The organism is Paenibacillus kribbensis, assembly GCF_002240415.1.
Classification (GTDB): Bacteria; Bacillota; Bacilli; order Paenibacillales; family Paenibacillaceae; genus Paenibacillus; species Paenibacillus kribbensis.
In genome coordinates this window covers 403,701-461,371 of the sequence record NZ_CP020028.1, presented here as the reverse complement: position 1 = coordinate 461,371, position 57,671 = coordinate 403,701, and the positions used below count along the sequence as shown (strand labels likewise).

54 protein-coding genes and 1 riboswitch (2 of these 55 cut by a window edge) are annotated in these 57,671 nt (G+C 48.9%); of the genes, 7 read left to right on the top strand and 47 right to left on the bottom strand.

Going from position 1 to position 57,671, the window contains the following annotated elements:
- From csaB to cls, 41 genes are all read right to left on the bottom strand, one after another.
- Nucleotides 1–923 carry the 5' portion of a polysaccharide pyruvyl transferase CsaB gene (csaB, locus tag B4V02_RS02080; RefSeq protein ID WP_094153591.1) on the bottom strand. It extends 217 nt beyond the left edge of the window, so only the first 923 of its 1,140 coding nucleotides appear in the window; its start codon is at nucleotides 921–923; its stop codon lies off the left edge, out of view.
- A complete protein-coding gene (locus B4V02_RS02075) occupies nucleotides 899–2,908 on the bottom strand; it encodes a DUF5693 family protein (RefSeq protein WP_094153590.1) in 2,010 nt (669 codons plus the stop codon). Before B4V02_RS02075 ends, csaB begins: the two co-directional genes overlap by 25 nt.
- A 178-nt stretch (nucleotides 2,909–3,086) precedes the next feature.
- Nucleotides 3,087–4,802: a phospho-sugar mutase gene (locus B4V02_RS02070; RefSeq protein ID WP_094153589.1), complete on the bottom strand. Its 1,716-nt coding sequence runs from the start codon at nucleotides 4,800–4,802 to the stop codon at nucleotides 3,087–3,089.
- A 96-nt stretch (nucleotides 4,803–4,898) separates the two neighbouring features.
- A complete protein-coding gene (fabZ, locus tag B4V02_RS02065) occupies nucleotides 4,899–5,345 on the bottom strand; it encodes a 3-hydroxyacyl-ACP dehydratase FabZ (RefSeq protein ID WP_094153588.1) in 447 nt (148 codons plus the stop codon).
- Between the two features lie 898 nt (nucleotides 5,346–6,243).
- The gene (locus B4V02_RS02060) at nucleotides 6,244–6,456 is read right to left on the bottom strand and encodes a DNA-directed RNA polymerase subunit beta (RefSeq protein ID WP_007432733.1); all 213 of its coding nucleotides are present in this window, start codon (nucleotides 6,454–6,456) and stop codon (nucleotides 6,244–6,246) included.
- A 12-nt stretch (nucleotides 6,457–6,468) separates the two neighbouring features.
- Nucleotides 6,469–7,296, bottom strand: a complete 828-nt coding sequence (locus tag B4V02_RS02055; protein WP_094153587.1) for a flagellar hook-basal body protein — start codon at nucleotides 7,294–7,296, stop codon at nucleotides 6,469–6,471.
- Between the two features lie 13 nt (nucleotides 7,297–7,309).
- A complete protein-coding gene (locus B4V02_RS02050) occupies nucleotides 7,310–8,194 on the bottom strand; it encodes a flagellar hook-basal body protein (protein WP_094153586.1) in 885 nt (294 codons plus the stop codon).
- Between the two features lie 127 nt (nucleotides 8,195–8,321).
- Nucleotides 8,322–9,320, bottom strand: a complete 999-nt coding sequence (mreB, locus tag B4V02_RS02045) for a rod shape-determining protein (RefSeq protein WP_007432736.1) — start codon at nucleotides 9,318–9,320, stop codon at nucleotides 8,322–8,324.
- Nucleotides 9,321–9,490: 170 nt separating this feature from the next.
- The gene (gene spoIIID / locus B4V02_RS02040; protein WP_007432737.1) at nucleotides 9,491–9,778 is read right to left on the bottom strand and encodes a sporulation transcriptional regulator SpoIIID; all 288 of its coding nucleotides are present in this window, start codon (nucleotides 9,776–9,778) and stop codon (nucleotides 9,491–9,493) included.
- A 201-nt stretch (nucleotides 9,779–9,979) separates the two neighbouring features.
- Nucleotides 9,980–10,720 (bottom strand): stage II sporulation protein SpoIIQ, encoded by a 741-nt coding sequence (gene spoIIQ / locus B4V02_RS02035; RefSeq protein WP_094153585.1) that lies wholly within the window; start codon nucleotides 10,718–10,720, stop codon nucleotides 9,980–9,982.
- Between the two features lie 70 nt (nucleotides 10,721–10,790).
- Complete coding sequence (gene spoIID, locus B4V02_RS02030; RefSeq protein ID WP_094153584.1) at nucleotides 10,791–12,248, bottom strand: stage II sporulation protein D; 1,458 nt, start codon at nucleotides 12,246–12,248, stop codon at nucleotides 10,791–10,793.
- A gap of 229 nt (nucleotides 12,249–12,477) precedes the next feature.
- Nucleotides 12,478–13,833: a UDP-N-acetylglucosamine 1-carboxyvinyltransferase gene (gene murA / locus B4V02_RS02025; RefSeq protein WP_007432741.1), complete on the bottom strand. Its 1,356-nt coding sequence runs from the start codon at nucleotides 13,831–13,833 to the stop codon at nucleotides 12,478–12,480.
- A 323-nt stretch (nucleotides 13,834–14,156) separates the two neighbouring features.
- Nucleotides 14,157–14,408, bottom strand: coding sequence for a DUF1146 family protein (locus B4V02_RS02020; protein WP_007432742.1), 252 nt, complete (start codon nucleotides 14,406–14,408; stop codon nucleotides 14,157–14,159).
- Between the two features lie 353 nt (nucleotides 14,409–14,761).
- A complete protein-coding gene (locus B4V02_RS02010) occupies nucleotides 14,762–15,169 on the bottom strand; it encodes a F0F1 ATP synthase subunit epsilon (protein ID WP_007432743.1) in 408 nt (135 codons plus the stop codon).
- Between the two features lie 72 nt (nucleotides 15,170–15,241).
- On the bottom strand, nucleotides 15,242–16,642 hold the full coding sequence (gene atpD, locus B4V02_RS02005; protein WP_007432744.1) for a F0F1 ATP synthase subunit beta: 1,401 nt from the start codon (nucleotides 16,640–16,642) through the stop codon (nucleotides 15,242–15,244).
- A 120-nt stretch (nucleotides 16,643–16,762) separates the two neighbouring features.
- Complete coding sequence (gene atpG, locus B4V02_RS02000; protein ID WP_007432745.1) at nucleotides 16,763–17,629, bottom strand: ATP synthase F1 subunit gamma; 867 nt, start codon at nucleotides 17,627–17,629, stop codon at nucleotides 16,763–16,765.
- Nucleotides 17,630–17,842: 213 nt separating this feature from the next.
- Entirely contained in the window at nucleotides 17,843–19,357 is a 1,515-nt protein-coding gene (gene atpA / locus B4V02_RS01995) for a F0F1 ATP synthase subunit alpha (RefSeq protein WP_010349722.1), read from the bottom strand.
- A 19-nt stretch (nucleotides 19,358–19,376) separates the two neighbouring features.
- Nucleotides 19,377–19,922: a F0F1 ATP synthase subunit delta gene (locus B4V02_RS01990; protein ID WP_007432747.1), complete on the bottom strand. Its 546-nt coding sequence runs from the start codon at nucleotides 19,920–19,922 to the stop codon at nucleotides 19,377–19,379.
- Entirely contained in the window at nucleotides 19,919–20,407 is a 489-nt protein-coding gene (gene atpF / locus B4V02_RS01985) for a F0F1 ATP synthase subunit B (RefSeq protein ID WP_025717569.1), read from the bottom strand. The genes B4V02_RS01990 and atpF overlap by 4 nt, the downstream gene beginning before the upstream one ends.
- A gap of 109 nt (nucleotides 20,408–20,516) precedes the next feature.
- Complete coding sequence (gene atpE, locus B4V02_RS01980) at nucleotides 20,517–20,741, bottom strand: F0F1 ATP synthase subunit C (RefSeq protein ID WP_007432750.1); 225 nt, start codon at nucleotides 20,739–20,741, stop codon at nucleotides 20,517–20,519.
- A gap of 105 nt (nucleotides 20,742–20,846) precedes the next feature.
- The gene (gene atpB, locus B4V02_RS01975; RefSeq protein WP_007432751.1) at nucleotides 20,847–21,671 is read right to left on the bottom strand and encodes a F0F1 ATP synthase subunit A; all 825 of its coding nucleotides are present in this window, start codon (nucleotides 21,669–21,671) and stop codon (nucleotides 20,847–20,849) included.
- A gap of 29 nt (nucleotides 21,672–21,700) precedes the next feature.
- Nucleotides 21,701–22,081 (bottom strand): ATP synthase subunit I, encoded by a 381-nt coding sequence (locus B4V02_RS01970; protein WP_094153583.1) that lies wholly within the window; start codon nucleotides 22,079–22,081, stop codon nucleotides 21,701–21,703.
- Nucleotides 22,074–22,328, bottom strand: a complete 255-nt coding sequence (locus B4V02_RS01965) for an AtpZ/AtpI family protein (RefSeq protein WP_007432753.1) — start codon at nucleotides 22,326–22,328, stop codon at nucleotides 22,074–22,076. The genes B4V02_RS01970 and B4V02_RS01965 overlap by 8 nt, the downstream gene beginning before the upstream one ends.
- 172 nt (nucleotides 22,329–22,500) lie before the next feature.
- Nucleotides 22,501–23,670 (bottom strand): non-hydrolyzing UDP-N-acetylglucosamine 2-epimerase, encoded by a 1,170-nt coding sequence (gene wecB, locus B4V02_RS01960; protein WP_094153582.1) that lies wholly within the window; start codon nucleotides 23,668–23,670, stop codon nucleotides 22,501–22,503.
- A gap of 107 nt (nucleotides 23,671–23,777) precedes the next feature.
- A complete protein-coding gene (gene upp, locus B4V02_RS01955; protein ID WP_007432755.1) occupies nucleotides 23,778–24,407 on the bottom strand; it encodes a uracil phosphoribosyltransferase in 630 nt (209 codons plus the stop codon).
- Nucleotides 24,408–24,960: 553 nt separating this feature from the next.
- On the bottom strand, nucleotides 24,961–26,211 hold the full coding sequence (locus tag B4V02_RS01950) for a serine hydroxymethyltransferase (protein ID WP_007432756.1): 1,251 nt from the start codon (nucleotides 26,209–26,211) through the stop codon (nucleotides 24,961–24,963).
- A 71-nt stretch (nucleotides 26,212–26,282) separates the two neighbouring features.
- A complete protein-coding gene (locus B4V02_RS01945) occupies nucleotides 26,283–26,870 on the bottom strand; it encodes a TIGR01440 family protein (protein ID WP_094153581.1) in 588 nt (195 codons plus the stop codon).
- Nucleotides 26,871–27,079: 209 nt separating this feature from the next.
- Nucleotides 27,080–27,161, bottom strand: a riboswitch (ZMP/ZTP riboswitch).
- Between the two features lie 78 nt (nucleotides 27,162–27,239).
- The gene (locus B4V02_RS01940; RefSeq protein WP_094153580.1) at nucleotides 27,240–27,824 is read right to left on the bottom strand and encodes a low molecular weight protein arginine phosphatase; all 585 of its coding nucleotides are present in this window, start codon (nucleotides 27,822–27,824) and stop codon (nucleotides 27,240–27,242) included.
- A gap of 100 nt (nucleotides 27,825–27,924) precedes the next feature.
- Nucleotides 27,925–28,485: a manganese efflux pump MntP gene (locus tag B4V02_RS01935; RefSeq protein WP_007432760.1), complete on the bottom strand. Its 561-nt coding sequence runs from the start codon at nucleotides 28,483–28,485 to the stop codon at nucleotides 27,925–27,927.
- 175 nt (nucleotides 28,486–28,660) lie between these two features.
- The gene (locus tag B4V02_RS01930; RefSeq protein WP_425270786.1) at nucleotides 28,661–29,782 is read right to left on the bottom strand and encodes an L-threonylcarbamoyladenylate synthase; all 1,122 of its coding nucleotides are present in this window, start codon (nucleotides 29,780–29,782) and stop codon (nucleotides 28,661–28,663) included.
- 353 nt (nucleotides 29,783–30,135) lie between these two features.
- A complete protein-coding gene (spoIIR, locus tag B4V02_RS01925; protein WP_094153578.1) occupies nucleotides 30,136–30,828 on the bottom strand; it encodes a stage II sporulation protein R in 693 nt (230 codons plus the stop codon).
- A gap of 261 nt (nucleotides 30,829–31,089) precedes the next feature.
- The gene (locus tag B4V02_RS01915) at nucleotides 31,090–32,283 is read right to left on the bottom strand and encodes an FtsW/RodA/SpoVE family cell cycle protein (protein ID WP_094153576.1); all 1,194 of its coding nucleotides are present in this window, start codon (nucleotides 32,281–32,283) and stop codon (nucleotides 31,090–31,092) included.
- Nucleotides 32,284–32,358: 75 nt separating this feature from the next.
- Nucleotides 32,359–33,258, bottom strand: coding sequence for a peptide chain release factor N(5)-glutamine methyltransferase (prmC, locus tag B4V02_RS01910; protein ID WP_094153575.1), 900 nt, complete (start codon nucleotides 33,256–33,258; stop codon nucleotides 32,359–32,361).
- A 3-nt stretch (nucleotides 33,259–33,261) separates the two neighbouring features.
- The gene (gene prfA, locus B4V02_RS01905; protein WP_043891363.1) at nucleotides 33,262–34,329 is read right to left on the bottom strand and encodes a peptide chain release factor 1; all 1,068 of its coding nucleotides are present in this window, start codon (nucleotides 34,327–34,329) and stop codon (nucleotides 33,262–33,264) included.
- A 333-nt stretch (nucleotides 34,330–34,662) separates the two neighbouring features.
- On the bottom strand, nucleotides 34,663–35,763 hold the full coding sequence (ychF, locus tag B4V02_RS01900; RefSeq protein WP_007432768.1) for a redox-regulated ATPase YchF: 1,101 nt from the start codon (nucleotides 35,761–35,763) through the stop codon (nucleotides 34,663–34,665).
- A gap of 132 nt (nucleotides 35,764–35,895) precedes the next feature.
- Nucleotides 35,896–36,387, bottom strand: coding sequence for a GNAT family N-acetyltransferase (locus B4V02_RS01895; RefSeq protein WP_094153574.1), 492 nt, complete (start codon nucleotides 36,385–36,387; stop codon nucleotides 35,896–35,898).
- Nucleotides 36,384–37,484 (bottom strand): type 2 isopentenyl-diphosphate Delta-isomerase, encoded by a 1,101-nt coding sequence (gene fni, locus B4V02_RS01890; RefSeq protein ID WP_094153573.1) that lies wholly within the window; start codon nucleotides 37,482–37,484, stop codon nucleotides 36,384–36,386. Before fni ends, B4V02_RS01895 begins: the two co-directional genes overlap by 4 nt.
- 201 nt (nucleotides 37,485–37,685) lie before the next feature.
- Complete coding sequence (locus B4V02_RS01885) at nucleotides 37,686–38,177, bottom strand: DMT family transporter (protein WP_007432771.1); 492 nt, start codon at nucleotides 38,175–38,177, stop codon at nucleotides 37,686–37,688.
- A 31-nt stretch (nucleotides 38,178–38,208) separates the two neighbouring features.
- Nucleotides 38,209–38,910, bottom strand: coding sequence for a Crp/Fnr family transcriptional regulator (locus B4V02_RS01880; protein ID WP_094153572.1), 702 nt, complete (start codon nucleotides 38,908–38,910; stop codon nucleotides 38,209–38,211).
- Between the two features lie 63 nt (nucleotides 38,911–38,973).
- Entirely contained in the window at nucleotides 38,974–39,399 is a 426-nt protein-coding gene (locus B4V02_RS01875) for a DMT family transporter (protein ID WP_094153571.1), read from the bottom strand.
- A 263-nt stretch (nucleotides 39,400–39,662) separates the two neighbouring features.
- Nucleotides 39,663–41,174, bottom strand: coding sequence for a cardiolipin synthase (gene cls / locus B4V02_RS01870; protein ID WP_094153570.1), 1,512 nt, complete (start codon nucleotides 41,172–41,174; stop codon nucleotides 39,663–39,665).
- A 231-nt stretch (nucleotides 41,175–41,405) separates the two neighbouring features.
- On the opposite strand from cls, the gene B4V02_RS01865 reads away from it, so the two are divergent.
- Genes B4V02_RS01865 through B4V02_RS01850 form a run of 4 tightly spaced genes read left to right on the top strand, consistent with a single transcriptional unit; the run spans nucleotide 41,406 to nucleotide 43,627 of the window.
- Nucleotides 41,406–41,999: a TetR/AcrR family transcriptional regulator gene (locus B4V02_RS01865; RefSeq protein WP_094153569.1), complete on the top strand. Its 594-nt coding sequence runs from the start codon at nucleotides 41,406–41,408 to the stop codon at nucleotides 41,997–41,999.
- A 25-nt stretch (nucleotides 42,000–42,024) separates the two neighbouring features.
- A complete protein-coding gene (locus tag B4V02_RS01860; RefSeq protein ID WP_094153568.1) occupies nucleotides 42,025–42,366 on the top strand; it encodes a DMT family transporter in 342 nt (113 codons plus the stop codon).
- On the top strand, nucleotides 42,366–42,680 hold the full coding sequence (locus B4V02_RS01855; RefSeq protein WP_007432777.1) for a DMT family transporter: 315 nt from the start codon (nucleotides 42,366–42,368) through the stop codon (nucleotides 42,678–42,680). The genes B4V02_RS01860 and B4V02_RS01855 overlap by 1 nt, the downstream gene beginning before the upstream one ends.
- Before the next feature lie 14 nt (nucleotides 42,681–42,694).
- On the top strand, nucleotides 42,695–43,627 hold the full coding sequence (locus tag B4V02_RS01850; protein ID WP_094153567.1) for a 1-phosphofructokinase family hexose kinase: 933 nt from the start codon (nucleotides 42,695–42,697) through the stop codon (nucleotides 43,625–43,627).
- Nucleotides 43,628–43,716: 89 nt separating this feature from the next.
- Here the strand turns inward: B4V02_RS01850 and B4V02_RS01845 are convergent, their stop codons facing one another.
- Complete coding sequence (locus tag B4V02_RS01845) at nucleotides 43,717–44,151, bottom strand: Lrp/AsnC family transcriptional regulator (protein ID WP_094153566.1); 435 nt, start codon at nucleotides 44,149–44,151, stop codon at nucleotides 43,717–43,719.
- 161 nt (nucleotides 44,152–44,312) lie between these two features.
- Between B4V02_RS01845 and B4V02_RS01840 the strand changes: the two genes are divergently transcribed.
- Nucleotides 44,313–44,774 carry a VOC family protein gene (locus tag B4V02_RS01840; protein WP_094153565.1) on the top strand — a complete coding sequence of 154 codons (462 nt, stop codon included), beginning with the start codon at nucleotides 44,313–44,315 and terminating at the stop codon, nucleotides 44,772–44,774.
- A gap of 79 nt (nucleotides 44,775–44,853) precedes the next feature.
- The gene (locus B4V02_RS01835; protein ID WP_094153564.1) at nucleotides 44,854–45,318 is read left to right on the top strand and encodes a DUF3592 domain-containing protein; all 465 of its coding nucleotides are present in this window, start codon (nucleotides 44,854–44,856) and stop codon (nucleotides 45,316–45,318) included.
- Nucleotides 45,319–45,329: 11 nt separating this feature from the next.
- Here the strand turns inward: B4V02_RS01835 and B4V02_RS01830 are convergent, their stop codons facing one another.
- From B4V02_RS01830 to B4V02_RS01815, 4 genes are all read right to left on the bottom strand, one after another.
- Complete coding sequence (locus B4V02_RS01830) at nucleotides 45,330–45,944, bottom strand: LysE/ArgO family amino acid transporter (protein ID WP_094156922.1); 615 nt, start codon at nucleotides 45,942–45,944, stop codon at nucleotides 45,330–45,332.
- A 75-nt stretch (nucleotides 45,945–46,019) separates the two neighbouring features.
- Nucleotides 46,020–46,796, bottom strand: coding sequence for a molybdenum cofactor guanylyltransferase (gene mobA / locus B4V02_RS01825; RefSeq protein ID WP_007432783.1), 777 nt, complete (start codon nucleotides 46,794–46,796; stop codon nucleotides 46,020–46,022).
- A 163-nt stretch (nucleotides 46,797–46,959) separates the two neighbouring features.
- On the bottom strand, nucleotides 46,960–52,698 hold the full coding sequence (locus B4V02_RS01820; protein ID WP_094153563.1) for an Ig-like domain-containing protein: 5,739 nt from the start codon (nucleotides 52,696–52,698) through the stop codon (nucleotides 46,960–46,962).
- 17 nt (nucleotides 52,699–52,715) lie between these two features.
- Entirely contained in the window at nucleotides 52,716–54,539 is a 1,824-nt protein-coding gene (locus B4V02_RS01815) for a motility associated factor glycosyltransferase family protein (protein ID WP_094153562.1), read from the bottom strand.
- A gap of 513 nt (nucleotides 54,540–55,052) precedes the next feature.
- Here B4V02_RS01815 and B4V02_RS01810 point away from each other — a divergent pair.
- Nucleotides 55,053–56,276, top strand: coding sequence for an MFS transporter (locus B4V02_RS01810; protein WP_043891366.1), 1,224 nt, complete (start codon nucleotides 55,053–55,055; stop codon nucleotides 56,274–56,276).
- A gap of 146 nt (nucleotides 56,277–56,422) precedes the next feature.
- Here B4V02_RS01810 and B4V02_RS01805 read toward each other — a convergent pair whose 3' ends face one another.
- Nucleotides 56,423–57,671 carry the 3' portion of a glutamine--tRNA ligase/YqeY domain fusion protein gene (locus B4V02_RS01805; RefSeq protein WP_007432788.1) on the bottom strand. Its footprint extends 431 nt past the window's final position, so only the last 1,249 of its 1,680 coding nucleotides appear in the window; its start codon lies beyond the right edge, outside the window; it ends in the stop codon at nucleotides 56,423–56,425.

The window sequence follows — 57,671 nt, the reverse complement described above, 5'->3', positions numbered from 1 at the left end:
TAGGATATCCCCAAAGGGGGCACTTGATGGGATGCTGCATAGATCAAGCTGTGCAATCTCATCCCGATCATCAAACTGCAACGACTGACTTCCAAAAGCATCTGCTGAGGATCGGTAACCTGATCAGATATGCTGACACGGCTACCTGTTCCCCTAATATCCCCTAACAAATCCATTACCATCCTTGAAGCCTGCTCGTCGTCAGGCAAATGGAAAGGAAAGAAACGCAAGTGTACGCGGCGTCCAGCAGCTAATTTTTTCAGGCCGTCTGCGATAGCGGTCAAATCTCGATGCTCCTTGTCCCAATAGCGTACAGACACACCGACAGTCGGAAGTTCATCCTGATTAAGCTCAGCAGCAGCTTTGTGCGCCTGACCGGAATCGGAGGGCAATGGGAGTCCCATTACCGGATCGGGAACGACCTCGACAGTCGGACTCTTTAACTTCATGCTACCCAACAACGCGGCGGATTGCTTATCTCTTACAGATACATATTCGCAGCGTTGAAACACAGACCGGATCATGGGATAAAATATCTTTCGTTGCACCGGACCAATGCCCTGAGCATATACAAACGTCGGCTTTCCCGCCCATTGAGCCAGTTTGAGAATTGCGAGGTAATAAGGAATGCTTTTGGGACTTGTCGCGTCCTGAAGCAAGCTTCCACCACCACTGATTAGCCCGTCGCTGTTTTTAACCGCTCTTCGAACTTCCCCCAGACTCATACGTGGGACAGCTTCTACCCCATACATTTTCTCTGTCCATGCAGGGTCAGAAGATAGCACAACAGGCTTAACCGTAATCCTGGCTTGACGGCTTTCCTCCTCTAATGCAGTCAAAATGGACTTGAGTACCGCCTCGTCTCCACTATTGCGAAAGCCATAATAACCCGAAATGATTATCGTTTGAGCTGTGGTGACCATTTCTTCCAACATCCTTCCAGCACTTGCCATGCGACAATTGCGATAATCCCCAGAACCAGACCCAATCCCAATCCCAATAACCCACGGCTAAGCGAGAGTGCCGCTGGAGAGTGAATGTGAGCAAAGGTATCCACCATAGAGGCTTGACCTATAGCAGCTATGATCAGTACATAGATCGCTTTGCGGTATTTCAAGGCCAAGAACGCACCTGCAATAAACAGGGGGTGTGCCATCAAAAATTCCTTATTACGCGGACGTACGCCAAATGCATTCTCAAGGAAATTCCGGAAAACCAGCTCCGTGTTCGACACGGTTCCCGCATTGCCTGTACGGCTCAAGTAGTACATTCCCGCGACTCCGACAACAGCCAATACAACTACCCATAGTACGGTAATTGGTGTGCGCAGCAACTTGGAAATTTCCTCACGTATAGAAACGCCACGATAAAAGAAAATATATACCGCAGCCAAAAAGATTGGCAGAATGTGAAGCAAGCTTACACCTCTAAATTGGTTCAGTACAAGGCTGTAAGCAATACTGTTCAGCAGGGCAATGACAAAGGGCACCGCAGCCAGCGACAGGATTGCTGTTTGAACGTACAAAATAAGCGTTTGAACCAAACGCTGACCTGGAGAGAGCTCCTGTTCACGTTTAATTCTAATCGTACGTACGGCAATGACCATTGCAACCGTAGGACCACTAATTGCTGCGAGCAGCGCCAAGCCTTGCTCCATCAAGCTGGAGTTCAGGACATAAAGACCTGCAGAGCCAACCAAACCGAGTGCAAACGCCAGCAGGGTTAATGCCGGGACAAAATAGGACACCATAATGGAGAAGAATGCAAGTGCGCCCAGTACGACAACCATTTTCAGATAGCGTTGAATTGAAGAATCAACCACCTGGAATGGCTCAGCCTGTCCGAGCTCAAATCCCTTTTTCTCCATCCGTTGTACTGCATTCCCGGGCTCGCCCAAGCTGTGAATCAGATTATCTACCGAATCCTTTACTTTAGCCTCAGCTACACTACGCGTAGGGGCAGTATTAAGATACAGCATGCGAATATTGCGATCCTTGGTTGCCAATGCAAAACGATCGGCCAAGGTCTCGACATCAAGCGTTGAATCCTTGTCGCTCAGAGAATACAGCCGGACAACGTTATAGTGTATATCGTAAGCAAGCCTGTTGAAGCCGGCTTGTGGTTTTTTCAAGTTTTCAATAGCAGCCAGGCCAATATCATATTTATTAAGCAATTTAGCAAATTCCGCCAGGCTATGCTTTTTTTCGTTATCTGTAAAGCCTTTGACTGAATCTCCTTCAAACAAAATGCGTTTCACACCATTCTGCTGAAAGGAAGCCAGCATTTCTTCTGTCAGTTCCTCGTTATAAGGGAGACTGTCACTCATCCGCGGAACAATAAAAAATCCTTTGCTCCGAAGCTGCTTCATCGCAATCGGGTCAGGCTGCATCGGCTTAAGGTACGCATCCTCTGGGGATGTTTCCACAACGACCCCTTCCTGTCCCTGATAGCTCCAAGGCTTTACGTTAATACCCAGGCTTGTAAACGTACGTTCAATTAACGGCTTTAGTGCCTCAGCATTTTCTTTGTTAGAAAAAACAACGTACGTAAAATTCTCATTTGCAGGTGAAAGGCGTTTCTCCATATCTGCAACGTTCTGAGTCGTATAGGTTACGACCCGGCCCGCTTTGCGGAAATCGTCCAACGTACTTTCATACATTGCCATACTGTTCACACCCGCCTGCTTTAAGCGGTCAAGCTGCTCGTTCAAATAATCCTGCGGGTGAGCCTGATACGAAGCTGCCTCTGTCAAATCCCGATAATCGAATACAATCTCTACTTTTTTACTCGAGGATTCTGTCTTCACACGATCGGCGATGACTGGAATGGAGGCCAACAAACCGAGCGCGACCAGAGCCCACAACCATTTTCGAGAAACCGTATTCCAATACTGCCATTTCTGATACACCAAAGAACCTCCTTAATATCCGTTGCCGCAATAAGCCTATTTTCCCAAAGCCTATTCTAGATTATTCTGCAACATAGAAATGACCCCCACGGCGTACTGCCCTTTGCCGTGAGAGGTCACCGATTACTTATTACGTATCCAATTTGTCTTAACCTATTCTATTATAAATGGATTTGTCTCAAGCGTCTACGCGCGCCATAACAGCATCCACCAAACGGCTGATTCTTTGCTCCGCATCTGCCAGCGAAGAACCGCGTACCGCGAAGTATACTTTGATTTTTGGCTCAGTACCAGAAGGACGCAGACAGAACCATGAACCGTCTTCCAGTAAAAATTTGAGTACATTTTCCTTAGGAAGTCCGTCGAGCCCTTGCGAGTAGTCCAGCACCTTGTCTACCTTCACGCCTGCAATCTCTTGAGGAGCGTTGCTGCGCCAATCTGTCATTTTGCCCTGAATCTGTGCCACTCCGTCCTTGCCCTTCAGTGTACGAGACTCCAGCTTCTCAAGGAAGTATCCAAACTGCTCGTACAGCTCTTGTAAAACATCATACAGCGTCTTGCCTTGGGTGCTGTAATAAGCAGCAGCTTCAGCAATCAGCATGGCCGCCAGAACGGCGTCCTTATCGCGAGCGTAATTGCCTGCCAAATAGCCATAGCTCTCTTCATAACCGAACAGGTAGGTATAATCTCCCGTTTGGTCAAACTGGTTCATTTTCTCACCAATATATTTGAAGCCAGTTAGCGTATTAAACACAGTTGCACCAAAATGTTCGGCAATAACTGCGCCCATTTCGCTGGTTACGATGGTTTTGATGACCGCCCCGTTATTCGGGAGCTTGCCTGTTTCCTTCAACTGATTCAACAAGTAGTACACCATAATCGCGCCGGACTGATTCCCGGACAACACCACATATTCGCCGTCACGGTTCTTTACAACCGCCCCCATGCGGTCAGCATCAGGGTCTGTTCCGATCAACAAATCCGCACCAATCTTCTCGCCCAGTGCAATCGCCAGCTTGAATGCATCCCGTTCTTCCGGGTTCGGCGATTTGACGGTGGAAAACTCAGCATCCGGCAGCTCTTGCTCAGGTACAATATGCACCTGCTCAAAGCCGATTTTCTCCAGCACACGGCGAACCGGTATATTTCCAGTGCCATGGAGAGGTGTAAACACGACCTTGAAGTTTTTGCCTGGTCCAGCTGCAATCAGCTGACGGTTCACACTTACACTGGCTACCGTATCTACAAACGCTTCATCTTCCTCTTCTCCAAGCCAAACCAACAGTCCCTGCGCCTCTGCTTCTTCACGGGTCAGACGGTGAATATCAAAAGAAGGAACCTCACGGATATAACCAATCACCTGTTCAGCCTGATCAGGAACAAGCTGACCGCCTTCATCATTGTATACCTTGTATCCGTTATATTCAGGCGGGTTATGGCTCGCAGTTACGACAATCCCTCCACTGGCCCCCAAATGACGTACGCTAAATGAAAGCTGCGGCGTCGGGCGCAGGGACGGGAACAACTTAGCCACGATACCGTTGCCGGCCAGTACCAAAGCTGCTTCCAGCGCAAACTCTGGCGAGAAATGGCGTGAATCATGTGCAATGACAACCGAAGGCTTGCCTTCTTTTCCAGCATGCTGCTCCAAAATGTAGCGAGCCAGTCCTTGAGTCGCACGTCCAATGACGTAGCGGTTCATTCGATTGCTGCCTGCCCCAATTACTCCACGTAGACCGCCTGTACCAAATTCCAGCTCTTTGTAAAAGCGATCCTCCTGCTCCTGCTCGTTGCCCTCCAATGCCCGCAACTCCTGTTTGGTTTCTTCATCAATATAAGGGTCTTGCAGCCAGCTCTCAATGCCTTCTAGTGCTTTTTTACTCAACTGCGTCATACGTTATTTCCCCTCTCCATTTTTGGTTGTCAAAACAGGATTTCTATGTACACATGCACTCGGTTCAAACGTCGTGCTTATGTCAGCAGAGCTTGCTTATTGGGAAGGATCGGACAAAGCAAACATAATCTCGCCCTCAGCTACTACCGTATTGCCTACTTTAGCCGTAGCTTTCCCTTTGCCAAATGCTCCTTTGGAACGGGTTATTTCCACTTCAAGCGTCAGTGTATCCCCAGGAACCACCTGTCCACGGAAACGGAAGCCATCCAGCCCTGCCAAGAAGCCGATTTTACCGCGATTTTCCTCTAGATGCAGCAATGCGACAGCTCCAACCTGAGCCAGGGCTTCGGTGATCAGCACACCTGGCATGACCGGATATCCCGGAAAATGTCCGATAAAATGAGGCTCAGTCATTGTTACATTTTTAATGCCTACTGCTCTTTTCCCTTCCTCCAGCTCAACAATGCGGTCCACCAACAAAAATGGTGGTCGATGCGGAATAATCTCCTGAATTTGATTAACATCCAATTGCAATTTGTCCATTTACCTTAATAACTCCTTCCGCTTGCAGATTCGATCCTGAATCGGTCATGAATTGCTGCAAGCATAATATTACCCATCGGTGCTGCATAAAAACAGTTCATTGCGGCAACAATGATAGATATCCTTCACCTACTGCAGAAGTGAAGGTTGAGATAAGGGGCTTTTTCCGCCGGTTACGCAACCAGAGGCGCGAAGAGGCCCTTTTGCCCGTGTTTGGTCTTACCCCGCAGTGCTACAAACTTCCCCATCATTATACAGTTATCAGATGCAAAAAGAAAATTACGCGGAAGTACCATATTGCTTGCTCCTATTATGGGGTAAAACGAGCGTTCAATTTGAGTCGAGGGGGACGGGCTGCGCGATTTATTTGATCTTCCGATCGCTGTTGCCCCTTATTTTTTCATTTTATAAAACCTGTAAGGTTAAAATTTAGGGGCAAAGGCGAACGCTACCGCTTCTCCAGATTCAAATAAACCTCTCCGCCGAGTTACTTTTGGCTCAAAAAGAAAGCCTCGCTTCAATAATGCTCGCTTTTCGTGAAGGGCGGAACAAAACCGAAGGCCTCTGCGATGGCCTTCATTGGCACAATCCATGCGTGCTACGCTGGAGGCTTCTGCCGTTAAAGGCACAACAAAACCCTGCGCCACTGGCACAGGGTTTTGTTTTTATTACTACCCACACAAATTGCGGGTGGTTTATTTTAATAAAAGTGGCTCTGATGGCGGGTAGCAGCGGAGCGGGCAGAATTGTTCTGGAGAAGCGCAGCGTTTGCCTTTATCCCCGGATTCAAACCCCCAATGTTTTAAAATCAAAAAGGAATCCGGGGATAACAGCAATCGGAAGAACAATCTGCACGCGAAGCGGTCTTTTCCCACCACAGCCACTTTTTTAAAGTAAACTAAGGCGCAAATATAAGATCAATGACGTGCTGCCAGGTTTTCCATTCAAATACGCCTGCCAGTCCTTGCTTACCTACAATCACGTATCCTGCAATCAAACCACCTAACAGCGAAAACAGGAGCAGCAGCGGAACTACGAAATAACGGGCAGTACGCCAGCGGGACTTAGTCTTTTCAGGTACTGGACGGGAATCGGATTGTTCTTCTTTCATTACCAAATATCCCTATGCCCTCAGATTATTAGCCAGGTTCATCATCGTATCACTAGAAGTCAGCGCCCGCGCCGCCATTTGATACATCCGCTGAACTTGCATCATATCCGTCATTTCACCTGCTAAATCCACATTGGACTGTTCCAGGTAACCGGAACGCACGGATACGTCCGTTGGAACAGCACCCGCTACACCTGCTGCACCGAACACATTTGCTTCTGTTACTCCATTCGCCAATACGAACAGGTTATCATCCCGCTGCTCTAGTCCTTCTGGACGCTGAACATCCATCAGCTTGATCCGCTGGCCAACTGTTGGTTCACCCGTTCCATTGGCACGAATCAACAACTCACCGTCCGAATTAATGGCTACCTTAGAACCCGCTGGCGCAGTCACAGGAATATCATTGCTGTCCAACACCGAATAGCCTTCAGCCGTGGTCAACATCATCGTTGCACTATCATTCGGATCAGGAACAAAATGAAAGCTGCCGTCACGCGTCCAAGCTTTTTGTCCATTGCCCTGAACCTCAAACATGGCATTGCCCTGAATCGCCAGATCAGTAGGAAGTCCTGTCTCCTTGAGTGGACCTTGTTCCATATTTTTCATAATCGAGGCGATTTTAACTCCGTAGCCCAAATTATAGCCGAGCGGCATAGCCCGCCCATTTTGGAGATATGTTGAAGGCTGCTGCTTTACATTAGCCAGCACATCTTCAAAGGAACCCTGTTTACTCTTATAACCAGTCGTATTAATATTGGCGATATTATCGGCAATCAAATCCAGACGCTGTTGCACACTGGCCATAGACACCATTGCGCCAATCATGGAGTTGTTCATCACTTACCCCCTGTTATACACGGCCTACTTCGTTAACGGCCTTGTCCAAGCTTTTATCATAAAATTGAATAACCTTCTGATTCGCTTCATAAGCTCTTAACGCAGCCATCATATCCACCATCGACTGAGCAGCATCCACATTAGATACTTCCAGATAACCCTGGCGAACGGACACAGCATCGTTAGCAGTCATCATTCTGGCTGTAGCACCATCCGTATCATTCAGGCGGAAATTCCCATTGCCCTCACGCACGAGTTGGTACGGCCGATCAATAACACTAATTCCGAGCGTTGTTCCCAATGTCTGGTTGGACTGGCTATCCACCAATTCGCCCCGCTCATTTACTTTAAGTGCTGAGACAGCACTCGTCAATTGAATCGGATTACCATTTGTATCCAGAACTGCTGAGCCAGTCGACGAAAGCAATGCTCCCGCTCCATTTACGCGAAAATGTCCGTCACGTGTATAGCGTACATTTCCGTTATTGTCACGGACCGTAAAAAACGCTTCTGGACGATAGGTGACTTCACCGTTAGCATTAACAAATTTCCCTGCCTGATCAAAAGCCATAGGCTGGCCCGTTGCCGGGTCGTTCACACTAATGTTGGACTGTATCGCGAAATCCGTAGCTTGTCCGCTGTCCTTCAATGCCCCCTGAATGTAAGGGGAGAGGCTTTCCTCGGCAAAAACGCCAGTATTGAGCTTGCCGACCGTACGATCCGGATTATCCGGGTTGCCGCCCGTCATGGAAATAAGCATTTCGGGAAAAGAACGTTGAACACTGTTCTCCTGTTTGTATCCCGGCGTATTCATATTGGCAATATTTTGCGTCACGGTGTCATGGCGTCGTTGCTGTGTTGTCATTCCGGCTGCCGCAGTATATAAACCTCTCAACATGTATCGTGCACCCCAATCCTGTACTCTGCTAATGCATCATCATCTGCTCGCACGGAGGAAGCGGAAGCCGACATGCTAGGCAACCTGTCCGACCGCATACGAGTCTCTTATAGTCACTATCGGCAGATTAGAACTTTTTCTTAACCACATGATCCAAATTGTCCAGCATAATTCCTGTACCTTTAACGACACAATGCATCGGATCCTCGGCAACCAATACCGGAACACGCAACTCTTCTGCAAGCAGTTCGTCCAGTCCGCTAAGCAGCGCACCGCCGCCAGTCAGAATGACACCACGATCAATAATATCGGCTGATAGTTCCGGTGGGGTCTGCTCCAATACAAACTTGGCTGCGGCAACAATCGCTGACACAGGGTCTCTAAGCGCCTCCTGCACTTCATCGGCGGAAATACTTAATGTTTTCGGCAATCCGGATACCATATCCCGTCCACGGATGTCCATCTCCGCACGTCGCCCACTCGGATTTACGGTTCCGATGGCAATCTTGATATCCTCGGCCGTACGTTCCCCAATGAGAAGCTTATATTTTGTTTTCACATACTTCATGATGGCTGAATCAAACTTGTCGCCTGCCATTTTAATGGAAGAAGCCGTAACCACATCCCCCATAGAGAGGACTGCAACGTCTGTCGTTCCGCCACCAATATCCACTACCATGTTGCCGCTGGGCTCAAAGATGTCCATTCCTGCTCCGATAGCAGCTGCTTTTGGCTCTTCCTCCAAAAAGACTTCTTTCGCCCCGCTGCGCTCCGCCGCTTCACGAATCGCTTTTTGTTCCACTGAGGTAATGTTCGTCGGCGCACAAATCAAAATACGAGGGTGGCTGTACCAGCTTTTTCCCCCTACGCGATTGATAAAATATTTTAACATTGCCTCCGTCACTTCAAAATCGGCGATGACGCCATCACGCAATGGACGAATAGCTATGATATTACCAGGAGTCCGTCCAACCATACGACGTGCTTCCTCTCCGACAGCCAATACTTTCTTTGTATCGCTTTCTATCGCGACAACGGAAGGTTCGTCAAGAACAACCCCCTTCCCTTTGACGTGGATAAGCACGTTGGCCGTACCGAGGTCGATACCGATATCATTACTGAACATATTAAAAAGGCCCCCAAAGTGATATTTTAAAAGCTAAGATTCGACAAGAAGCGGCAAATATATGTATAAACCTACGGTTACATGTCATTTTTCGTCTTGTACCATCTTTTAACATATCATACTTCAGGGGGTTGATTCAATGGCTTTGCCAGCCAATTCACCATATATTTTTAAGACTTGCCGGAAACGAGAATCTCCCTTCTTTTCCCACTCGTTTTTTTGTACTTGATTTTCGTCGCTTCCCCTCCCCGCAGATGGCGGATGGATTTATGGTATTCGAGAATATGCTTCACTTGATCGGCAAGATCCGGGTTGATTTCAGGCAGCCGTTCGGTCAGATCTTTATGCACCGTGCTCTTGGAGACACCAAATTCTTTGGCAATCGTACGGACCGTATTCCTTGTTTCCACGATACAGCGACCGATTTTGATGGTCCGTTCCTTGATGTAATCGTGCACGCTCCCGCCTCCCTACTGTGGATAGTTTGGTACATTATATGAGGAGCGTGCTTATATATTCGCGGTTTGGCGGGAAGACATGCTTCGGAAGGCCTATTTATTTGCCAGCAACAGCTTATCTGTTTACCTCATGAACAAAAATGAACAAGAAAAAAGCAGGGAATATGATTCCCCGCTTTGCATGCAAAGCCATGACCGAATTTATTTTTTAGGAAGCAGACCTGTAGGATTCACCGGCTTGTCATCCTGATACACTTCAAAATGCAGATGTGTTTTCAAATCCTTTTCAAGCTCGTTACGACCTGCTGAAGCAATTACATCGTTTTGTTTAACTTGATCGCCCTCTTTTACCTTCAGATCGCTCAAGCTTTGATACACCGTTTTGATATTGTTATCATGCGTGATTTCTACGACATTTCCCATCAGCGGATGCTGTTCTACACGGGATACCTTGCCACTCAGGGCAGCTCTCACTTCAAACGTCTGATCGTCGGCCCGGGAAAGATCAATTCCGGTGTTAGCAGTAAAGGTTTTATCATACTCTACCATTGCTGCTGCCTGTTCATCCGCTGTGGCATTTTCGTCAAAAAATGGCTTTACGACCTTTACTGCGGCGGCATCTGCCACCGGCCATGCGATATTTTCCGACTGGGCAACGACTTCCACACTTTCTGGCTGTTGTCCGTTGACATCGGTATTGACTGCGCTTGTGTTTTGTACCGATGAACTAGCTGGGTCAGGTTTGAAAGACTTCTGGCTTGCATCCTGATAGACCCACACTAAGGTTAGTATAATGGCTGCTGCGGCAATGTAGGCTGCCGGGTATGCCCACCTTTTGGACAACAGCTTTTTCCACGAAGACGGCTGTGAAGCTCTTCCACCCTGAAAGGTTTTGGGTGTTTCTTCATGATTTTGGTTCTGGTTTTTATTTTGTTCACTCATTTGCTCATCACCTCAGTAACCAGTGTTACCGGGTGCAACTCTTTTATACTTCAAAGTTTTGAAAAATTTACTAACTTAGAATACGAGAAGCCTGTGCAAAGGAAATGCCAGTATAGTAGTGAAGAAGAATTTGAGTAGCTGTGTGCCCTTCCTTGGCCATTCCGTTGGCTCCCCACTGACTCATGCCGACACCATGGCCGTAGCCATAGGTAGTTATAGCAATCTTGTCTCCTTCAGTCCTCCACGTAAATTCAGCCGAACGCAGTCCCAGTTTGTTGCGCATTTCCGGTCCTGTAAAGACTGTTCCTCCTACTTCAATCTTTTTGATGCGATGCCCTTCTGTCTTGGAAAGTACCCGGATCTCGGGCATATTTTCTCCTCCAGTAGAAGCGGCTATCGCAGCACGGCTCAATCCCAATCTATCAAACACGCTCTGACGGCTCAATGTGATGGTTTCTGTATATCGAGGTGCCAGCTGCTTGTCCCAGGGACTCGACACGCTCCGTAAGTAGGGCACAGCTTTGGCCCATACATCCTCTGAATTTTCGGTATAGCCATTGCTGGTAGAAAAAAAAGAAGCGGTAATCGGTTTGCCCTCATATACCATGATCGTATCCTTGGTATCGCGCACAGCCTGCCGAATTTTAGCCAGCTCAGCAGCTTTACCGGAATGTCCCCACTCTCTAGTAAGCCTGGCTTTAGAAATGTAAGCCTGATGCTTAACGGTATCCGTCACATCCGCTCCTGCCGGAGCGCCGCTGGTGTCATCAGCCAGCAAACGCCGGGTGATGAAGGTGCGCGCGGCAATGGCCTGGGCCTTCAGTGCCTCGCCTTCGAAGCTGGGCGGCATTTCGGCGGCTACAACGCCAACAATGTACTCCTCCAGCGGCAGCGTCTCTGTACGGCCCGTAGACGTGACGTACACGCGCACGTCCGGCTCCGCCACTGCCGGAACACTGCGCGCTGGAGCCGCGGGCACCGCTGGTATGGGCGGAACCCCCGGCAGCCGCGTGACCGGGGCCTCAGGCTTCGCTGCCGCGACGGGCATCTCGGGGGCTGCCTTGCGGCCGCCCGGTGGCAACGGCTGCGCCGTATGGCGAGGCCACGCTATTAGCGCGGGCACAGCGAGTGCAAGGGCCAGCAGGCCTGCTACGGCGGCAGCTGGCAGCCAGGGGCGGTGGCTGCCCCAGCGTGTGCCCCAGTGTGGTGCACGCCCGGCGGCAGGCCGCAGGTACGGCCCTGGCACCGCCACCGGCGGCAGGCTTGTGCCGCTTGTGCCGCGAGCTCCTGCGCCGGAGGTGAGCGGCGACGCACCTGCGGGGTGCAAAGCGGGGGCCACTGCCGTTGCACGCCGGGCGTACCCGGCTTCAGCGGGCAATGTGCCGCGTGTGCCCGACCGCTGCTGAGCAAGCTTGCTTGTTTGGGGCGAGGCAGCTATAAAGCCGGGACTTTCCTCTGCAGGCAAAGTCCGGCGATGTTCGTTGGCATGATGAATCGGTATACGAATGCGAACCTGTGAATCTTTCATAGGCTGAAACCTCCATCTAAGGGCTGAATATCCGACTGGAAGCAATGATCTGTTCCAGTAGATATGTTCAATCATATGAGGTCGTCCACTTTGATAGAACCGTTTTAAGAGAACTGAAAGAATGAAAAAAGACAAGCTGAAAACACAAAAAAACCAAGCCCTCCCGGACTTGGTTCCTAGTTGTTTGTAAACATGCTCATACGTTGCATGAAGCTGCGTACGTTAAAGCTTAAGCCAAAGAAGGCTGAATCTTTTTGAACAGATTTCCTGTAGTCTCTTCCGGCATCACACGCTCTGTACTGGACGAATGATCCAGCTTCGGCTCTTCTACGGTCACTCTGTAAATGTCCGCACCCAATCCAGTCAGCTTCTCAGCCAAATGAACGTAGCCACGATCGATGTGATGTACACCGGATACTTCCGTTGTCCCTTCCGCAATAAGTCCCGTCAGAATTAACGCAGCACCTGCACGCAAATCTGTCGAGGTCACCTTCGCACCTGTCAGCTTCGCATTGCCGGTTACAATCGCAGAACGACCTTCGACCTTAATCTCCGCATTCATGAGATGAAATTCATCCACATGCATGAAGCGATTTTCAAAGACGGTTTCCGTGATAATGCTCGTTCCTTCAGCAGCAAGTTGAAGTGCCATCATCTGCGACTGCATATCCGTAGGGAAACCTGGATAAGGCAGCGTTTTAACATCAACGGCTTTTAACGGTTTATCCGCAATGACACGAATTCCGTTTTCATCTGGTTGAATGGTTACTCCCATTTCTTCCATTTTGGAGATAACAGGTCCCAAATGATCGGATATTGCGCCTTCTACATATACGTTCCCGCCTGTGATCGCAGCAGCAACCATATAAGTACCTGCTTCTACACGGTCGGGAATAACCGTATGTTTTACACCATGAAGCTTTTCGACGCCTTCAATACGAATAACGCCTGTGCCTGCGCCGCGTACCTTGGCTCCCATACCATTGAGGAAGTTCGCAAGATCAACAATCTCAGGTTCCTTAGCAGCATTTTCAATAGTGGTTACGCCCTCGGCAAGAGTAGCGGCCATCATAATATTCTCGGTTGCTCCTACGCTGGCTACATCCAAATAAACTTTGGCTCCACGCAGACGCCCGTTACTTTTAGCTTCAATAAAACCTTGGCCCAGACTAATCTCGGCCCCCAATGCTTCAAAGCCCTTCAAATGCTGGTCAATTGGTCGTGTGCCAATTGCGCATCCGCCTGGAAGTGAAATTCTTGTATGTCCCAAACGTGTAAGCAACGGCCCCATAACCAAAAATGATGCGCGCATTTTCCTAACCCACTCGTAAGGGGCTTCACAGGAAATTATCTTCCGTGCGTCAACACGAATGACCTCATCTTGGTATGTAACGCCTGCTCCTAAGGACTCCAGTACTTTGTTAATAGTCATCACATCGTCTAGAGGAGGTGCATCAATAATAACACTTTCTCCTTCTTCTCCTAGCAGAGAAGCGGCGATGATCGGCAGAACTGAGTTTTTGGCTCCGCTGACTTTGACACTCCCGGTCAATCTGTTGCCACCGCGGACGATAAATTTGCTCATCTATGGTTCCCTCCGCGCGTCATTTCCCTTTTCCTTCATGGAAAAAAAGAACATATTCCGCTATTTTCATACCTTACTTTTTCATTACATAAAAAACAAGATTTTATTAATACCCTAACTGCCATCATACCACTGTTCAAAACAAGTATACAAGCGTTTTTTGTACTTGTTGTCCATTGTACTCCAACTGAATCAGTCGGCCATACATGCATGGTTCTTTTGTTTACCATTGTTGACAATATGGAACGATGTTATTCGACAATTCCCGCAGGGACACAGTTATAAAACCCTATAACCCGCTCACTCCATGTTAAAACAATACACTAGAGCATCTGGCTCCACGAGATGTAACTCAACAGGAAACCAGCAACCAATTGCCCGACGATAATAGCAAGAAACAAGTGCAACAATCTGCCTTGCGGTCCTTTGGGGTGCCGGATGATCAAATCCAGCTTTAAGCTCTGTAAAGCCCACCAGGCTAGCGCTATACAGATGAGTGACACGATCATGGAGATCAACGCGGTCATACTCGCCGATTGACTTAGCTGTTCAGCCAACTGCTGCTTCCCGTTCATCCGTAATCCCTCCCATCTGCTTCACAGACTTCTTTATAATACTCGGAGCACGCCTAATATGCTAGTCATATTTCTGTTTTCAGAACATTTATTTCGACAAAATATGAACAATTACTTCTGTTTCGTGAATTTAAAAGGTACTATGTACCTAGCTGCTAAGCAAGAAATAGGACTACATATTTGGTGATTATACCTAAAAAAGGGGCCCGATCACAGTGCCGAAGGAAGGAAAGGTTCTCCTCTCCTCCTGCCTGACACTCTCTGGCAGAAGTTATGAAGCGGTCTCCCTGTCATTCCATCCGTATACTATGCCGAACCCTCTTATAATTCCACTAAAACCTAATATTTAATTCTTACTTGGTTCTGATGCTTGTAGCATTCAAACGGTTAAGCGCCCGTTGCAGAGCCACTTCCGCCCGATGATGGTCTATCTGTTCCTGCTTGCTCTGGAGCCGCAGTTCCGCCCGCTCCCTTGCCGCACGGGCACGCTCTACATCAATATCTTCAGAGCGTTCCGCACTCTCAGCCAAAATGACCACTTTATCCTTGCGGACTTCAACAAAGCCCCCATTGACTGCGATCACCTCAGTCTGACCACCGACTTTAATACGTATCGGTGCAATCTTCAAGGGAGTGACCAAGGGAAGGTGTCCGGGTAAAATACCAAGGTCGCCTTCCGAGCCGCGAACACTGATGCTGTTGACCTGCTCTGCATAGACCAGGCGCTCCGGCGTCACAATCTCTAATAAATACGTGCTCACTTGAATCCCTCCTGAAAGCTGTCCACAGACAGCTCACTTCGTAAGGCTCTCGGCTATTCTTTGCCTGTGTACTTACAGCGTTTTGGCTTTTTCTACTGCTTCTTCGATGGCTCCTACAAAAAGGAACGCTGCTTCTGGAAGATGATCATACTTTCCTTCCAGAATTTCTTTGAAGCTTCGTACCGTTTCTTTAACCGGCACATATTTACCCGGGAAGCCGTTAAATGCTTCGGCAACGTGGAAAGGTTGGGACAGGAAGCGCTGGATTTTACGTGCACGTGCTACCAGCATTTTGTCTTCTTCACTCAGCTCGTCCATACCCAGGATGGCAATGATATCCTGAAGCTCGTTGTAACGGGCCAAAATTTGTTTTACCCCTTGTGCTACATTGTAATGCTCTTCACCTACAACGTCTGGAGACAAGATCCGGGAACTTGATGCGAGCGGATCAACCGCCGGGTAAATACCCATTTCGGAAATTTTACGTTCCAGATTCGTCGTTGCATCCAAGTGGGCAAACGTAGTAGCAGGTGCCGGGTCAGTGTAGTCATCCGCAGGCACATAGATCGCCTGAATGGAAGTAACAGAACCTTTTTTAGTCGAAGTAATCCGTTCTTGCAATTGACCCATTTCAGTTGCCAGCGTAGGCTGGTAACCTACTGCGGAAGGCATACGTCCCAGTAGGGCAGAAACCTCAGAACCTGCTTGGGTAAAGCGGAAGATATTGTCGATAAAGAGCAGCACGTCACGGCCTTCTTGATCACGGAAGTACTCCGCCATCGTCAGACCGGTAAGGGCAACACGCAAACGCGCACCCGGCGGCTCGTTCATTTGTCCAAACACCATCGCTGTCTTGTTGATAACGCCGGACTCTCTCATTTCGTGGTACAAGTCATTTCCTTCACGTGTGCGTTCACCTACACCCGCAAATACAGAAATACCGCCATGCTCTTGAGCGATATTGTTAATCAGTTCTTGGATCGTTACGGTTTTACCTACACCGGCACCACCGAACAATCCAACTTTACCGCCTTTGGCATAAGGAGCCAGCAAGTCGATAACTTTAATACCTGTTTCGAGCATTTCTGCCTGAGTCGTCAATTCGTCGAAAGAAGGTGCCTGACGGTGAATTGGATTTTTTTCTGCTGCACTAATATCAGCACCATTATCAATTGGATCTCCCAGCACGTTAAATACACGTCCCAGAGTAGCCTCACCAACAGGTACCGAAATTGGTGCCCCAAGGTCTACCGCTTCAGCTCCGCGAACCAGACCATCTGTGGAAGACATGGCAATACAACGTACACGATTATCGCCAAGATGCTTTGATGCCTCAAGCGTCAGATTCAGTTTGACTCCAGTCTCCAGCACAGTCCCAATATGAATAGCATTAAGGATTTCCGGAAGCTGACCACGTTCAAATTCAACGTCAACAACCGGACCCTGGATGCTCACTACGCGTCCTTTGTTCATCTTTTGGTTTCCCTCCTACAAGCTTGCACAGCCGCAAATCCGAACATCACTGATTTGTTTTGCGCTCGCAAATGATCATATTAGTATAGACTCTGCTATACAGCAGTCTGCAAAAGCTCATTAAGACTGAGCATTTGCCCCTGCCACAATTTCCGTAATTTCCTGGGTAATAGCCGCTTGACGGGCACGGTTATAGGTCAACGACAGTTCACCAATCAGCTTGGTAGCATTTTTGGTAGCAGAACCCATCGCCGTCATCTTCGCTCCCAACTCACTAGCTTTACCATCCAGCAAAGCGCCGTAGATAAGTGTTTCTGCATAACGCGGCAACAATACTTCCAGCACTCCTTCTGGTGAAGGCTCATACTCGTAATTTATCGAGGATGAAGCTGTAGCCGATTCCGGTGTTGCCATTGGCAACAAACGGTCAACGGTCGGAATTTGAGTCAGTGCGTTGACAAAGCGGTTATAGCATAGATACAGCTCATCAAATTCTTTAAGTTCAAAGCCTTTTACAGCCTTGTTTGCAATCGTTTTGATATCTGAAAAAGCAGGTGTATCCGACAAGTCAGTCACTGACTCTGCAATAGGGAACTCACGACGTCTGAAATAATCCCGTCCTTTTCGTCCGATGATGAAAATCACAAATTCATCCTGTGAACGGTGACGTTCCGCAATCGTCTGCGTAACCTGCCGCAAAATATTGGCGTTATAACCACCAGCCAGACCACGATCAGATGTGATGATGAGATAAGCAGTCTTCTTGACCGGACGCGTCTCCAGCATTGGATGCTTGACGTTATTCGATCCAGAAGCAATACTGCTGACGACTTCCTTAAGCTTCTCTGCGTAAGGGCGAGCCGACTCCGCTTTCTCCTGAGCCTTTCTCAGCTTGGATGCAGCGACCATTTCCATCGCTTTCGTAATCTGCTTTGTACTCTGCACACTTTTAATCTGACGTTTAATCTCGCGCATACCTTTTGCCATGATTTCACCACCTTCAAGCTTTGGCAAGGCCAAAGCTAACTTCGTAAGCAATCGTTAGCTTTGAGAAAAACAAAGCCACTTTGTAAAGATTCAAGCCCAGCCGAACATATGATAAAGGGCCTGTTATTGAGGGTAAAACATGCCAAGGAAGCCAAAGCCCGAGGGGCACGCTTCCTTAGAACATTTTTCGTCATAAACAGGCAAATTCATGTATTAAACCGACGTGGCAAATGATTTTTTGAATTTCTCGATAGCTGCCTTCAAAGCTGCTTCGTTATCAGCCACCAAGTCTTTGGTATCACGGATAGATTGGAGCACATCCTGATGATCAGACACCATGAAAGACAAGAAGTCCTTTTCAAAACGTTTTACATCCGCTACCGGAATATCATCAAGGAAGCCTTTAACAGCAGTGTACAAGCTCACGACTTGCTGCTCAACAGGCAACGGCTGATGTACACCCTGTTTCAGGATTTCCATCATGCGCGCGCCACGGTCAAGACGGGCTTTAGTGGATTTATCCAGATCGGAACCGAATTGGGAGAACGCTTGAAGCTCACGATATTGAGCAAGATCCAGACGCAAGGAGCCTGCAACCTTTTTCATCGCTTTAATCTGAGCGGAGCCCCCTACACGGGATACAGAAATACCTACGTTAATCGCCGGGCGTTGACCTGCATAGAACAAGTCAGCTTCCAGGAAGATTTGTCCATCCGTGATGGAAATTACGTTGGTTGGAATGTATGCAGAAACGTCGGAAGCCTGTGTCTCGATAAACGGAAGCGCAGTAAGTGAGCCGCCACCCAATTCATCATTCAGCTTCGCTGCACGTTCCAGCAAGCGAGAGTGCAGATAGAAAACGTCACCCGGATAAGCCTCACGACCCGGTGGACGACGCAGCAACAGGGAAAGCTCCCGGTATGCAGACGCTTGTTTGGTCAAGTCATCATATACGACAAGGACATGCTCGCCTTTGTACATAAAGTACTCACCCATAGCACAGCCGGAATAAGGGGCAATGTACAGCAAAGGTGATGGTTCAGAAGCAGATGCCGTAACAACAATCGTATATTCCAAAGCACCGTGACGACGCAATGTTTCAACAACTTGAGCTACCGTGGATTGTTTTTGACCAATAGCAACATAGATACATTTCATGCCGTTGCCTTTTTGGTTCAAAATCGCATCAATTGCAATAGAAGTTTTACCTGTTTGACGGTCACCGATGATCAGCTCACGTTGACCGCGGCCAATCGGAACCATAGCGTCAATGGCTTTAATTCCTGTTTGCATTGGCTCATGTACGGATTTACGGGCCATAACACCTGGAGCCTGACTTTCCACCGGACGGAATTCCGTGGTAGCAATTGGACCTTTGCCATCGACTGGTTGTCCCAGTGGATTAACAACGCGTCCAATCAGTGCGTCCCCAACAGGGACCTGCATGATTTGGCCTGTACGTTTAACTTGACCGCCTTCACGAATGTCAGAGAATGGTCCAAGAATAACGACACCGACATTGCTCTCTTCCACGTTGAGCGCCAAGCCCAATACGCCGTTATCGAATTCAACCAATTCCCCGGCCATGACTTTTTCCAGTCCGTAGACGCGGGCAATACCGTCGCCGACTTCAACAACAGTGCCGACTTCAACGACCTCGATATCATTTTTATATTGTTCAATCTGACTTTTAATCAATGAACTGATTTCCTCAGGTTTGATACTCAAGTGTGTTCACCCCTATCTTCTATACTCGTCTGTTAAAGGATTTCTCAAGACGATCCAGCTTGCCGGCCAGACTGCCGTCGTACAGTGTATCGCCGATAACCACTTTCAATCCGCCCAGCAGACTCGGGTCTACTATATTTTCCACACGGATTGTTTTATGTTCACGGGTTCCGAATTCCTCGGCTACCGTTGCTATTTCCTGCTCACTGAGCGCATAGGTGGAATATACCTTTGCATGGGCCAGTCCCAGCTTGTACTCCTGAATCTCAAGGTATCCGGCAAGGAGATCTTCAAACAAATCGGCTCTGCTGCGCTGAATCAACAGCTTAATCGTGTTAATCAGCGAGGTAGACAGCTTGCCTTCAAAGCTGTTGGCCAGAACCTGAAGCTTGACCTCTTCCGTAATGTTAGGAGAATTAATGAACTTACGGATTTCGGCATCCCCCGATACAGCCTCTACAAAAGCACGCAGTTCCTGCTCGGTCTCCATAATGGTCTGCTCCTGCTCTGCCACTTCAAACAAAGCCTTCGCGTACCGTTTGGCAACTACCGTATCCCGGCTCATGCTTTGCCTCCTACCTCTTTAAGGTACTGGTCGACAAGCTCTCCCTGGACTTGGTCTTCCTTGATTTCTTTTTGAATCAATTTGGAAGCAATTTGTACCGAAGCTTTACCCACTTCGCTGCGCAGCTCGGCAACCGCCTTATTGCGCTCGCTTGTGATTTCACGAACAGCTTCGTCTTTCAGGCGAACCGCTTCGTCTTTAGCCTGAATAATAATTTGCTCCGCTTGCTTGTTGCCAGTTTGTTTCGACTGCTCGATAATATCATAGGCTTCCTTGCGCGCTTGCTGGAGAGCCTGTTTTTGCTCCTCAACATAGGCAGCAGCCTGTTCACGCGTTTGTGCCGCTTCACTCATTTGCTTCAAAACAAGCTCACGCCGTTTCTCCATAACTGAAAAGAGAGGGCCGAATGCATAACGGGTCAGCAACCAGTACAAGATCAAAAATGCAATGACAGTAAACACGATACTTGTCCAATTTAAATGCAATTGAAGTCACTCCTTTCCGGTGAACGTCAGTCCTAGATCTTTCATATTCAAACGAACAAAGAAGGCGCGGATGGCTGTGCCTTCCCCGCCAAACCTTGCTTCCATTCAATTAAGCACCTGCGTAGAAAATGAATGCCAGAACGACCCCGATGATTGGCAGGGCTTCGACCAGACCTACACCGATAAACATTACTGTTTGCAATGTTGCTTTTGCTTCAGGCTGACGAGCGATACCTTCAACTGTTTTACTTACGATCAGACCGTTACCGATACCAGCGCCCAAAGCGCCCAAACCTACTGCGATTGCAGCTGCGATATATGCCCAAACTCCCATTTTAAAAAATCCTCCTTAGTAATGTGTATTTGTATTTTACATATATTTGCAGTTAAGAGCGAAGCGCACTCCTGAACTTAACTAAAAACCGGAAAATGAGCCTGTCTAATGCTCTTCTTCATGCGTATCAATAGACTGTGAAATATATACAAACGTCAGAATCGTAAAGACGAACGCCTGGATACTGCCGACAAAAATACTGAATCCTTGCCAGACCACGAGTCCCAATACGGAAGCAACCATACCTCCAACACCAAGTGCTGTCATTTTCAGCAGAACACTGATCAAAACTTCGCCGGCAAAAATATTACCGAATAGACGCATACCATGTGTCAGTAGTTTTGAGAACTGCTCAATCAGGTTAATTGGCAGAAAGAAAGGAAATGGCTGAACGTAGTGCTTAAAGTAAGCTTTGGTGTTACGGAAGATTCCTAGGAAATGAACCAGAACAAAGATCATCAATGCCAGTCCAATGGATACCCCTGCATCTGCGGTAGGTGATTTCCACCAGTTGACACCTACATGGGCAGCTTCGCCCGGATGAGTCGCCTGTGCTTGCTCTAATGCTTCCTTGACCGGAACGATATCATGCCCGAATACTTGTGCGCTTTGCACATTATCGAATTCAGTCACGATTCCGAACGGCAGACCCAGCATATTTCCGACGAAAATGAACATGATCAGCGTCATCCCTAAAGAAAGGAATGGCTTCCCTTTTTTCAAATCCATCGTACTGGAAATGAGTCCTTGAACAAATTCGACAACCCATTCCAAAAAGTTTTGTAGCTTTCCTGGATTGTCCACAGACAAATTGCGCGTTGCAGCAAAAGCCAGTCCAAACACAATAGCGCAGGTCACAACCAGCATAATAATGACGGACAAGTCAATGCTAAACCCGCCCAATTGGATAATCGGTGATTCATGCAACATGTTTTCTCACCCCTTTCTCAGTTGAGCCATCATTTTTCCTGAAGCGCGAATATGATGCCTATAATTAAAAGAAGGAATTGCCCAGTTACAAGGCTTGCCATTACAGCGATCTCATCGAAATAGGCCGGAAATTCTACAGCCAGCACCACTGCCAAAATTGAGGTCGCTAATCGAACGCCAAAGCCAATACCTACCACTCTCTTCTTTCTTTCACCGGCGGCCGCACTCGCAACCTGTCGAATTTTGTAGGCCATATACAGCACATTTAGACAGCTTACTCCCGTTCCCAGAATGATTCCGTGAGCAATATCACGATGTTGGGGCATGAAAGCGGAGACCAGGAAACACAGAGCCATAATTATAAGCGCTACGATCCATAACATTTTTTGCATACGGGTCATCTCATTCATGGTTATCCCTCAATACCTTTCCGATCACAAGGGCAATACTCAATGCGCCTACAACCAAGCCTGCGAGAACGCTTACGCCAATCCAAATTCCGGAGCCACCAAGTTTGGCATCAAGCCATTTTCCGGCATAGAAACCACCCAGTGTGCATACCGTCAGATCAATGCCGATAGCGCTCACCAGTCCAATTGCCTTGAAGGCATTTCCGGTGTTTTTTTGGTTGTTGTTTTGCTTGGAAGGTTTGACCACTTTTCCATGTCACCCCTGCAATTCCAGTCCATTTTACTTAAATATAAGACGCTTTGTCAATTGAGATATTTTAGTGCCCTAAAGTATAAAAATCAGTCGACAAAGCATCTAAAAATGCTGTATCCCTTGGTAACCGTACAGTTTAACTGTATGCTTGCCTTGTAAAGGAATATTATAACGAGCGAACACCTTTTGTGAACATTGTGTGAAATTCCTCAGGACGTTCAGATTTTACGCCATAATGGTGCAAAATCGCATTGACAATTCTTACCGAAGCCTGTCCATCACCGTAAGGATTCGCTGCCTGACTCATAGACTCATACAACGCAGAATCCGTCAAAAGTGCCTTGGTTCGATTGTAGACATTCTCTTCACTCGTACCAACCAATTCCAATGTGCCCGCCTCAATTCCTTCCGGTCTTTCGGTCGTATCACGCAGTACCAGTACAGGTACTCCGAACGAAGGGGCTTCTTCCTGAAGACCGCCGGAATCCGTAAGAATCAGATGCGTGTGCGGATAAAAATTGTGCAGATCTACAACGTCCAGCGGATCAATCAGCTTAATACGCGGATGGTTGCCTAAAATCTCAAATGCAGGCTCCTTCACAGCCGGACTCGGGTGAACCGGATATACGATGGCGATATCCTCAAATTCGTCCGCAATCCGTTTTACCGCATTAAAAATTTGACGATGTGGCTCCCCTTGTGACTCCCGGCGGTGAGCTGTCATTAGAATCAAACGTTTGCCTTGAGCCCAATCGAGTACCGGGTGCTCGTAATCCTGGCGAACGGTATACTGGAATACGTCAGTCACCGTATTTCCTGTTACATATATTCGCGATTCAGGTTTATTTTCCTTCCGCAAATTGCCAGCAGATAAAGAAGTAGGCGAAAAATGAAGATCAGACAGCACACCTGTGAGCTGACGGTTCATTTCCTCCGGATATGGAGAAAGCTTGTTCCATGTCCGCAAGCCTGCTTCCACATGCCCTACTTCGATTTGCTGCATAAAGGCTGCGTAGCTAGCGAGGAAAGTCGTCAGCGTATCACCGTGAACCAGGACAATATCAGGCTTGGCCTCACGCAATACAGGCTCCAGCCCCTGAAGTACACGTATGGAAATTTCGTTGAGTGTCTGACGGTCTTTCATCACATCCAAATCATAGTCAGGGTGAATGTTAAAGACCTCCAGAACCTGGTCAAGCATTTGGCGATGCTGAGCTGTAACGCATACCACGGACTCGATATGCTCCGGATGACGCTGAAGCTCCAAAATGAGAGGAGCCATTTTAATCGCTTCCGGACGCACGCCAAAAATGGTCATTACTTTGATTTTAGACATTTTGAATTGAACCCCTTTTCATAATAAACGTCCGGTTTACAGATCTTTTTAATATGAAAATGACCTGTCCGCAACGTCCATAAATTTGCCGAACCGCCAAAGGCGATTTACTTGGTTCCGTACAAGCGGTCTCCCGCGTCACCAAGACCCGGAACGATATAGCCATGCTCGTCCAGACGCTCGTCCAATGCAGCGACATAAATGTCTACATCAGGATGCGCATCTTGCACAGCTTTGACTCCCTCAGGAGCGGCAATCAGATTCATCATTTTAATTTGGGTGCAGCCTCTCTTTTTCAGCACATCAATAGCAGCAATCGCCGAGCCGCCTGTTGCAAGCATTGGATCAATAACGATCAATTCACGCTCAGTCACGTCTGTAGGCAACTTCGTGTAGTATTCCACAGGCTGCAATGTTTCAGGGTCGCGGAACAATCCCACATGGCCTACCTTGGCTGCTGGCAGCAATTTTACGACGCCATCCAGCATACCCAAGCCTGCACGCAAAATCGGAATGAGGCCCAGCATACGTCCGGAAATCACTTTACCTTCTGTCTCAGCAACCGGTGTTTGCACCGTAATGCTTTCCAACGGGATGTCCCTCGTAATTTCATAAGCCATCAAAGTTGCTACTTCATCCACGAGCTCGCGGAAATCCTTGGTGTTGGTCCGCACATCGCGGATAAATGTAAGTTTGTGTTGGATCAAAGGGTGATCACAAACCACCAGTTTTGCCATGATATATTCCCTCCGGTATTATCGTCACGTTCTTCCGCACCAGAATATCGAACATCCTGAATGGAAAGGGATCTATGTAACCTATTTGTACAAGCCAAATAAGCACAGATGCAGTGCGTGCCTGTAAATCCTGTTTATTATAACATTCCCTTGATTGATTTAACACCTGCCACCGCAACCTTTGGCCAAGAGAAAGATATGTAAAGTAAAATACCTAGCCCGCCACTTCACAAGTGACTTTTGTCATAGAAAATAGCATCAAAAAAGGCCCTAACGGCCCTTGACCATCAAAGCCTGTCGAGCTTTAAAATCGATGCCATCGTAATTCGTACTACCTTGATGTTTTTTGTAAACGCTTCATTATATATGTCCAACTCTATGGACTCTGCCAGCTTGAAGGAGGCACCCTTAAACTGCCAGATGGAGCCTTACCACAAACGCTTGTTACCCAAAAATGTACGTTTCAAGTCGCCAGGAAACAAAAAAGGCTGTCTCCCCTCCGACTTACAGAAGGAAAACAGCCTTATTCAACCTGGATAAGTGGCCGATATAATTAGTATTGAGTACCCGGATAGATCGGGAATTTTTCAGTCAGCTCGCCAACCGCTTGGCTTGCTTTGGACAATACCGTATCATCCTTCGGATTTTTGAGCGTTTCGGCAATGATTTTACCGATTTTGACCATAGCCTCTTCATCCATACCACGGGATGTCGCAGCAGGAGTACCAATACGAATTCCGCTGGTAACGAACGGACTGGTCGGGTCGAAAGGAATCGCGTTTTTGTTCACCGTAATGCCCACGGAATCCAGTACATGCTCTGCCTCTTTGCCTGTAATGTTCAGATTACGCGTATCCAGCAGCATCAGGTGATTATCTGTACCACCCGATACGATGTTAATTCCCTCTGCCAGCAGTGTCTCAGCCAGCACCTGTGCATTGCGAACCACGTTTTGTGCATAGGTTTTGAAAGAAGGCTGGAGCGCTTCACCCAAGGCAACCGCTTTGGACGCGATCACATGCATTAATGGACCACCCTGAGTACCTGGGAAAATCGCCTTGTCAATCGCCTGTGCCCACGCTTTGCGAGTCAGAATCAATCCGCCACGCGGACCACGCAGCGTTTTATGCGTCGTTGTGGTTACAAATTGAGCATGTGGAACCGGGTTAGGGTGAATACCCGCTGCCACCAGACCGGCAATATGTGCCATATCTACCATGAACAGCGCACCTACATCGTTGGCAATGGAAGCAAAGGCTTCAAAATCAATGGTACGCGGATATGCGCTCGCTCCGGCTACAATCAAACGAGGGCGATGCTTGAAGGCCGCCTTGCGCACTTCGTCATAGTCAATGCGGAAGTCGTCTTCACGTACGCCGTAAGCAACAAAGTTATACAACAAGCCGGAAGCGTTAACGGGACTTCCGTGTGTCAGATGGCCGCCATGTGCCAAATTCATACCGAGTACGGTATCACCGGGTTTGAGCGCTGCCAAATATACCGCCATGTTCGCTTGTGCTCCAGAGTGAGCCTGCACGTTGGCATGCTCGGCACCGAACAATTCTTTGGCGCGATCACGTGCAATGTCCTCGACGATATCTACGTGCTCACAGCCACCGTAGTAACGTTTGCCTGGATAACCTTCAGCATATTTATTCGTCAGTACGGAGCCCATCGCTTCCATAACCGCTTCACTGACGATGTTCTCGGATGCGATCAGCTCGATATTGTGGCGTTGCCGTTTCAGTTCAAGTCCCATTGCTTCCAGCACTGCCGGGTCACTATTACGCAGATGTTCCATCATGATTGATTACTCCCTCTCCATAGTCAATTGTTGGGTATGCTAAATACAAAACAAACAGTCCACGCCAAATGCTAGTCACAGTTTCCGCCGTCTTCTTGTTCAAGGGTGTACACTGCCCGTTGTCCGCCAATCAGTGGAGGGCGCGTGTATGCCGCAGTCACACGTGCTTCGCCAATCCAGCGAAGGCTTGGGCGAAACGGAACGGCTATGGGGCGCAGATGCATGCCGATCAGCGTCTCGCCAATGTCTATCCCGGCATGTGCCTGCACGTTCATCGCCAAACACGCATCGTCCAGTGACCGATAGGCAATGGCAGCCATAGAGCCGCCTGCCGTACGGACAGGAACGGCGGCAACTTCCATGAATCCCAGCCGCTCCAGCACAGCCCGCTCTACGACCAGTGCACGGTTCAAATGCTCGCAGCATTGAAACGCCACGTCAAAGCCATATGCTCGGCGTACGGACTCTACTCCAGCCAGCAACTGCTGAGCCACATCGAGCGCCCCAGCCGTGCCAATCCGGCTTCCAGCCACTTCACTCGTGCTTACGCCAACAACCAGCAAGCGACCAACTTTCAGATCAGCCGCTTCAGCGAGTTCCCGCACGACAGAAGCGGTCTGTGCCTCAAGTGAAATCTCACGATCCAATTGTCCTGCCATTGGAACCTCCCTTGGTTGAACAGTCCATCAGAGACAAGGCATGGTCTCATGCCTTAAGTTCAACACACTTTCTCCTGATATCATAATCTGACTATATTATAGCCGATGATTCGGATTTCGAGCAGAAAAAATGGAAGAACAAGAAGGCAGCAGAAGATCCGGAATAGCTCATATACGAAAAAAGAGCAGTCCACACCAATGTGGAATTGCTCTTTTGCCCAGGCGACCGGCCGTATATCCGATGCTCCATCGTGGTTAATCCCACTGTTGTCGCCAGTTACACCGGATTCTCATTTTTCCACCTTATCTTAACGGATTAACCGCCGAAAATCAACAGATTCCGTACAAATCAGATGAGCAACACCGACTTTATTCGGAGGAAGCCTTTAACTTGTCGAGCAGCTTATGCAGTGCCGTGCGGATTTCCGCCGCTGTGACATCGTAATCCTCCCGCGAACCCCCGAATGGATCGGAAATATCAAAGCCCGGGATACGTTGGTGCAGCTCAATCATTCGCTCACGCTCCTGCGCCGACAGCTCTTGTCCGAGTGAAGCCATCAACTGTTGTGAAGCGTATAAGCCATCTAATTCCTGTACATCATCCAGCACTGTATCCCGATCTTCCACATATTCCTTGAGCGTAAAAACTTTGTCCGCCGCATGGGGAAACCGCTGAATGACATGCTGCTTATGACCTTGCGTCAAGGTTAAAATCAGATGGGCCCACTCGGCAAGTCCGCCGCTCAAAGAGGTCGAGGTCATCCGATCCGAGATATCTTGGTCCCGTAGAACCGCCTCTGCGTGCCGAGATATCGGTGTGCCTTCCATCGCAGCCACTCCCGCAGAGCGCACCTCCAGCTCCAATCCGTGTTCAGCAGCCAGCTTGCGCAGCATTCCTTCAGCCATTGGACTGCGACAGGTGTTCCCTGTGCATACGAATAAGATATGCTTCAACGTTTTCACCCCCCGTATGTTCAAAATATATAAACAGAGGACACTATCATCCTAAGCCTTTACTATCATCCTGTATTATTTTACACTTTCCACGCTAAAATCAAAACATAAACATAAAGCCAAACGCCAGCAAAATAGCACCGCCCACGGCTTCTCCGTAATCCCCTAGATTACGGCTGACCTTGCGACCCAGCAGCAATCCCAGCATCGCCATCGCTCCTCCGCAAAAGCCAAACGCCAGAACACTCAGCACCAGATCACTCTGGAACATCCCCAGCGACACCCCTACAGAAAACGAGTCGACACTTACCCCAAGTGCAAACAACAAAAGACCCAAAGGTGAACGATGATCCAATACTTGCACGCCGTCCCCCTTGAAGGAACTATATACCATATGCCCGCCTAAAAGGATGAGTAGCCCACCTGCAAAATAGGTCGTCACATAGCCCAGTAAGGAACTCATATAATGGCCTGTGAACATCCCCAGCAATGGCATCAGAATGTGAAAAAAGCCAATAACCGTACTGATGCGCAGCATATCCCGCAGGCGTATCCCCTTCATGCCGATCCCTACGCCCAGCGATAACGCATCCATCCCCAGCGCTACTGCCATGATCAGAATCGTTACAACCTGCCCGACATGGGCAGAGGCTGACAGCATACTCCATCCCTCCATTATCCGTCCTTTCTTGTACACGTTATGCGGACAAGGGGCAAAACAGTACAAGCATACTACGGATGAGCCTGTACGGGACGAGGAGAGATGAGAATTTTATTAAGAGCGGTTACGATTAGACTGAAATTCTTTCTGTTCTCCAGCAAAATATGAGAGTCTTCTAAAGACGAACAACTCGGTGACCCGCCGCTTTCAACAGACGGTTCATAACGGCGTCTCCCAATCCGTCGGTCGGACAGGATTCCGATAAAATATAAGTGACGCCGTCCTCATCGCAGCGGCGCAGCACGCCGTACAGGCGCTGCGCCGCCTCATGGAGCGCATCCCGCTTGCCCAGCGCGTAGACGCGCTCTCCGGCATAGCTGGCGGCATGCTCGTCAAACGCGAGCACCGCCGTGCGCTCTCCGCGTGTGCGAGCCTCCGCCAGCGCAGCGCGAATCCAGCCCGCCACCGCATCGGGCGACGGGCCTTGCACCACACTCAAGCGGCCGCGCGGCGCGTAGTGCGTGTACTTCATGCCCGGCGAACGCGGTGCCGGGCTGTCGGCGTCCTCGCCGGGCGAAGCAGCGGCCAGCGCCGGGTCGAGCACGACAGCGCGAGCGACCGCAGCGAGCTGCTCGGCCGTCACGCCGCCGGGGCGCAGGATGGTGACGGTTCCGTCGTCACCGGCCTGTACCACCGTGGACTCCAGCCCCACACCCGTGGGGCCTCCGTCCAGAATGCCGCCGATGCGGCCCCCCAGGTCCTCCTGCACATGCTGTGCAAGGGTTGGACTGGGCCTTCCCGAGCGGTTCGCGCTTGGTGCAGCCAGCGGACAACCGGCCTCCGCGATCAGACGCAGCGCTATCGGATGATCCGGCATACGTACGCCGACTGTGTCCAGTCCTGCCGTCACACGAAGCGACAGCGCCTGCGGCACCACCGGCAGCACTAGCGTCAGCGGTCCCGGCCAGAACGCATCCATCAGCGCTCGGGCCGTATCGTTTATGTTGGTTACCATACCGCTCAATTGGACAGGATCGGAAATATGTACAATGAGCGGATTGTCGGAAGGACGCCCCTTGGCGGCAAATACCGCTTCCACTGCTGTTGTACTGCGTGCATCAGCACCCAGGCCGTATACGGTTTCTGTAGGGAAGGCTACCGTCTCTCCCGCCTGGAGCAGCTCGGCGGCCTCACGGATGCCCTTTTCCGCCGCAATCCGAGCCTGTCCAACCCCCATTTCACCGGAGACATCCTCTCCAATCTCACGAACCGCAACCGTAGTATCAGCTTCTTCCATGCCAGCAGACGCCCTCTTGGCAGTTGCAGTCATATCCGCTTCGGGAACCAAACATCTTACATCCCACCATTTTGTATGCGAAGCCTCCACTGTCTGCTTTAGCTCGTGAATCCCTTGTTCATCCAGCTCCTGCTTGGGCTTCTCCTTCTGTGCAAACGCTCTGTGCAAATCTTGTATTGGATTCAATTTATCGGTCATATCAGATCATCCCATATCTTATTGTCATACAGCCCGATTCATGTTGCTTGGTCTCCAAAGAAGCCTGCTTTGAAAACTCAATTGAATCGGCTCTGCCATGTGTATATATACTGTACATCCCATTATAGCATATGGGAGACTTGCTACTCTCAAGATTAGACGAACAAGCCGCTCACCCAGCCCCACAACCCCATCAGAGCATCCCACAGAAAGAAACGTACTTCCGGTTCATTTCCATTCGCAGTTGTCTGACTGTCTCCGCGATTTGCTTTTGCCGCTGCCGTTTGTGCCGTTGCCTCCCCACTGCCTGCATCAATAAAACACAACGGTGGAAACAGCACGCACCACCAATTTTGCCCTTTGCCTTGCCCCAGTGTGACCCGGAGGGCCTCATAATTCCCAGCAGGATAGACAAGACCACCATACATTTTCGTCGGAAAAGGAACACTTGCCAGTTCCACCCGATACTGATATGCAATGCCACGCCGAGCCAGCTCGGCACCTACCAAACGATTAATTTCAGGCAAGTGGGCAGCAATCAACGCTCTCGCCTGATCCAAGCTTTGCGGGTTTTCCAGCTTACCCACCCAGGCATTCATTTCCTGCACGATGGCGTCCCGTATGTCGCGCTTGACCAGTTGATCCTCCGGGCGATCTGAATTGGCTAAAATGCGCAGCCGGATGGATTCATGTGGAATCACTCTCGCCCCTGTTGTTGTCACTCCTGACGTTATAGGGCCTCTGGTTCCTGCGGTCATGGCAGCATCCGTTTTTTGACCTTCCCAGGACATCATTAAGATCGAAATACAAAATAGGATCATGGCAGCTTGCTTTACCCAGCTTTTCATCTTCGTCCCCCCAAACCCAAACTCTATCATGTCTATCAGTCTGTCCGGTTCGGGAGAATCTAAACCTATGAATCTATGTAAAATATCAGAGCAAAGACTGGTCCATGATCATCTGCGGATAGGAAAAAGTCCAGATTTCGCAATCTGGACTTTTTTTGCTGTACCGTTTTACTTTATCCGCATTTTGCATAATCTGATTCCCAACGCTCGGAAGCGCAGCATATATTACGCATTAACCGTTCCATCCACAATCCATGTACACTAGGTTTTTTTTGCCTTCGTCAAGCTCGCTCTGGAAGGCTGTGGCAGATCATCCTCCAGCTCCTGACCGTGGACCTTAATACTCATAACCAAGCCGATACTAGCCATGTTAATGAGCAGCGACGTCCCCCCGTAGCTGATGAACGGGAGCGTAATCCCCGTGAGCGGCATGATGCCCAGAAACGCGCCGATATTCTCAAAAATCTGGTATAGCAGCATGGACACAATACCCACGATAAGATACGGTCCGGCTCGATCACGGCATTCCAGTGATATCAGGATCATTCGGTGAATTAAAATAAAATATAACAAGAGTAGCACCGAGGAGCCTACAAAGCCAAATTCCTCCGCTACCACTACAAAAATAGAATCCGCATACGTATAAGGAACACGCCCGGATTGTACCGAGGTTCCCTGCAGAAAGCCCTTGCCCATCATCCCGCCAGAGGCAATCGCCAGCTTGGCGTTTTTGGTATGGTAGGATGCCTTCGCGGTCGCTTTTTCCGGTACCAGCCAAGGGTCCAGACGCTCTACCCAGTGACTGCGCCCAATCCCCTTCATAAACGAATCAATCTCATCGTGAAACGAGATATAGGCTTTGAGTCCGCCGCCAACAGCAACTGCAAATATGGTAAACCCGATCAGCGCATGGGATGCCTTCACATTCCCAATCCATAGCATACCGATGACAATAACGATGTATCCGAGCGCGTTACCCAAGTCATTTTGCGCCATCACCATAGCAAAAGGAACAAAGCTCACCAGAGCGACTGGAAGTACGTCCTGAACAAAATACAGCCTGCTCTTGCGCTTTTTGATCAGCATGTACGCCAGAAAGATGATAAGAACCAGCTTGAATACCTCAGCAGGCTGAAGGTTCAAGCCACCAATTTTCAAGAAGCCCTGAGAGTTGTTAACCGTCCCGCCAAAAAAACCGAGCACGAGCAGGAATATTCCGCCTCCATATACATACAGTGCTTTTTTTATAAATATTCGAAAATCGACCACCGCTATACCCAAAATCGCCACAAAGCCTAATATATAATATCCGATCATCTTCTGGTAATCGTTGCCGTGATCCGCCAGGTTTGTAGGACCTCGACCTGCGCTGTATACCGTTATGATACTAATCGCCATGAGCAACACCAGAATAAAGATAACCGGACCATCAATTTTTTTCAATTTCTGAAGCATGATTTCCCCCTGAGCCGTTTCTCGGTCATACTCCTCTTATTCTAAAGGAAAGACTCGCAAAAAGAAAATGCAGCACTACTCCGAGACACCTAGGACATGTCGTTCAATCCCTGCAAGGTCCGGAACAATCAAAATTGTCTTCCAATGACCCGCCTGCTCCAGCAACGCGGCCACATCTCTGGCCTGTCCCATGCCCAGTTCAAAGCCGATCAGCCGGGGCGGAGCTTGAAGGAGCCCTAGCTGCTCCAGCATCGCCCGATACGGGCCAAGCCCGTCAGGGCCGCCATCCAGCGCCATGCGCGGCTCATGGTCGCGTACCTCCGGCTGCAAGCCAGCGATGTCGGCAGCCGGGATATACGGCGGATTGGACACGAGGATGTCCACCGCCGCACCCGCGAACGGCGTTAGCAGATCGCCCTCGCGGAATTCCACGGCTGCGCCGTTCGCAGCGGCATTGCTGGCCGCCATTTTCAGCGCAGCAGCGGAAATATCCCCCGCTGCTACGCGCCAGCGCGGGCGCTCAGCCGCCAGTGTCACGGCGATCGCGCCGCTGCCCGTGCCGATATCGAGCGCCTGCGGAGCGCCGTTCGGCCACAAACGATCGCCGTGCTGGAGTATGGCCTCGACGAGCAATTCCGTCTCGGGGCGCGGGATCAGCACCGACGGCGAAACTGCGAACGGGCGGCCATAAAACTCCTGCCGTCCGATAATATACTGCGCCGGCTCGCCCGCTGCTTTGCGGGCTATGGCCTCTTCCCACATCTCTTTGCCAGAGACAGGGAATGGATCAGCCAGCGCAGCATAGAAGGCCGTGCCCTCCAGCCCAAGCACATGCTCCAGCAACAGGCGGGCGTTATGCTGTGGCTCCAATACGCCACAGCCTCCTAAAAAAGAAGAAGCCTCAACTAAGGCTTCTCTGATACTTATACTCCGATCCGGCGACATTCGATATGCACGATCACGTTCGTGTCCCAAGGCTTAAACCTCTTGTTCCATCAAATCAGCCTGCTCCGCAATCGTGAGTGCCGATACGATCTCTTCAATCTCTCCGTTCATCACCTGATCCAGCTTGTGCATAGTCAAGCCAATCCGGTGATCTGTTACACGGCTTTGCGGGAAGTTGTAGGTACGAATGCGCTCACTGCGATCCCCGGTACCTACTTTGCTCTTGCGCTCGCCTGCATATTTGGCTTCCTCTTCCTGACGCATCATATCCGAAATGCGGGCGCGCAAAACCTGCAACGCCTTCTCCTTGTTGGAGTTCTGGGATTTGCCGTCCTGGCAGGTCGCCACAATGCCTGTTGGCATATGCGTCACACGCACGGCGGATTTTGTCGTATTGACAGACTGACCGCCCGCACCGCTGGAGCAGAAAGTATCCACACGGATATCCTTGTCTAAAATTTCGATATCCACTTCCTCTGCCTCAGGCATTACGGACACCGTGGAGGTAGACGTATGAATACGTCCGCCAGATTCCGTCGTCGGAATCCGCTGTACGCGGTGTGCGCCGCTTTCGAATTTCATTTTGCTGTATGCGCCGCGTCCGTTAATCATGAAAATAACCTCTTTAAAACCACCAAGGTCATTCATGTTCGCATCCATCAGCTCTACACGCCAGCCTTGGGTATCTGCATAACGGGTGTACATCCGGTACAAGTCCGCTGCAAACAGTGCGGCTTCGTCACCACCCGCAGCACCACGAATTTCGATAATAACGTTCTTATCATCGTTCGGGTCCTTTGGAAGCAGCAAAATACGGATTTTCTCGTCCAACTCCCGTTTACGAGCACTCAGTTCTTCAATCTCCATTTTGACCATTTCACGCATCTCGTCGTCCAGCTTTTCACCCTGCATGACTTTAGCAGCGTCCAGCTCTTCAACGACAGTTTTATATTCGGTATATGCTTCATAAGCAGGCTGTAAATCAGACTGTTCTTTGGAATAATCTCTAAGTTTCTTGCTATCGTTCGCCACATCCGGATCGCAGAGCAGTTCGCTCAGTTTATCGTAGCGGTCCGCCAATGATTGCAATCGGTCCAACAAGCGATTCACCTCTTCAGTTAAATTAATATGAACCAGCATCAAATTCACTGGCTACAGCTCTTTATTATAACAACTAATCAGTTAATTAGCTACTATAAATACTTGCTAATTTGGGATTTTTGCAAAACTCCGCAAATCCATTGGAGTCGGATGCACAAAATCCTGAATAAACTGAATGCAAATTTTCAACCAAGAAAAGAAATGCGAAATCAAATAAAAAGCCGCCGCCCTTGACAGGCAGCGACTACGTAATTAAGTACATGCAGGAAACACATATACAATTACCTAATTTGTTTGTATATCAACACCGAATGCTATACGCTGAAATGCATACTAAACATTAAAGCGGAAATGCATAACGTCTCCGTCCTGTACCACATATTCCTTGCCTTCCAAACGAAGCTGACCACGTTCCTTGGCCCCGTTCATAGACCCGGCAGCGACCAAATCATCGTAGGATACAACCTCGGCGCGAATAAATCCGCGTTCAAAATCCGAATGGATGACGCCCGCAGCGCCTGGTGCCTTCGTTCCTTTGTGAATGGTCCATGCGCGTACTTCCTGCACACCTGCTGTGAAGTACGTATACAGTCCCAATAAGCGGTAAGCTGCTTTGATCAGACGGTTCAGACCGGATTCAGCCAGTCCCAGCTCCTCGAGGAACATCGCCTTGTCTTCGCCTTCCAGCTCGGCAATTTCAGACTCTACTTTGGCACTGATCGGTACCACTTCAGCATTTTCCGCCACTGCAAATTCACGTACCTTTTGCACATATGGATTGCTGTCAGCTTCCGTTACACCATCTTCACTGACATTAGCCGCGTACAGTACAGGCTTCATCGTGAGCAAATGAAGGTCGCGTACAATGAGACGATCTTCGTCCGACAATTCTACGCTACGCGCAGGTTTGTCAGCATACAGCGATTCCTTGATCCGTTCCAGTACTTCAACCTCTTGGGCGTATTGCTTGTTGCCGCCCTTCATGTTTTTGCGGGAACGTTCAATACGCTTGTCTACACTTTCGATATCCGCCAGAATCAATTCCAGATTAATAGTCTGAATGTCGCTGATCGGGTCAATTTTGCCGTCCACATGAGTAATATTCTCATCTTCAAAGCAGCGCACCACATGAACAATTGCATCCACTTCACGAATATGCGCCAAAAACTTGTTACCCAAACCCTCGCCTTTGCTGGCACCACGTACAAGTCCTGCAATATCAACAAATTCAAAAGCCGTCGGCACCGTTTTGTTCGGTACGACCAGCTCCGTCAGCTTATCCAGCCGCTCGTCCGGTACTTCAACGACCCCTACATTAGGATCAATTGTACAAAATGGATAATTTGCGGATTCCGCCCCCGCCTGCGTTATTGCGTTAAACAGTGTTGACTTCCCCACGTTCGGCAAGCCCACGATCCCCGCTTTTAAAGCCATAATCAGAACAACTCCCGTTTATATAAAATATGCGTTATACCATCTGTTAGTTTACCAACCTACATTATATAGGAGAACCTATACATGCGGCAAGCATACAGCTGTGGAATTAGGATTTTGCTGCATCCCTATTTAAATTTCTTTGCTCATCTGGATATCCGTAACCCGATAACCCGACTTGCGATATACATGCAAAGCTCGCTCATTATGCCCGAATACGTGCAGACCGATGCGAACCGCGCCCAGCTTGCGGGCTTCCTGTTCCAACGCCCCCATCGTCAACGTACCCAGACCTCGCCCCTGATACGAATCGTAAACGAGGATATCCAGCAAAAAAGCTTCTTTGCCTTGCGTACCTTCTGTAATGTTGAACCAGATATATCCCGCTTCCTCCGGGTTCTGACCCGCACCACCTGAATATTCAAGCATGTACAAGTGAGCATGGGGTGTATCCAGTCTTTGCGGCAAATATGTTGCAAAGCTTTCCTTTGCCCGTTCCGGCGCTTCTTCTACCGTCCACGTGCCTGCCTGGATTTTCTCCTCCGCGTAATCCGCGAGCGAGCGCTGCTCAAAGCGTTCATACTGCTCTGCGTTCATAGGAACCAATCTGATAAATCCACTCATCCATTCGCCTTCTTTCTTAGTCTGGTCGTGTCTTTAAGACCTTCAATCCCAGCTGCTCCGATGCCAAACATGACTGTACGCAATTCCAGCTCCACCTGCTCTAATCGGGCTTCCAAAGCCTCGCTGGAGGCGACCGCCGAGCCAAGCAGAGAACGTCCGAAGCCTGCCATGTCAGCGCCCAAAGCAAGCGCCTTGGCGGCATCGACACCGTCTCTCAATCCACCGCTGCCGATCAGAGCACCATGGGGCTGAGCGGCTTTGACTTCTACGATGCAATCTGCGGTGGAGTTCCCCCAATCCGCAAACGCTTCCGCCGCCGCACGGCGTACAGGATCGGGATTGCGGAATTTTTCCACCTGGCTCCAGCTTGTCCCGCCCGCGCCAGCGACATCAATAAAAGCTGCACCCGCATCATATAGTCTGGAGGCCGTCTCGCCATCAATGCCCCAGCCTACTTCCTTGACTCCTACAGGCACTGAAAGCTGACGACACAGCTCCTCGATACGGCCAAGCAGACCACTGAAATCTAAATTCCCTTCGGGCTGGAAAATCTCCTGCAATCCGTTCAAATGCAGTACCAGCATGTCAGCTCCGGCAATTTCCACAGCACGACGACAATCGTCCACACCAAATCCGTAGTTTAGCTGTACCGCCCCCAGATTGGCGAAAATCGGTATACTAGGCGCTAGACGGCGAACCGCAAAGGTTGAAGCCAATTCTTCTCTTTCTACCGCAGCCCGTACCGAACCTACGCCCAACGCCCAGCCGCGCTTCTCAGCCGTCTCTGCCAATCGCTCATTAATCACTCCCGTCTCAGCGCTGCCGCCTGTCATGGAGCTTATGAGCAGCGGTGTGCGCACAGTGCGCCCCAGAAAGGCAGTATTCAGACACACATCGTCAAAATGCAGCTCAGGCAGTGCGCAGTGCTTAAAGGCATACCGCTCCAGTCCACTGGTGATGCCTTGCCCCGCCACATCTTCTTGCAGACAAAGACGGACGTGTTCCATCTTCCGTTCACCTGTCCGCGCGGCAGGCAACAAGGATCCAGTCCTGCCGGAACCGTCAGGTGGTCCTTTTTTATGCTCTGCATTACTCATCTATATTTCACCTCATCCAAGTCGCTCTGTTTATCGGTATCGGGGCCATGAAGCACAAATAAGACCGTTCCCGAACACGGTAACCGATCTATTTATCGTCTCCTATTTCAGAGCCTTTAAAAACGTCAATTTAAGATATCTTCATTGTATCATGGATGGAAAAATATATACATCACAAGATATAGGCCATCTTGCCTCAATTCATCCCTTCAGTGAGTCAGGTACAGGCGTAATGTTATCTGGTTGTTCCTTTGTACGACCTTGGCCAAGCTTGAATACCAGAATGCCACCGATAATGACCAGTACTCCGATCAGCTTGTTGAAAGTGAACGGAATCTTTTCCAGTCCCAGCCACCCCAGCGAATCCCACAACAAAGCAGTACCTAATTGTGCCGTCAATACAACCGAGATTGCATAGGTTGGGGCAAGCCGCTTCATCCCTTGTACCAGACAAAACACGACGCCGACACCAATCATTCCACTGAACCAGTACCACAGCTGCATATGCTGCAACGTAAATGTATTTTTCCCTTCAAAAATAAGACTTCCGAGCAGAGAAGCCAGAAAGCCTGTGCCCAGCACCAATGTGGTTGTAGCCCATGAACCTGTCCGCTCATTCACCTTGTTGTTGAATATCGTTTGCAAACTGACCAAAGCACCCGCAATGATCGCCAGTACAATCCCTAATAACATGATTTCATCTCTCCCCTGATAATCCTTTGGTTTATAAAGACTCGTAAATATTCTGGCCTGCCAGCTCGCTTAAACCTTGTCTGTCCCGAATGACAATGTAGCCTTTTGTCCGCTCAACCCATCCCTCAATCATCTTGCGTATGACACGGTTAAGATGCCTGTAGCTGGTTCCGATCAGATTGGCCACATCTACCAGACTGGATACCCGTAATTCCTCATGAAAGGCGGAATCAGATTCCTCAAAAGAAACGGATAGCAGGTAGCTCGCCAGCCTGACTTCGACGGGGTACATGAGATTAAAATTGGAAAAGTCGGAGTCCAGGCAAAACTTTCGTGTGACAACATCCAGTAAAAATTGCAGTAAAGGGGCATAGTCTCTTCCGTATTTATGCATCCATTGATGGTGGATACCGATCACATAGATCGGAGACACTGCCTCTACCGTGTTGATTACGTGACTACTGCGAATATATTCAACATCTCCAATGACTTCGATTGGTTTTTTGAAGCAGAGGATCAGGTTTTTGCCTTCTGTAGAGCTGGTATAAATCTTGACCTTGCCCTGTACCAATATGTACAGATGTTCAATGGTATCCCCCTGTGAACAAAGCTTTTCCCCTTGTTCCAAACGATGCAACGATAAATGAGGACGCAGTGGCTCATAAAGTATGGATTCCAGCTGATGCAGGTGCAAAAAATGTTGCAGTTGCTCCTGGTCCTGAATTTCTCTCATTCCTAAGCTCACCTTCAATTCTGCGTTCTGGACTTTTTCAACGAATAACGAATGAAGTTCTAGTTAGAGCTTCAAAATAATCACACCCGCGATCATCATGCCAATGCCTATAAATTGCGGCAGCTTCATCTTTTGCTTCACTAGACCGAACCATCCCCTGATATCTGCCAGGAAGGTTAAACACAGCTGGGAAATCAACAGAGTCGAAATCGTGAACGTTACCCCGATATGCTGAATAGCCGTAACTTCACTGAATATAATAATAGCTGCAAATGCGCCACCCCAAAGATACATCGGCTTTACCTGTTTCATTTCGGCCACATGTCCGTCCCGTGTAACCATCCAGACCAAGGCAGCCAAAATAAAGCCAGTTAATTGAGTAACCGTAGCTGCCTGCCATGTACCGATATCATGACTGATTCGTGTATTCGCCACCCCTTGCAGCGTAATGCAAGCGCCTCCTAGAAAAGCAAACAAAATTCCTCTCATCAATCGTTATTCTCCCCATGTAAATGACGTTTTTATATATTAAAGTATAGGGCAGACTTCCAATAAAGGACATATGTCCTTAATCATTTGGAAAACGAATTGTGGGTGGCCGCTCCAGCGGACAGCAAGCTGACCCGACAGGTTGCGGCCTATTTTGATAAGCTATGGAATAACCAAGGGGCAGAATACAGTCTGGATCTGGCGGCTTACGAGGATCATTCAACCTTTTGGAAAAACATCTTATACTGGCATGCTCCCCTCACCTACAAGAGTGGTGAAAGCAACCGGGCAAGTGATTCCATCAAGCGTTTGAACAGACGCTTTTTCATAAATTCCTCGCGCACAATTAGGCTGGCAGAATTCAAGTCCCGTTCGTAATCCTTCACCATCTGCTGTACACTGCGCGTTTGGATCAACAGGGCATTGACTTCAAAGTTCAAATGAAAGCTGCGCATATCCATATTGGCTGTTCCAATGGTCGCAACCTCTCCGTCAACAATGAGCAGCTTGGAGTGAAGAAACCCTTTTTCATATTCATATACCTTAACCCCTACCTCCAGCAGCGATTGGAAGTATGAATGGGACGCGAGAAACGGCAGCCACTTATCCGGTTTCGCAGGAAACAGAATGCGCACATCCAGACCGGATAGAGCAGCCATCCGCAGTGCAGTCAGAATATCCTCGTCCGGGATGAAATAAGGAGTGGCGATCCAGACAGACTTACGAGCGGACGTGATCATGGAGAAAAACAGATTTTTGAGCGTTCTCCGCTCATTATCCGGGCCGCTGGCAATGATCTGCACGCCTCCGTCCGTAATCGGTTCAATATTGGGAGACAGATATTCCTTATCCAGCACCGATTCGCCTGTCATATGAAGCCAGTCCTGCAAAAATATAAGCTGCAGCGTCCGCACAGCCTCACCCTTCACAATCATGTGCGTGTCACGCCAGAAGCCGTAGGCCTTATTGCGACTAAGGTACTCATCCCCTACATTCAGACCGCCAATCAATCCGATATTGCCGTCAATGACCACGATTTTACGGTGATTGCGGTAATTTACCCGGCTGGAGAAGAATAAAATCCGCGCGCCGCCGTAAGCAACGACCTCTATTCCCGCATCTCTCATCTCCTTCAAAAATGCCTTCGACAACTGAATGCTGCCCACCGCATCATACATAAACCGAACCTTGACGCCTGCTTTCGCCTTTTCGATCAAAATTTTCTGAATGCTGGTACCGATATCATCCGAACGGAAAATGTAATATTCCATATGGATATGATGCTGCGCCTTACGCAGCTCTTCCAGCAGCGTGGAGAAGGTTTCATCTCCATTGTTCAGAATTTGAGTTTCTGTTGCAAAATAAATCGGGGAGCGGGCCAGTCTGCGAGTCAAACGCATCAACTGCTGCTGCTCATCTGTAAAGCAGGTCAGATCACGCTTGACGTGCATGGCATCCTTTTCAATCCGCTCGTAGGCCTGCTGGTCACGCAATGCCTTTTTGTCATACTTGCGGCGTTTGAAAACATTTTGCCCAAACAAAAAATAAAGAGGAAGTCCAACAACTGGCAGCAAAGCCAGCAGCAAAATCCATGACATCGTAGTGGAAGGATTGCGATTCTCCGAAAAAATAATCAGACTGATAGAGATAACCGTCAGGGTAGAAAAGATACTGATGACAGTCCCTTCATTTGTGCCGATGGAATTAAACAAGCCAAAATAATAAAAAATAAACACTAAAACCGCGATCAACACGGCCAGCAAACTTCGCCTCATAGCCAACCTCACTTCCAGTGGACTGCATTTGACAGGTATTCTTCATTATATTGTACATGAGCCCCTTATTTCTTCCCACTTTTTTATTAAAGTTGATGATAAAAAATGAATCTGGAAAAAAGCAAAGCATAAGAAGAGCTTGTAAAATCCTTACAAATGAAAGGATACGGGGTTGACACTCATTTTTTTTCGTGCAAGAATAAACTAACGAACGTTAGGTAGGTGAAAATAATGGGGATGGAAGACATTCGAAAGGCTGCTCTTTTCCAATTCGCCACCATTGGGTATGAGGGAGCATCCTTGAGCAGTATTGCCGGTGAGGTCGGTATTCGAAAACCGTCTATATATGCGCATTTTCAAGGCAAGGAGGATCTGTTTCTACAAGTGGCGAGGTACGCTTTTCAAGAGCAGAATTTACGTATTTTCGAATACTTTACAGAACGCATGGATCAGTCGCTGGAGCATACACTGCATGACTTCCTGTTTTGGATGGGACAGGAATATGAGAACAACAACACCGCCAAGTTTATGCTTCGCTTTTCCTTCTTTCCGCCTGTATCTTTGTATAACGAGGTTCTGGATATTGTTAATCCTTTTCTGGACAAAATGGAGCGAAAATTGACCCGCCGCATCCGGAATACGCGGGATCGGGAACCCTTTGGACATATGGAGCCAGTGGATGTGGCTTTAGCCTACATGACACTGGTGGACGGAATCATGGTGGAGCTGCTGTACAGTGGAAGCATCAACTACCACCGGAGACTGAACGCTGCGTGGCCTATTTTTTGGCGTGGGATTACGTTAATTCCACCTCATGAAGCATGAAGAAGCAGAGAGGAGAACGTTCATCATGAACCGCAGTTGGATTTATGTTTTTGTCGGCGGCCTGATTGAGGTCGTATGGGTATCGGGTCTGAAGCACGCCGATTCTGTACTCGCCTGGATGATAACCGTGCTGGCGATCGCGGCCAGCTTTTATTTGATTATTAAGGCTGCCAACCGCCTGCCTGTAGGCACCGTGTATGCCGTATTCACCGGACTGGGCACAGGCGGGACCGTTGTAGGTGAAATGCTGATATTCGGGGAACCGTTTCAATGGTCCAAAACGCTGTTAATCGCACTTTTGCTGGCAGGTGTCATTGGCCTGAAATTAGTGACTGACCGCGATACTCAGAAAGGAAGTGACGCATAATGGCTTGGCTTGCATTGGTTATGGCGGGATGTTCGGAAGTATTCGGAGTCATTGGCATGAAGGGAATTACGGTTGGCAAGGGGTGGAAGGCTTTCATGCTGATGGTCTTATCCTTTGTTCTCAGCTTCTCGTTACTCAGTTACGCGATGAAGAGCTTGCCTATGGGAACTTCTTATGCGGTATGGACAGGCATCGGAACGGTAGGCAGCACGATTACAGGCATGTTTTTGTACGGTGAGCAAAAAAGCGTACTGCGCGTCCTGTTCATCGCCATGATTCTTGCCGCAGCTTTGGGATTAAAGCTGATTTCGTAAAGGAGTGATGCCTTGTGATTACGACCGTAACGCTTAACGCGGCTGTAGACAAAATCTACACCGTTGCAGGCTTCGGCTTGAATGCCGTCCACCGCATCGAAGGCGGTCTGACGGTGCCGGGCGGCAAGGGCGTAAATGCCGCCCGCGTCATTCGCACGCTGGGCGAGCCTGTGCGGGCGACCGGATTTGTCGCCGGGCACACCGGACGGCTGCTCACCGACGGGCTGAGCGCGGAAGGCGTGAGCGTCGATTTCATCGAAGCCGCTCACGGGGAAACCCGTCTCGCCATTACCGTGCTCGACCCGTCTGCGCACACGCAGACCGAGCTTATTGAGAGCGGCCCGACCATCGGACCGCTGGAGCTGGCCGCGCTGCGGCGCAAAATCACGACCCTTGCCGCAGACTCGGCTTGGGTCGTGTTCTCGGGCAGCCTGCCTCCCGGCTGCCCGCCAGATCTGTACGCCGAGCTGTGCACGCTGGCGAAGGCACGCGGCGCGCGGGTGGCGCTGGACGCGAGCGGCGAAGCGCTGCGCCTGGGGCTGCGCGGAAAGCCCGACCTCGTGAAGCCCAACGAGGTCGAGGCCGCCCACTTCGCCGGCATCGACGCCACGCGCCCGGATGCCGCTGAAGCGGCGGCAGCGCAGCTGCTTGAGGCCGGAGCGCAGCTGGCCGTCATTTCGCTCGGCGCACGCGGGGCGCTGGCCGTGACGCGCGATGCGCGCTACCGCGTGCGCCTGCCACACGCGGACATCGTCAGCGCGCTCGGCAGCGGTGACGCCATGGTCGCCGGGCTGGTCACCGGCGCGGCGGCGGGACTGGAGCTCCCTGCCATGCTGCGGCAGGGAGCGGCCTGCGGTACGGCGGCAGCTTTGCACGCCATGGCCGGCAGGATTGAGCTCCAGGACGTGAAACGTCTGGAGCAAGGCATTACGGTGACGCTGTTGTAAAGCAGCGTCACTTTTTTTATTCCATTTGAATATTCTCCTGGTTACGGCTCGAATATACTTTATCCCCAATGTGCTGTTCTCTGACGAGCTTACAGCAAAACCCTGTTTTCCAGTATATTTTTCATGCAGATATGTGATTTCGAAGGGCCCAGCTTGACCAGTGAATCCTGAAACTCTGCAATTTCCTCTACCAACGCAGTTTGTATCTTGATGAGATAATTAAACTCCCCACTGATACGAAACAAATCGGTAACTTCCTTCGCTTCTTCACAAAAATCAACCAGCTCTTGGCAATGCTCTGTCTTTAATAAGATAAAAGTAGTGGTCCCTCGATCCAGTTCCCGTAGATTAAATACAGCACTATATCCGGAGATGACCCCTTTCTCCTCAAGCTTGACCATTCTTTCTTTAACGGACGGTTGAGACATGGAAATTTCTTTACTGATCTGGGAAATAGATATCCGGGCATCATGCTGAAGCAACTGCATTATTTTGTGGTCTATATCGTCTAAATGATGCTGCATATCAAGCACCTCCTGATCCAATTTTAGAAAAGTAATATTTTTCAGCCATATCACCTTTTATTTAATCAATAATCAAGCTTAATTTCCTCACTTTTTATATGTAAAAGATGAAATATCATCTATATACTAAGGTTAACCTACATATAAGGAGAGATTTCAACATGAGTGTAATGGGACTAGCGCATGTGGCGATTCAAGCCATCGATTACCAGACAACCATAGCGTTTTATACCGAAGTATTAGGGTTTAAAAGAGGGCATTCCTGGAGCCTGCCATCCTTTCAAATCCAAGAGGCCTCTATGCTTATTTCACCTGATCAGAGAACCTGCCTCGAAATTTTTGACAACGACGCAGTCATTCCTGCCCAAGGGAAAAAGGCTGCTTCCGAGGAAGAGATTGCTCACGGCGCTTTATTACATCTGGCCTTTTACGTAGACAACGTGGATGAAATATATCAGCGGGCCCTCGATCACGGAGCAAGAGTCTTTGTGGAACCTGGTCAACTCACGCTTGGCGAACCTCCTCTGGTTGTCAAAAATGCATTGGTTCACAGCCCCAATGGTGAGGTTATTGAATTTATCGAGGATGTTAATTTTGACATGTCCTTATCGAACAAGAAATAATCAACGTAGTCCGATATTCCGATATATTGATTACCATGTTATCTATAAGGAGTAGATTATCATTTCAATTGATTTTAATGTGTATTGGTTTCATTTTAGCTCCGATCTGCTGATGCCGTTGTTCAGCTTGCTTGGGCTGCTGCTCATCTATTTTGGATTCAGAACTATCCGTCGCCATCGCTATCGTAAACGCCATTGGATTCGTACCAAGGGGCAAATCGTCGATGCGCATATTGAAGTTGACGTAGATGTCGTTCCCTTTGATCGTGATGATCCGGTAGATACCAGCTACACTCGCCAATTAAAAGTACGTTTCTATACGACTTCAGGCCAAGCTGTGGAATTCTGGAATCCTTATAGCACCAATCTAAGCTTCAACCGGGTTGGCAGCAAGATCAATGTACTATACAATCCTGCAAACCCTCGGGACGCCAGAATTGCTGGCGGTGTAAATGGGGCAGGCTGTCTTGCCTTCTCGCTGTTCTTGATCGGTATTCCCTTCGCTTTGAGCGGGGCATTCGTGATATTGAAGTTTTTCTTCTAATAAGGTTTGGATCACATACCGGTGATAAAATTGATTGCCATATAAATAGCCAGTCCTAAAATAATCAGTGCCGATATTTTATTGAGCACCGTGCCAAACCTTCCTTCTGAATCCATACGTCCTACGAGACGCCCGGCCATGGCCAAACCGATAAACCATATCCACGATACCGACACGGCGGCCAGGCCGAAGGCCCAGCGTTCCACACCGTCATATTGAAGTGAGCTGGTTCCAATTACGCCAACGGTGTCGAGTATGGCATGCGGATTCAGTAAGGATACCGAAGCGGCAAAAATCATCTGCCGTTTTGGAAGCATAGGCTGGCTTTCTCCCGAAGAAGCTGCCTTTGATCTCCAAAGGGTCCAGGCCATATATAGCAAAAACAAACAGCCTGCCGCATAGAGCACATTCGTGAGCCATAGAAACCGCTGCAATACAAGGGAAACACCCCCAACCGCAAGCGCGATCAGGATTGTATCACAGACACCTGCCGTAATGACAGCAGGCAGTGCATTGCGAAACCGCGACTGTGACGCCCCCTGATTAAACACAAATACATTTTGCACTCCCAAAGGCAAAATCAGCCCCAGTGCCAATAAAACGGCATGGATAATAGCTCCCAGCATATTATGTACTCCCCCAAAAATCATTATATATCTTCTCTCTCATCTTCCACTATTCCCTTCCTGTCCTTGGTAAGATCATCGTTCTGGATTTCCTCGGTTTTCCGGGTTCCCCCTATTTTCTGTTTTTGGCATGGCTGGTACGTCTTGTATACCCTCCAATTGTTTCACGGTAAGCTGGTAGTCCTGGGGATAGTTCATGTTGAACACAGCTTGCTTCCACATGTCTAAGCTCGCCCCCGGCCATTCGCCCGCTCTCTCATAACGAACGTTCAAGGAATTCAGCCAGTCGATCAGGCGAAGACGGCCACTTCGCAGACATTGTTCGGCAGACGGCAGCGCACTTCGATGATATAAGCCCAGCAACGGATGTATACGTCCATCCACAGAGGCGATCACCGCCTGTAATGCGGGTTCCGTTGGCTGGGGTGACAAGTTATTTCCAGCCAGTAATCCTTGCTCTCCTTGCACTTGTTGCTTCCTTTGCTCACTGGCTGCCTCTTGCGCCGCTGCCCAGTTCGTTGCATGAGCAAGTAGAGCATGCAATACCTCTGGCTGCACAAAGGGCATATCACAGGCTACTACGATCCCCCATTCCGTTTTGGAAGCAGAAAGTCCTGCATGAATGCCGCTCAAAGGACCCAAGCCGGGATACAGGTCTGCCGTCGTTTCCAACCCCAGTCCCCTATACTGCTCTGTATCTCGGGTCACTGCAATAACCCGTCCCGCTACTTGTCCTAGCACTTCAGCTATTCTCTCCAGCACCGTAACTCCTCCGAGCTGGAGCAGTGCCTTGTCCTGTCCCATTCTGCTGGAGCGTCCGCCTGCCACGATAATTCCAGTCACCTCCACCATCACCATCACACCTCCTTTTTCTTAGACAAAATCTATCTTTAAACTTAAACAGGAATAGCTCTAATAATAGCATCTATATATAGCATAAAAAAATAGCGATCCACCTGGATCGCCAAAAAAAGAGTATTGATTCGTCTAATTCATTGTTTTTTAACTTTATTTTCTAATTCGTGAATTTAATAAGTTGCAAAAACCGTTTTAATATCGAGGTCGCTTCTACCCGTGTTGCCTGCTGTTTAGGAGCAAGCAGGTCCGGAGACACGCCTTTGATCAAGCCTTGCTCTGTGGCCTGCGCCATAGCCTCTTGGGCCCAAGGAGAAACCGTAGAAGCATCACTGTACATCTCTTTATACTTCTCACTGGAAGAACCGGCATCCAGAGCTTGAGCATAATGCACAGCCTTTTCGGTAATGACTGCGATCTCCTCGCGCGTAATCACCTTTTCTGGTCCAAATGACTGATTTCCGTAACCACGGATCAGACCTGCTTCCATCGCAGCCCCAATACTACCGGCATACCAGGCATCTTCTTTTACATCTGTAAAATGTTCTGTTAGCTGCTTCTCCTGCATACCGAGCCCACGCACAAGCAATGCCACAAATTCAGCTCTTGTTACAGCCCGATTTGGCTCAAAAATGTCAGGCTGGACACCTTTGACAATCAGCTTGTTTGCCAGCATCTCCACATCTTTTTGCGCCCAATGATTCTCTAGATCCTTAAACTTTTTGTCTGCTGAGACTACAGCATAAATGCTGTTATGATTTGATTTGATGATTGCCTCCGTTTGTCCATTCACATTCCGTATCAACACGGGAACAGATGATAGCACACCTGTCTGAGGATCAAACCATACGGCCGCTACATGCTCAGGATCAACTTCATGATCCAGAATCAATTTCCGTTCCACATAATGCCCGAAAAATTCAGTGATCTCTTGATTTCCGGCCATTAGCTTGAAATCAACCGGGTTTACCACAACACCCGCTAAGCCCGTGTCAGCAATAGCTTGTCTTACTTGTGCACCGTTTTCGCCTGTCAACGATGAAATTTCAACCGTCAGACTATCTTCTGGATATAATGAGACTAATTTGTCGACCAGTTCAGTAGAAAGAGTAAACTGGGCTGCTGCTGTTCGTATGCTAATCGGCAGATTTGTGTTTTCTTTCGCGTATTGTTGTAAAAAGGCGGAAGGTATACTCACTTTTGCAGCTTTATTGTATCCCGAAGCATCAACTACCAGCTCTTTCTGGTCAACATTTGTAACATTCAGCGTTTGACTGGCTTCTCCCTCATTCAAACCGATAAGTTGAATAGCACTGCTCTTATCGGCTACGGTCTTAGCGCCTGTTAATACGACACCAGTCTTAGACTCCGTTTGTGAAGCCGCAGACGAGGTATTTTGATCAGGCATTTCTTTATTCTTGGAACGATGTGGGCGCTCATCTCCCGTACGGAATGTCCATTCCTCTGGAGTATGCATCCCCGCATATGGATTCATCGCCATATCTGTTAGTGCTCCCGAGGTGATTTCTACATAATAAGGTTTCCCTTCTTTCAGTCCACCGGATAATGTAAAGGACGCTATATTCTTTTCTCCTGACGCTGTCCAGTTCGAATTCCCTTGTCCAGATATCCACAGCTCACGAACCACGGCTCCTCCCGAGGCTTCGTGCAGTCTTACATAACCGCGATCCCATCTCACCGGCTCATTGAATTCCATCTCAAAGTACGCTTGTCCTAGACTCACACCACTTAAATAAAGATCTTCCGGTAACTTCGACACCAGCTTCGGTGCCGTCTCATCCGCTGTCACGAAGTTCCAGGTACTCTCATCCCAGATGCCGTTCGATCCCTGGCCTCCACGATCTACAAACATGCCGGAGCTGACTTCTACATAGTACCGGGTATTGTCTGCCAGCGGATGGTCCAGCTTCATCGACACGGACTGACCACTGATTTGTATCGTGCCTCCTGCAACCGTTCCTCCACTCACGTCGATCCGTCCTACCTCCGTTCCATCCCACTGATGCACGGTGAGTTGGCCCGTTCCCAGCCTCATCTCTTCGCTGAAGACCATGGTCAAGCTCGGCGTCAGCCTCTGACCGCTTCCCTGCGGATACAGGTCCGTATAATACGGCTGCATATCTCCCGTGCGGAATGTCCATTCCTGCGGAGTATGAATTCCTGCATATGGATTCATCGCCATATCTGTCAGTGTTCCCGAGGTGATTTCTACATAATAAGGTTTCCCTTCTTCCAGTCCACCCGATAGCACAAATTGTGCTATTTTCTTCTGGCCTGACACCTCATATGTTCCGTTCGAGTCCCCTGCACCAGATATCCGCAGTTCACGAACCACGGCTCCTCCCGAGGCTTCGTGCAGTCTTACATACCCGTGATTCCATCTCACTGACTCGTTGAACTCCATGTTAAAGTACGCTTTCCCTGGACCCACACCACTTAAATAAAGTCCTTCCGGCGACTTCGACACCAGCTTCGGTGCCGTCTCATCCGCTGTCATGAAGTTCCAGGTACTCTCATCCCAGATGCCGTTCGATCCCTGGCCTCCACGATCCACAAACATGCCGGAGCTGACTTCTACATAGTACCGGGTATTGTCTGCCAGCGGATGGTCCAGCTTCATCGACACGGACTGACCGCTGATTTGTACCGTGCCTCCTGCAACCGTTCCTCCACTCACGCCGATCCGTCCTACCTCGGTTCCATCCCACTGATGCACGGTGAGTTGGCCCGTTCCCAGCCTCATCTCTTCGCTGAAGACCATGGTCAAGCTCGGCGTCAGCCTCTGACCGCTTCCCTGCGGATACAGGTTCGTATAATACGGCTGCATATCTCCCGTACGGAATGTCCATTCCTGCGGAGTATGAATTCCTGCATATGGATTCATCGCCATATCTGTCAGTGTTCCCGAGGTGATTTCTACATAATAAGGTTTCCCTTCTTCCAGTCCACCCGATAGCACAAATTGTGCTATTTTCTTCTGGCCTGACACCTCATATGTTCCGTTCGAGTCCCCTGCACCAGATACCCGCAGTTCACGAACCACGGCTCCTCCCGAGGCTTCGTGCAGTCTTACATACCCGCGATCCCATCTCACCGGCTCGTTGAACTCCATGTTAAAGTACGCTTTCCCTGGACCCACACCACTTAAATAAAGTCCTTCCGGCGACTTCGACACCAGCTTCGGTGCCGTCTCTTCTGCTGTCACGAAATTCCACAGACTCTTGTCCCAAACGCTGTTCGACCCCTGGCCTCCACGATCTACAAACATGCCGGAGCTGACTTCTACATAGTACCGGGTATTGTCTGCCAGCGGATGGTCCAGCTTCATCGACACGGACTGACCACTGATTTGTATCGTGCCTCCTGCAACCGTTCCTCCACTCACGTCGATCCGTCCTACCTCCGTTCCATCCCACTGATGCACGGTGAGTTGGCCCGTTCCCAGCCTCATCTCTTCGCTGAAGACCATGGTCAAGCTCGGCGTCAGCCTCTGACCGCTTCCCCGCGGATACAGGTCCGTATAATACGGCTGCATATCTCCCGTGCGGAATGTCCATTCCTGCGGAGTATGAATTCCTGCATATGGATTCATCGCCATATCTGTCAGTGTTCCCGAGGTGATTTCTACATAATAAGGTTTCCCTTCTTCCAGTCCACCCGATAGCACAAATTGTGCTATTTTCTTCTGGCCTGACACCTCATATGTTCCGTTCGAGTCCCCTGCACCAGATATCCGCAGTTCACGAACCACGGCTCCTCCCGAGGCTTCGTGCAGTCTTACATACCCGTGATTCCATCTCACTGACTCGTTGAACTCCATGTTAAAGTACGCTTTCCCTGGACCCACACCACTTAAATAAAGTCCTTCCGGCGACTTCGACACCAGCTTCGGTGCCGTCTCATCCGCTGTCATGAAGTTCCAGGTACTCTCATCCCAGATGCCGTTCGATCCCTGGCCTCCACGATCCACAAACATGCCGGAGCTGACTTCTACATAGTACCGGGTATTGTCTGCCAGCGGATGGTCCAGCTTCATCGACACGGACTGACCGCTGATTTGTACCGTGCCTCCTGCAACCGTTCCTCCACTCACGCCGATCCGTCCTACCTCGGTTCCATCCCACTGATGCACGGTGAGTTGGCCCGTTCCCAGCCTCATCTCTTCGCTGAAGACCATGGTCAAGCTCGGCGTCAGCCTCTGACCGCTTCCCTGCGGATACAGGTTCGTATAATACGGCTGCATATCTCCCGTACGGAATGTCCATTCCTGCGGAGTATGAATTCCTGCATATGGATTCATCGCCATATCTGTCAGTGTTCCCGAGGTGATTTCTACATAATAAGGTTTCCCTTCTTCCAGTCCACCCGATAGCACAAATTGTGCTATTTTCTTCTGGCCTGACACCTCATATGTTCCGTTCGAGTCCCCTGCACCAGATACCCGCAGTTCACGAACCACGGCTCCTCCCGAGGCTTCGTGCAGTCTTACATACCCGCGATCCCATCTCACCGGCTCGTTGAACTCCATGTTAAAGTACGCTTTCCCTGGACCCACACCACTTAAATAAAGTCCTTCCGGCGACTTCGACACCAGCTTCGGTGCCGTCTCTTCTGCTGTCACGAAATTCCACAGACTCTTGTCCCAAACGCTGTTCGACCCCTGGCCTCCACGATCTACAAACATGCCGGAGCTGACTTCTACATAGTACCGGGTATTGTCCGACAACGGATGGTCCAGCTTCATCGACACGGACTGACCACTGATTTGTACCGTGCCTCCTGCAACCGTTCCTCCACTCACGTCGATCCGTCCTACCTCCGTTCCATCCCACTGATGCACGGTGAGTTGGCCCGTTCCCAGCCTCATCTCTTCGCTGAAGACCATGGTCAAGCTCGGCGTCAGCCTCTGACCGCTTCCCCGCGGATACAGGTCCGTATAATACGGCTGCATATCTCCCGTGCGGAATGTCCATTCCTGCGGAGTATGAATTCCTCCATACGGGTTCATCGCCATATCTGTCAGTGTTCCCGAGGTGATTTCTACATAATAAGGTTTCCCTTCTTTCAGTCCACCGGATAGTGTAAAGGACGCTATATTCTTTTCTCCTGACGCTGTCCAGTTCGAATTCCCTTGTCCAGATATCCACAGCTCACGAACCACGGCTCCTCCCGAGGCTTCGTGCAGTCTTACATAACCGCGATCCCATCTCACTGGCTCATTGAATTCCATCTCAAAGTACGCTTGTCCTAGACTCACACCACTTAAATAAAGATCTTCCGGTAACTTCGACACCAGCTTCGGTGCCGTCTCATCCGCTGTCACGAAGTTCCAGGTACTCTCATCCCAGATGCCGTTCGATCCCTGGCCTCCACGATCTACAAACATGCCGGAGCTGACTTCTACATAGTACCGGGTATTGTCCGACAACGGATGGTCCAGCTTCATCGACACGGACTGACCACTGATTTGTATCGTACCTCCTGCAACCGTTCCTCCACTCACGTCGATCCGTCCTACCTCGGTTCCACCCCACTGATGCACGATAAGATGGCCTGCGCCCAGTTCTACATCTTCGCTAAACAACATGGACAGATTTGCGGACAAAGAAACGCCGCTTTCCTGAGGTGAAAGCCAGGTATAGTGAGGAGGCTCTTCCATTTTCGCCTGCATATAGACCGATGAAGCCACACTTAGTGGAGAAACACTCGTGGAGAATCCATCCGACATATCTGCATTTTCTATGATTTCACTGTTAGGACTCTCCGCCGCAAACGTCGCTGTCATATAAGGGTTGGCTAGGTTAAATACCTGTGTTGTCAGTACACTTGCCTTAATTATTCGGTTTACATGATTCTTATTTCTTTTTTTCTTGCTCATATATGTGCTCCTTTTATTTAGGTATGAATGGAACAGTGAAATTCATGGATTTCACTCATGATTTCCATATAATCTTGCTGGCATTTCCATATGAAATCCCCGAAGTACAGCAAAATTTGCTCCCCTCTGATCAGAGGATTCCTGCTGCTCCGAATGGCGTCCATTTTACTGTACAAAAACTCATACCGCATACGATGGCGAGGCAGAACATATATTTTGAAGAAATCATTTTTCAATAATGATGCAAACAATTCGTCAAACTGCCCGAAGGACACGTTCAGCATGTTGGCCTGCTTCAAACTGAGCTTTTGTTTAATGTCGAGCAGAGCGTGGTGAATCTGTTCCATATTTTTTTGAAAGACCTCTTCATCCCTCTGAAGCTTTTCAATGCGTGACTTCAGAAAATGAGGATCATACTCCGGATTGCTGCTGGTTTGCAGCCATGAATCCTCAATCGAACCTTTTAACCGCGCTCGGATTAGCTCTTCCAAGTTCTGAAAAGATGTTCCCTTAATAACAGCACCCTCACGTGTTGTGTTAATAAATTTAGTCTCTCTCGCTATATTGATGTAAAATTCCATTTCCGTTTTCATTTTAATAAAAGAATGATTTGTCACAACCTGTTGGCCATGGACACCCTCAACACGCGGTGAATTGACACTAACCGGAATTCCTTGAGAATTGGTAATCCCCTCAGCATAATATTGCTCATCACGATAAGCTAAATTTTGCCCCACCAGCACAATAGGGTCTGCTTTCATCCGGATCATACACTGGAGTGCAATGACCGCTACAGAAGGAGCATCGTTAATAATCGTCGGTTTATGTCCCTCCGGTGTGCGCAATATGTCCATGGAGAGCTCATCCTGAGAGATGATGATATGCATAAGACGACCTGGATAATCATCGAGTGTGTGTTTGCCGACCGTACTGCCGAAAATGAGTGGAATAGAATCAATTCCCTTGTCGATCACTTTTTGAATTACATTTACGTTGTATTCGTTCGGGTCATAACTGAATGTGCCGTGCGGATAAATGCCATGCTCCACCAGCGTGTTCACTGCCGACCCAACCGTAAACAGGTACGCAAGATTATTCTCACGAATATGACGAAGGTGCTCAATTTCGTCGTTAAGCGAAGGACCAGCAGATATAATCAAGACTGGCTTACCCTCAATATGCTCTGATCCCGTGTGCAGAAAATCTGAACTATGTAAAATAAAAGGGAGATTATGAATACTGTTTAACGCCCATTTTTTTTCGTACACGTTATTGATAGCCATTTTGTCCTTCTTGTTAGAGACCATCCTGTACAATATTTCATTAAACTTCTTCAGTTCCGCAGTAAATAGAGAGCCGTACGGGAGCCACGGAACAACCAGCACTCCAGATACACGGTCAATCAACCTATGCAGTGTACCAAGCGTCCCCCCCGTTATTGCTCCTACCATAACTTCTTCGATCATCTCATCAGCCAGCCAGTCGTTTTCATTCAGGTGCTGCAAAAAAATATTCATCACACCCGTATCCGGCTCGACGATGGAGAAGCTGGTATTTGGGTGTCTACGCAAAAATTCTCGGATATGATACCCTAGTCCTACTCCAAAAAAAATCACGTGCGCTTGGGGTTTAACTTCTTTAAAACCAGAAACAAATAGCTCCGCTTCCCGCCCAGGCTGCACAGGATCATGCAAATAATATGATCGTCCCTCACGAGTCAGCGCTATGCTGAGCTCGTTGGTTTTAGAAGCCAGCAACTCACATCCTTCTCCTGCCTGAAGCAGATGAAGCCGAGGAAAACGGCGGTACAAGGAATTGTCTCTACGATGCTGCGATGCCATTTTTCATTCCTTTCCACCCGATATCTCATAAAACCAACGATATAGGTCAGATGAACCCATATATCCCCTTATAGAGAATAGTATTCTGATTTTATGTAATATCTGCGTCATTATATTTTAAATCAGAAAAAAAATAATCCTAAATCACCCTGATTATGGATTATGTATCGGCTTTTCTATGTATAAACTTTAGGTCTTAAGAACCTATTTATAAATAAAGATTTTGTAACCAACCAAGCATCTGCTCGAACAACAATATATAGACTCAAACGCTGTAGTTCATCTACATGTCGCCCCTTGGAGCACCAAAATTAAAAACCAACAAAATAACGCAATAGTCATTAAGTTTGCTTAAACTATTATTGAATTAGTACCCTCAAATAAATATTACATAATTGTTAATTTATTGGTTTGTTAACCCTTTCAACACATGATACATTGGAATAAAGAACCTCCCCACTGATCGGCATCGATGCGCAGTTCTCTATCGGGCTAAGAAAGGAATGGCTTGTCTTGCAAAAGAGAGAAATTCAAGAGAGTTCTCTATATTCCCTAAAGCTGTATAACTTTTTTCTATATGGAGCTATGGTCATTTTCTCCAGCTTCTTCCCATTGTATTTGCAGGATATCGGCATGGATAAGCTTGAAATCGGGAGCCTGATGGCCATTGGACCTTTTGTATCCGTATTCGCGAACCCTTTTTGGGGATATACAAGCGACCGGAGCCGCAACCTCCGTCGCATACTGCTATTTATGATTATTGGTACATTATTATTGCTGCAAGCTTTATTTCATGTCCATACGTATGTCATGATTTATGTATCGATGATTGGTTTTTATTTTTTCCAAAGCCCTTTATTCGCCCAAAGCAACAGTCTTATTCTCAGCTACATTGAGGGCACAGACCGAAAATTCGGCTCGTTTCGCATATGGGGCTCCTTCGGCTGGGCTGTGACTGCGGCAGTTGCGGGCATGCTCGTTGACCAGATGGGAATATCCAGCATATCCAGCATCTTTACGGTACTGCTACTGGCTGCACTGATCTGCACCTTGACGATCCCGCCACTGAAAAGCACTGTGGAGACAGCAGCCATTCATTTGCGTGGCTTTGGCAGCATTTTGATGAACGGTTACTTTATATCCTTTATTTTATTGGGGATCCTTGTCTCCATCCCGAATTCGATCAACAGTGCCTTTATGTCCTTGTACATCACCGAGCTGGGCGGGTCCAAACTGATGCTTGGCTTTGCCGTCTTTATGTCATCGGTATTCGAAGTTATTGTCTTTTTGCTATTTGATCGCTTCTTGAAGAAAAAAATGACCGTAATGGTTGGCTGTCTGGCCCTCGTCAGCTTGCTGTTTGCCTTACGATGGGAACTGATGGCCCTGGCCACAGACCCGATTCAGATCGTATTCATTCAGACACTTCACTGCATCACCTTCGGTGGATATTTTTATGTAGGTACTCAGCTAACCGTCCTGTTCACTCCTACTGCTTACCGTTCATCCGGGCAGGCTGTATATACCTTGACCTGGAGCGGCATTTCCGGCATCGTCGCAGGCTTTGCGGGAGGCTGGCTGTTCCAGAACTTCGGTGGGGAAATGATGTACAATGTAGGGGTCTTCTTCGCCCTGCTTGGCTCTGTGGGTTTCGCCATCATGTGGTATATGCTGCACAAGAACGGCTACCAGCCCTGTCACGCGGACGAGCATAAACGACTAAAAGAGTCCCTTTAGCAACACCAGTGGAATACGGTATATCTATCGTCAACAAGCATTTATCAAGAGCAAGTACACATAAAATAAAGGAGTCTGCCTACGGGCAGACTCCTTTATTAACTTGGTCGGGCAAAACTACCTTTTGTTCCACCCTTTCCAACCACCTATTGCTTAGGCAATTGGAAAGAGCTTTTCAGCGATACAACACGGTTAAATACAGGCTCGCCCGGCTTGGACAGCTTCGGATCGACACTGAAATAACCATGACGGAAAAATTGGAACTTGTCCTGCGCTTGAGCCTCTTTCATGTTTGGCTCCACGTAGCCGTGAGCAATTTCCAAAGATTTCGGATTCAATTGATCAAGGAATGTTTTCTCCGATCCGTCCTCTTCCATTGCCTCTGGCTCCTCTGCATTAATCAAAGGCTCGTACAAGCGGAATTCCGCCGGAACTGCCTGAGTAGCCTCTACCCAGTGGATCGTGCCCTTCACTTTACGTCCAGTAAAGCCTGATCCACTCTTCGTTTCTACATCATAAGTACAGTGAATTTCCGTTACATTTCCGTCCGCATCCTTAATCACATCGTTGCATTTAATGAAATAAGCATGTTTGAGACGTACTTCATTACCAGGGAACAGACGGAAGTATTTGCTCGGCGGATTTTCCATAAAGTCCTCACGCTCAATATAAATTTCACGAGAGAACGGAATTTGGCGTGTGCCAAGCTCCGGATTTTCTGTGTTGTTTTCCGCCTCCAACATTTCAACCTGTCCCTCAGGATAGTTGGTAATAACCACCTTCAACGGATCAATGACTGCCATGGTACGAGGTGCCTTGAGCTTCAAATCCTCACGTGCAAAATGCTCCAGCACCTGCAAATCGATGACTCCGTAGGCTTTGGAAATGCCTGTCTCGTAAACGAAATTGCGGATGGCCTCCGGCGTATAGCCGCGACGACGCAAGCCTGAAATCGTCGGCATACGTGGATCATCCCAGCCATCTACATGCTTCTCATCTACCAGAAGCTTCAGTTTGCGTTTGCTGGTTACCGTTTGGGCCAAATTCAGCCGTCCAAATTCGTATTGATGAGGCACCTTTTCCATCTCACATTCAGCCACAACCCAGTCGTACAATGGCCGTTGATCCTCAAACTCCAGCGAACAGAGCGAGTGGGTCACGCCCTCAATCGCATCCTCCAGCGGATGCGCATAGGAATACATCGGGTAGATGCACCATGTGTCACCTGTATTGTGATGTGCTGTATGTGAAATACGATAAATAACCGGATCACGCAAATTGATGTTTGGCGAGGTCATATCAATCTTGGCGCGCAGCACCTTTTCACCATTCTGATATTTACCTGCACGCATCTCTTCAAACAGCTTGAGATTCTCTTCCACACTGCGATCGCGA

Coding starts and splice junctions, on each gene's coding strand:
- B4V02_RS02070 (WP_094153589.1), bottom strand. CDS start 4,802: ATGACGCAGTTGAGTAAAAAAGCACTAGAAGGCATTGAGAGCTGGCTG.
- fabZ (WP_094153588.1), bottom strand. CDS start 5,345: ATGGACAAATTGCAATTGGATGTTAATCAAATTCAGGAGATTATTCCG.
- B4V02_RS02060 (WP_007432733.1), bottom strand. CDS start 6,456: ATGAAAGAAGAACAATCCGATTCCCGTCCAGTACCTGAAAAGACTAAG.
- B4V02_RS02055 (WP_094153587.1), bottom strand. CDS start 7,296: ATGAACAACTCCATGATTGGCGCAATGGTGTCTATGGCCAGTGTGCAA.
- B4V02_RS02050 (WP_094153586.1), bottom strand. CDS start 8,194: ATGTTGAGAGGTTTATATACTGCGGCAGCCGGAATGACAACACAGCAA.
- mreB (WP_007432736.1), bottom strand. CDS start 9,320: ATGTTCAGTAATGATATCGGTATCGACCTCGGTACGGCCAACGTGCTT.
- spoIIQ (WP_094153585.1), bottom strand. CDS start 10,720: ATGAGTGAACAAAATAAAAACCAGAACCAAAATCATGAAGAAACACCC.
- spoIID (WP_094153584.1), bottom strand. CDS start 12,248: ATGAAAGATTCACAGGTTCGCATTCGTATACCGATTCATCATGCCAAC.
- murA (WP_007432741.1), bottom strand. CDS start 13,833: ATGAGCAAATTTATCGTCCGCGGTGGCAACAGATTGACCGGGAGTGTC.
- B4V02_RS02020 (WP_007432742.1), bottom strand. CDS start 14,408: ATGAACGGGAAGCAGCAGTTGGCTGAACAGCTAAGTCAATCGGCGAGT.
- atpD (WP_007432744.1), bottom strand. CDS start 16,642: ATGAACAAAGGACGCGTAGTGAGCATCCAGGGTCCGGTTGTTGACGTT.
- atpG (WP_007432745.1), bottom strand. CDS start 17,629: ATGGCAAAAGGTATGCGCGAGATTAAACGTCAGATTAAAAGTGTGCAG.
- B4V02_RS01990 (WP_007432747.1), bottom strand. CDS start 19,922: ATGAGCCGGGATACGGTAGTTGCCAAACGGTACGCGAAGGCTTTGTTT.
- atpE (WP_007432750.1), bottom strand. CDS start 20,741: ATGGGAGTTTGGGCATATATCGCAGCTGCAATCGCAGTAGGTTTGGGC.
- atpB (WP_007432751.1), bottom strand. CDS start 21,671: ATGTTGCATGAATCACCGATTATCCAATTGGGCGGGTTTAGCATTGAC.
- B4V02_RS01970 (WP_094153583.1), bottom strand. CDS start 22,081: ATGAATGAGATGACCCGTATGCAAAAAATGTTATGGATCGTAGCGCTT.
- wecB (WP_094153582.1), bottom strand. CDS start 23,670: ATGTCTAAAATCAAAGTAATGACCATTTTTGGCGTGCGTCCGGAAGCG.
- upp (WP_007432755.1), bottom strand. CDS start 24,407: ATGGCAAAACTGGTGGTTTGTGATCACCCTTTGATCCAACACAAACTT.
- B4V02_RS01950 (WP_007432756.1), bottom strand. CDS start 26,211: ATGATGGAACATCTGCGTAATAGTGACCCGGCAGTGCTGGAAGCAATG.
- B4V02_RS01945 (WP_094153581.1), bottom strand. CDS start 26,870: ATGGCAGGACAATTGGATCGTGAGATTTCACTTGAGGCACAGACCGCT.
- B4V02_RS01935 (WP_007432760.1), bottom strand. CDS start 28,485: ATGCTGTCAGCCTCTGCCCATGTCGGGCAGGTTGTAACGATTCTGATC.
- B4V02_RS01930 (WP_425270786.1), bottom strand. CDS start 29,782: ATGGAAGAAGCTGATACTACGGTTGCGGTTCGTGAGATTGGAGAGGAT.
- spoIIR (WP_094153578.1), bottom strand. CDS start 30,828: ATGAAAAGCTGGGTAAAGCAAGCTGCCATGATCCTATTTTGTATTTCG.
- B4V02_RS01915 (WP_094153576.1), bottom strand. CDS start 32,283: ATGCTTCAGAAATTGAAAAAAATTGATGGTCCGGTTATCTTTATTCTG.
- ychF (WP_007432768.1), bottom strand. CDS start 35,763: ATGGCTTTAAAAGCGGGGATCGTGGGCTTGCCGAACGTGGGGAAGTCA.
- B4V02_RS01895 (WP_094153574.1), bottom strand. CDS start 36,387: ATGAGTGGATTTATCAGATTGGTTCCTATGAACGCAGAGCAGTATGAA.
- fni (WP_094153573.1), bottom strand. CDS start 37,484: ATGAGTAATGCAGAGCATAAAAAAGGACCACCTGACGGTTCCGGCAGG.
- B4V02_RS01885 (WP_007432771.1), bottom strand. CDS start 38,177: ATGTTATTAGGGATTGTACTGGCGATCATTGCGGGTGCTTTGGTCAGT.
- B4V02_RS01880 (WP_094153572.1), bottom strand. CDS start 38,910: ATGAGAGAAATTCAGGACCAGGAGCAACTGCAACATTTTTTGCACCTG.
- B4V02_RS01875 (WP_094153571.1), bottom strand. CDS start 39,399: ATGAGAGGAATTTTGTTTGCTTTTCTAGGAGGCGCTTGCATTACGCTG.
- cls (WP_094153570.1), bottom strand. CDS start 41,174: ATGAGGCGAAGTTTGCTGGCCGTGTTGATCGCGGTTTTAGTGTTTATT.
- B4V02_RS01865 (WP_094153569.1), top strand. CDS start 41,406: ATGGGGATGGAAGACATTCGAAAGGCTGCTCTTTTCCAATTCGCCACC.
- B4V02_RS01860 (WP_094153568.1), top strand. CDS start 42,025: ATGAACCGCAGTTGGATTTATGTTTTTGTCGGCGGCCTGATTGAGGTC.
- B4V02_RS01855 (WP_007432777.1), top strand. CDS start 42,366: ATGGCTTGGCTTGCATTGGTTATGGCGGGATGTTCGGAAGTATTCGGA.
- B4V02_RS01845 (WP_094153566.1), bottom strand. CDS start 44,151: ATGCAGCATCATTTAGACGATATAGACCACAAAATAATGCAGTTGCTT.
- B4V02_RS01840 (WP_094153565.1), top strand. CDS start 44,313: ATGAGTGTAATGGGACTAGCGCATGTGGCGATTCAAGCCATCGATTAC.
- B4V02_RS01830 (WP_094156922.1), bottom strand. CDS start 45,944: ATGCTGGGAGCTATTATCCATGCCGTTTTATTGGCACTGGGGCTGATT.
- mobA (WP_007432783.1), bottom strand. CDS start 46,796: ATGGTGGAGGTGACTGGAATTATCGTGGCAGGCGGACGCTCCAGCAGA.
- B4V02_RS01820 (WP_094153563.1), bottom strand. CDS start 52,698: ATGAGCAAGAAAAAAAGAAATAAGAATCATGTAAACCGAATAATTAAG.
- B4V02_RS01815 (WP_094153562.1), bottom strand. CDS start 54,539: ATGGCATCGCAGCATCGTAGAGACAATTCCTTGTACCGCCGTTTTCCT.